Raw genomic sequence first — 47,848 nt, 5'->3', positions numbered from 1 at the left:
AAACAGAAAGTCAATATTTAATCAATAAATTTTTCACCCTAAACTGGCACTTTATCGTTGCGAAAAAATGGTACTTTTTTATTTGCTATTTACATGCTCTTGATGGTTGGGTTTCATAGAGCAAATCGCAGGTGCAGCGCGCCGACAATATTTGTAGTTCGGATGCCACAATACAAACAAGTGCAGCGCACCGATAATATTTATAGCCTAAATACCACAAAGCTCCCTCGTCTCAAACAAAGAGCTCTGGAAGCAACATCGTTTATGATAGAAGCAAATACGAAAACCTTATATCTCACGATAAAAAAAGAATATTTCGACCAGATCGAAAGGGGCGAAAAAGAATCTGAATTTAGGGAATTTAAAAGACACTGGATTCAGAAGTTGATGAATGCCAACGGAACATTTAAACATTACGATTTAATCTTATTCCGAAATGGCTATCATAAGAATGCCCCACAAATAACCGTCGAATTCAAAGGCATTCGGATAATAAAACAAAAACGAGGATGGTTCAGACATCAGAAATATTTTGAAATTAAATTGGGGAAAATTACCAGTCGATCAACATGAAAAACAACGGCGCAAAATTTTGGACGATAGATCAGGATACTTTACAAAAACTTCAAACTCTAAAGGCTTTTGTCGATTATGTTGCAAAGTTGAAAGAAACATCCTCCGATCATAAACACAACGCACAAGAACTTAAATATTTGATCGCGAACCTCGATAAGCCTGAAACCTTTAAGCAATGGTGCGTCTGCATCGATATTTATGACCCGGTTCTTCAATGCGGGGACTATGGAGAAGAGGCGGAATTTACTGGAAGGATTGGTCATTCTGGTTTGAGTTGGGAGTTCTTGAAATTCGCATCGAGGAAAGAATGGTGGATAAAGAAGGTTATCAGGATGAAAAGACGATCTTTTATGGTTGTATCAACTTTAACAACCACGTTCAAGCTGAGAGGATCTGGGGTGACGATGACTATCCAAGGTTTTTGAAAGATGCATTCTCCTTTCGAAATTACCTGACGGATAGATTAAATGATATTGAAACAGAAATAAATATTTGGTAGTTTCAACATAAAACCACAGGTGCAGAGCACCGGTCATATTTATAGCCGCAGAACCGAACGCAAACCAACCAGGTGCAGAGCACCGGTAACCTCCTCCATCTGGTCCCTTTGATGATTAACGGTGCGCTGCACCTCAACGCATACACCACATTCCTAGCTATAAATATTTTCGCAGCGCTGCTGCTAAAACGGTATATTTGCTCCTACGGAGCGAGCCTTGCTCAATCCGTGCCCGTGGGGTTGATGTTTCGGCATCAACCCTTCGTTATTTCAAATCAACAACATTCACCTCTGCCCCTTTCCCTACTTCCAGAACGGGTGAAAGTGATGCACGGGGCCGTGGCCTTTGCCAATTTCGTAGGCCGCACCATCAACAATGGCCTTGTTGATGTATTCTTTGGCGGCGCGCACGGCATCGTTCAAATCGAGCCCTTGCGCCAATTGGGAAGCCACTGCCGACGAAAAGGTACAACCGGTTCCGTGGGTATTTCGGGTGTGGACGCGTTGCGATTTCAACTCAATCATCTCGTCGGTTTCGGCATTATAAAAAATGTCGGTCAGCTCATCTTCGGTCAGGTGACCGGCTTTCAGCAATACCGATACCTTTCCACCACAGGTCATGCTTTTGACAACTTTCGACAAATCGGCCTGGCACGAGATCCTTTGCCCCGACAAAATCTCTGCTTCCGGAATATTGGGGGTAATCACCCGAACGCTTGGAATCAACTCGCTTTTCAATGTTGCAATCGCTTCATCGAGCAAAAGCTTATCGCCCGAGGTGGCCACCATCACGGGGTCGAGCACAATATTGCGCAGCTGATAAGGCGCCAGCGTTTCCTTGATGCCACGGATCAAGTCCGACGAGTGCAGCATCCCGATTTTAATGGCATCGGCACCAATATCGTCCATTACCGACTTGATTTGCCCTTTCACAAAATTGACCGGAATCGGGTGAACGCCATACACACCCACGGTATTCTCGTCGACCACCGCCGTAATGGCGCTTGTGCCAAAGCAGCCGCATGCCGACATGGTTTTTAAATCGGCCTGAATGCCGGCTCCCCCACTGGGATCACTTCCGGCAATCGTTAAAACTCTTTTATAGCGTATTTTTTTCATTTTCTGTTTTTGAATTATTGAATCAACACAAGGACTGATGGATTGAAGGATCGAAGGATCGCATTACAACAGCAAACCTCATTTGATTAACCGACACGCCACCTCCTGATTATCCGAAATGATTAAAACCTCCTTTGCTGAACTCGACAGCATTGCCATTCCGCGACCAATGAATTTGAGGTTCTCCCGCTTCAATTTGACCAATAACGGTAAAGGACTTTCCAAATTGATTGGTAAAAGCCTTCTGCAAGGCCTCTACCCGATCAGCCGCAACCGTAAACAGCAATTCATAGTCTTCGCCTCCGCCGCTGGCCAACTCATCAACTTTCCAGCCCTGAGATTGGCAAACGCGTTTCAGTTCGTCCGAAACCGGCAACTGATCCAACTTCACCCTTGCTGCCTTCCCTGATGCTTTTAGGATATGCTTCAGGTCGGAAGCAATGCCGTCCGAGATGTCCATCATGGCATGCACTCCACCAAATTCTTTTAGCAAATTACCTTCCGCGATGCGTGGCTCCGGCAGATGATGACGTTCGACCAGGTAGCTGTAATCGTCGACTTGCGCCAGATCATTCAATACAACCTTTAGCCCACCGGCCGAATCGCCCAATGGGCCGCTAACACATATCGCATCGCCGGCTTGCGCCATGGAACGCAAACGCGCTTTTCCCTTTTCAATTTTGCCCAACACGCAAACATTAATGGCCAGGTGCTTGACCGATTTTGTTGTGTCGCCACCAAGAAGCGGAACCTGGTATTTTTGCGAAATGGCATGATAGCCGGCCATCAATTCATCCAGGTATTCCACATCCATATCGGGCGGAATGGCAATAGACAGGAAGGTACCAATCGGCGTGCCACCCATACTGGCAATATCGCTCAGGTTGACGGCCACCGACTTATAGCCCAGCTGTCCGGGCGTGATGGCCGACCGCAGAAAATGCACATCTTCCATCAACAAATCGGTGGTCACCAGCAAATCCTCCTGATCGTTCATCGGCAAAATGGCGCAATCGTCGCCAATACCGGTCAGGTTTTTCGTTAGTAATTCTTGAAAGGATGGCGAGAAACGGTCGATAAAACCAAACTCTCCTATTTCTTTTAGTTTCATTTTGCTGTTTTATGTTGTAAAAACTACACGGGCCAGTGTTCCATTTCGTAGGCCGACTGCCAAAACATCCATTCCATTTTGAAGGAAAGCTTGAAAGCCTGCGTCATTCGCTCGAGCTGTGCCGCCGTGCATCGATCGGCATAAGCATCGCCAATAGACAATGCTTTGGCAACAGCCTTGGCAAACTCGTCGCCGCCATAAGTATCGATCCATGATTGATAAGGATTGTCCCCCGGCACTTGATTCGCCACGATGAAATCGCCTACTTCCTTATACACCCAAAAACAAGGTAAAACCGAGGCCAGCGCTTCCTCGGTTGATGCACTTGCCAGCTGCCGCCACATCTGCCCGGTATAAAGCAGGTTGGTAGGTGTTGGCTCGGCCTCAACCGACTGATCTTTTAAATAAAACTGATGCAAGGCCTGCTCAACAGCTACGGTGTCGCCCGAAAAAAGCAGGAAAGCCTCGCGCCATTCTTTCTGATTGAGACGAGCTGCAATACCGGCCAGAATCTTGCCATACTCCGCCAGGTAAAAAGCATCCTGACGCAAGTAAAACAGAAACTTCTCGCGGGGAAGGCTTCCGTTCATCAGCTCGTGTAAAAAAGGTAACTTCTTGATCGCTGCAAATACCGACTCACATTCGGCCCAGGCTTGTTCACTCCATGTCATCGTATTTCAATTTGTTGGATTCGTTCTTTTAAATCTTTGGCAGCTGCCAACGGGCTTTCTGCCGACGAGATTGCCGACACAACAGCAATCCCCTGCGCCCCGTGCTCGATAATCGAAGCGGCATTCGAGGCATTTATTCCGCCAATAGCCACGGCCGGAAATTGGCTGATGCGGCAGGCGTCCTTCAATCCTTCCAAACCAAAAGGCTGAAAGGTGTCGGTTTTTGTTGGCGTTGCAAATACCGGCGAAACACCAATATAGTCGATATCCAGGCTGTTGGCTTCTTCTACCTGTTGTTGCGTTTCGACCGATAAGCCCAGAATTTTATCCGGACCCAGCAACTGACGGGCTACCTTCCAGGGTAAATCGTTCTGCCCAATATGCAAACCATCGGCATCAACAGCCAAAGCAATATCCAAACGATCGTTAATAATCAGGGGAATATTTAAAGGGGAAAGTAGCTTTTTCAACTTTTGGCCCAGCTCGTAAAACTCGAGCGAGGAGCAATCTTTTTCCCGCAACTGTACCATGGTGACGCCGCCTTTCACAGCTTCTTCCACAATGGACTCCAAAGGCCGCCCGAGCGACAAGCCGCGATCGGTGACCAGGTACAAACTTAAATCAAAACGTTTCATGCTTCGGATTTATAGATCTCTTCAATGTTGTCTTCATCTAAATTATAAAGGGTGTCCAGAAAGTGCAATTGCAAAGTTCCGGGGCCACCCGATTTCGATGCTGCAATTTCGCCGGCAATTCCCATCACAGCCATGGCGTGTGTTGCAGCCTCCATTCGGTTCGGATTCACCCCCGCAAAAGCACCCAACACAGCCGTTGCTGTGCAGCCCATACCGGTTACGCGAGCCATCACGGTTGAGCCGTTTTGGGTGGAAAGCACTTCTTGCCCATTCGTAATAAAATCTTCAGGGCCGCTGATCACAACCACGGCACCGGTTTCTTGGGCCAGGCGTTTTGCAGCATCAATGGCCGAATCGCTGGAAGCTGAGCTGTCAACTCCTTTCGTCACCACATTCTCCTTCGCCAAGGCCATAATCTCAGAAGCATTACCCCGGATGAAAGTGGGTTTACACTCCGCCAAAATGCGGGCAGCAACTTCGTTTCGGTAAAGCGTAGCTCCAACTCCAACCGGATCGAAAACCACGGGGATGCTTTTTGCTGTTGCGGCTTTTCCGGCCTCCAGCATGCCATCCACCCACTGCGGGTTCAGCGTTCCCATATTAATCACTAAAGCGGAAGCGATATTGACCATATCCTTCACCTCCTCGACAGCATGAGCCATTACCGGCGAAGCACCAAGGGCCAGCAAGGCATTGGCCGTATTATTCATCACCACAAAGTTGGTGATATTGTGAACTAAGGGCGATTTCTCGCGCACTCGTGCCAGATCGGCACTAATTGATTGTACGGTAATCATCATTTCGAATTTCAGATGTTCAAAAATCTTGAAATGATCATCTGCGGACGGCTAAAAAGAAAGCCATCTCACAGGGCGTGAAACGGCTTATATCGCAATAATAATGGGATCTTTTACAATCCTCGTTTCCCTACGCTGTTATGATACATTTCAGGTTCATGGAGTATGATCTCAGACAGGCAATCGCCTGACACCCCCAACGAGATGCGGCAAAGGTAAAGATAATTCGGGAAAACCGGCCTCGAAAAACCACTTTAGTCGCGGCGACTACGGCTCGATTTTCGAACAAATCCAATCCAGAATAAGGTGCCGGGTTTCTTCGGAAACCCAATGCTCGTTAACCGGCGTAATCAGCGATTCTTTCGGACAAGCTAAGGTGTTGTAAACCGTGTAGCTTGTTGTTGGCGGACAAACATTGTCGTTGTATCCCCAGGTCATAAAAACCGGTGCTTTGATGAAACGCGCAAAGTTGACCACATCGTAATACGCCATTGTTTTGATCTTCTCGGGCGTATCCATACCGTTAAAATACAGGTCGAAGTGCGGATAGCCCGAAGCACGCCCACCCTTGAAGCCGGCCATATCGCTCAAAGCCGGATGGTTGGCTGCACATAAAGTAACCCGATCGTCGAGCGCAGTTGTGATTAAAGCCAACGCACCGCCCTGGCTTCCACCTTGTGCGATAACATTTTGGCCATCCCATTCCGGCAGCGACGTCAGGTAATCAATCGCACGAATACAGCTCAAATAAACTTTCTTCATGTAGTAGTTATCCTTGTTATCGAGCCCGTTGGTCAAATAGCTGTTGTTCTCCTTCCCAAATGCCCGGCTTATTTCGGTGTAGCGCTCCTTCTCCAAATCGGGGCGAATACCGTGGATTTCCATATCGAAGCGAATGTAGCCGCTTTCAGCATAAAACAGGTGCTTCGTGGGATCCATCGGTTTGATGCCAGCCCCCGGAGGCGAGAAAACAACCGGAAATTTTCCTTCTTGCTTTGGAACCGTCAAATAGCCGTACACTTCTGCGTTCTTCGCATAAGCCTGCAACTTCACGAGATAGCAGTCAATTTTATCGCTCGAAAATTCGGGAACGAAGGTTTTCTCTACCTTCACAGGACACTTTTCGGCCACTGCTTTAGCCTTATCCCAGAAAGCCGTAAAATCGTCCGGCAATTGGGTGTACGGCATCAATTTTTCCGGAGAAAATCCAACTTTAATATGATGACTGAACTCCTTTCCGTCGAGAGAAACTTTCAACCGACAATCTTTAAAGCCGGGGTCGTTCATGGTTCCTAAGGCGATTTCCGCCTTGCCGTTTTTCAATTTCACGGTACCTTCATCTTCGGCAGGCCTCAACTCAGGGCCAATGCTGTATTTAATTTCAAGGCCGTCCTGAAGGATTCCGTATCGGTACAGGGCAACGGTAATTGTTGCTTTTTCTTTTGTTTTATAAAGCCAGTTGCTGTGGCTTGGTGTGGTTACCCAAAGTACATCGCTGCGATAAGGGTAATTCCCGGCTTTACTCATACACACGCTAAATACGAAGAGTATAAGCAAGCTTATTCTTTTTATCATCGTTTGTTGATTTTATAGAATTATGGTACTCATTTAGTTGAATTAAGCGTTCATTTGCAGCAGCCCGGCAGACGACTATTTCACACTTTTCACTTTCACTACGCCTTTGCGATAGGCCTCCAGAAGGCGGTTCAGATCCTGAATCTGATTTTTAATGTCAATTCCGTTATCCGTGTCACCTACCAAAATTCGGTCGGTAGCCCGTTCAAGCATACTCCGGGTCGAAACAATGTCAATTTCCTCCTGAATGGCATTTCGTCGCGACTCGAAAGGGGCATGCTCTGCCAGAATCAAACTATACGAATCGTAAATTAAGGTGTAGCCGGCAATTCCTGTAACTTTTTGGTACGGCTTGGACATTCCTCCGTCAATCACGAACAGCTTACCATCGGCCTTAACCGGGCTCTCCCCCTTACCCACTTTAACCGGCACGTGTCCGTTAATGATATGCGATTTTTCGGGATCGAGCCCAAACTCTTCGAGTATGCGCATGCAGGTTTCTTTATCGTCGCGCAGCTTGTAGTACCTATTGCTGGCTTCGTACTGCGCATCCTTATCATTCAGGAAGTAGCGTTCGAATGTGGCCATTTTCTTTTTCCCGAATAAAGGCGAATCGGCGCCACTCCACAAGTACCACATATAATCGCGATCCCGACTTCGTTTATCCTGCCGTTCGCGGTTGTAGTAAGCCCTGCGCGACACCAAATCGAACTGCTCGCAAAGCTCCTTGCCCTTGTATTTTTTACCGTGTATGGTTACTTCTTTGAAATCGCCCTTGTCATCGAGCGGAATACACCCATGATACAGCAAATTCGAGTTATAAGTCAGGAATGTGCTTCCTTTCGAAAACAAGGTTTTGACATGCCGTTGCAGACGTTCACTATTCAGGAAGGAAAAACGAAGCTTTTCCGCCAGATCTTTTTCTTCCGGTGTCAGCGCATAAGGATTTTTCGGATCGATTGTCGGAAAGTTTTTATCGGTTAACTCCAACTCGCGCCCATCAATGGTAACTGTTCCTTTTTCATAATCGATTTTATCCAACAGCAAACGATCGTCCATACACATTTCCGGGTTCTGCCGAATGATTTCGCCATTGAGCTTCATCTCCAGAATCATAATGGCCTTATGCATTTTACTGGTGAGCTTCGCCTGTGTTGAACTCCTGTTTTCCGATGGGGTGTTGATCGGCATAAACGCATCGCAAGGGTCGTCGGCATAAGTTTTCAAGGCGAATGTTGCCAATGGAAGAAGGTTGATACCATAAGCATCTTCCAGCGTTGCAAGGTTATCGTAACGGGCGCTGATACGGATTACTCCGGCGATGCTGGCTCGTATTCCCGTTGCTGCAGCCATCCACAAAATATCGTGGTTTCCCCATTGAATATCCACGGAATGATGATTCTGAATAACATCCATCACCTTATCGGCATGTGGTCCGCGGTCGAAAATATCGCCGATAATGTGCAAGCGATCGATCAACAAGCGCTGAATAAATTTGCTGATGGCGATGATAAACGAGTTAGCGCGATCAACATCGATAATAGATCGGATGATGCTGTTGTAATATTGCTCCTTTTTGGCATTACGCTCATTGAGCAACTCATCAATGATGTAAGCAAAATCTTCGGGCATGGCCTTTCGCACTTTCGAACGCGTGTACTTGTCGGCCGAAACCTTGGCTACCTCGATCAGACGTAACAGCGTCACCGCATACCAGCCTTCCAGGTCGCTTTCCTCTTTGGTGATAATCTCGAGTTTTTCCTCGGGATAATAAATTAGGGTTGCCAGCTGTCGCTTTGTTTTTTCATCGAGCGCGTACTGGTACACCGCATCAATTTTTTTGCGCACCATCCCCGATGCATTTCGCAAAACATGACTAAACGTTTCGTAAGCCCCGTGAATGTCGGTCAGGAAATGTTCTGTCCCTTTGGGCAAGTTCAAAATTGACTCGAGGTTAATAATCTCGCTACACACGGACTGTACAGTTGGGAATTTTTCAGCAAGTAAATTCAGATGCTTAAATTCATCAACGCTATAATCATTTCTTAGTGATTGATTTCTTTCGTAATCCAAAACCATTTTTAGGAATATTGGGTTGTTACTGTTTTATAGAATGAGTCTTAATTGGTCGGTTCTTTTTTCGACACGACAAGATAGTAAACATCTGCCTGGCAAAATCAAAAAACAGCGTAAAATCCGCTCCAAATGCCTGCTTTCATTGATTTACGACCAGTAATCAGGCAGCGGGACAACCGTTTTAAGGGATACATTTAAAGAAAGATAGCACCGAAACAAGGGATGAAAATTATAAAGTGGTTCTCACTTTTTGTTTGTATATTCGCTGCTTCGAAAAATAAACAGGAATAAATTACTGCTGATACTATTCGGCCGTCCGTTGAGCAATCATGATCTACGAGCTTATCTTAAATTCAACCTTACTGGTTACGCTTGCGGTGCTGTACAGTTTTGTATCGCGCAACCGGGAAACGAACCCGCAACTGCAACCCTTAATTACCGGCATTTTGTTTGGCGGCATCACCATCATTGGGATGAATGTGCCCATGAGCATCTCGCCGGGTATTTTTTACGATGGTCGCTCTATTGTTTTAGCCTTGGCAGGCTTGTTTGGCGGCGTTCTTTCCGGGACTATTTCCATGGCCATGGCTTTGGTTTATCGCCTCGCAGCAGGGGGTGAAGGTATTTGGGCCGGCGGAGCAACAATCGTAATCGCCCCCCTAATCGGGTTGCTGTTTCGCAAATCCCTCCGGAACCGCCCCGAAGACATTTCAGTACCCTCGCTTTTGTTGCTCGGACTGGTTACCCATATAGCCATGCTAGGCTGCCAGCTGTTGTTGCCCGGCGATACGGCTATGAGAATTATTTTTCAGATAGGACTTCCCGTGTTGATCACCTTTCCCTTGGCAAATCTGTTGATGGGGGTAATCCTACGCAACGAAACCCGAAGGCAATATGCCGAGGATGAGCTTCACAAACGCGAGGCTCAATACCGCAGCACGCTGCAATGTATCGATAACGGCATTATCACAACCAACGAGCAAGGACTTATCAATTATATCAACCCGTCGGCTCAAAAACTAACAGGGTATTCCGAGAAACAGGCCATCGGTAAGTCTGCCGATGAAGTCATTGAACTCGTGCATGCTGAAAGCTCAGAACAAATCACGCTTCCTCACCAATTGCTTGTGGAAAACGAAAAGTTTTTTCATTTGCCCGAGGTAGCTATACTATACTCGAACAAGGGGATCCGAACACCGGTTACCTTGGATGTATCACCGGTTCGCAACAAGCTTGGCCTGATCAGTGGGCTGATAATCGCATTGAACGACCAAACTCACAAACATTACTTACGGCAAAAGCTCGACGACAGCGAGCGATTGTTCCACACCTTAACCGAAAAGTCGCCGGTGGGAATTTTCAGAGCCAAGCCCGATGGCTCGTTGAGCTATGTAAACCCCCGTTGGTGCGAAATTAGCGGTTTAAACTGCGAAAACGCAAAACAGAATGGATGGTCCGAGAATATTCATCCGGATGATCGCAAAAAATTAATTGATGAATGGAACAAGACCATCACCCGCGGCCATGACTCAAAAATCGAGTTCCGTTTTATCCGCAAGGATGGTTCCGCAAAATGGGTCATCTGCTTTGTTTCGCAGGAGCTCGATGCCAACAACCAGTTGGTAGGATATATCGGGACCATCATCGACATTGATGAACGGAAGAAGGCCGAGCGGAAACTCGTGCAATCGCACGAAAATCTCCAGCAAACGATGAATCAGTTCCCGCTGGGTATGCGAATTGTTTCATCCAGCGGTGAAACCCGATATGTAAATGAAGCCTTTTTAAAGTTATACGAGTTTGACACCTTCGACGATTTTCTGCGCACACCGGTTAAAAAGCGTTATACCGCCAAAAGCCTGCGCGAGCATGAAGAACGAAAAATAAAACGCAAACAAGGCATTGAAACTGAATCGAGCTACGAAGTTGAGATTGTCGCGAAGACCGGAGCAATCCGCCACTTGTTTATCAACCGAAAAGTCATTCTTTGGAATAATGAGGCTGAATACTTAACGATTTGTCAGGACATTACCGAGCGCAAAACGGCAGAGCACTCCCTGCAACTGCTCAACCGGGCAGTACGGCAAAGTCCGAACAGCACCGTCATCACCAACGAGAAAGGCGAAATAACCTATACCAACCCCAAGTTCACCGAGGTATCGGGCTTTAGCGCCGATGAAGTGATCGGGAAAAAGCCGTCGGTGCTGCAATCGGGCTACCACGACCGCGCATTTTATGCCGAACTGTGGGGCACCATCCTGCAAGGGAAAGAATGGCGCGGCGAGATCCTGAACAAACGTAAAAACGGCGAGCTTTTCTGGGAAAATGCCATCATCTCCCCTTTGTTCAACAAAAAGGGAAAGATTACCCATTTCATTGGTCTGAAGGAGGATATTACCGAAAAGAAGAAAATTATTGCCGACCTGCAAAAAGCGAAGGAAAAAGCCGAAGAAAGCGATCGGCTGAAATCGGCCTTCCTGGCTAATATGAGTCACGAGATCCGGACTCCGCTGAATGTGATTCTCGGCTTTACCAATTTATTGGTCGAGAATGAGCTTACAAGCGAGGATAAAGAACAATTTAGCGCAATCGTAAAGCAAAGTTCCGACAATCTGCTGCATATTATCAACGACATTCTGGACATCTCGAAGCTCGAAACCGGGCAGCTTGTTTTTAATGAAACCCACTTTATTGTGGAACCGCTGATGCTGGAGCTATATGCCAATTCGCAACAGCTCATCAAAAAGCATAACAAAGACCATATCCGGCTGAATTACCACATTCCACCATGCAGCATTTCCGTGCATACCGATAAAGGCCGTTTGAGCCAAGTATTTAACAACCTGCTGACCAATGCAATTAAATTTACCCGGGAAGGAGAAATCAACTTCGGAGCCAAGCAGGTTGAAGACGGCTTTGTCGAGTTTTTCGTTAAAGACAGCGGGATCGGGATCGACAAAGATCATCAACGCAACATCTTTGAACGCTTCCGGCAGGTTGAAGAATCGAACACCAGAACATACGGAGGAACCGGACTTGGACTGTCGATTTCGAAGAAACTCGTTGAACAGATGGGTGGAAACATCGCCCTGAAGTCTGAGCCGGGTAAAGGATCGACTTTTACCTTTTGGATTCCGGTGAATTAATCAGCCTTTCGGATTTTGACGGCACTGTTGAGCGTATGCCCCAACAGAAAGCCTACAATAAAAATTGTGACCGTTCCGAAGACAATCGACAAATAACTGTGAAACGGACTGGCATAAGCGTCGAGCCCCCATAGCGGAAACCAGATGGGCGAAAGGCTCATCCACCCAATGACCAACACGCCTGCGACAACTCCCCAGACCGCGGCTTTGTTGGTTACTTTGTTCGATAAGTAGCCCAGCAGAAAAAGCCCCAGCATACCACCGCTAAAAATCGACGCCAGCTTCCACCAGGCATCCAGTGCACTTTGTACATTAATCATGGCCAGCGCGACGCCAATGCTGAGCACGCTAAAAATGAACGATGCAAGGTAAAGAATCTGCATGGAGCCATTTTTCCGCTGTGATTCCGTCGGTTATTTGAAGAAATCCGTCAGGATCACGGTTGCCGAGCTATTGATGCTGGTCGAAATCGTACTCATTCCGGCAGCAAAAACAGAGGCGATCAAGAAGCCGGTCAAGCCAACCGGCAGCTGATTGGCGATAAACCAGGGGAAAACTTTATCCGCAGGCGTTCCTTCAGGCAGCAAACCGGCATTTTGCTTATAAAAAGCAAAAAGAGCTGTTCCGATAAACAGAAACATAGCCGACACCGGAACATATAACAGACCTCCGACCAGCGCCGACTTTTGAGCTTCACGTTTGGAGCCGGAGGTCATGTACCGTTGAATGTAATTCTGGTCAATACCATAATTCTGTAAATTGATGAAGATCCCGTAAATCAATACTACCCAAAAGGTAGAACTGCTCAGCTCCAACCGGAAGCTCCCCAAACTAAACTTATCGCTCGCTGCGGCAATGGTAAAAACATGACCGACTCCTCCCGGCATCTCAAACAACAAGGTTCCGATACAAAACACCGCCCCCAGAATCAGGATGATTGCCTGAATGGCATCGGTCCAGACAACCGCCTGAATACCGCCCAGCAACGAATAGAGCATCACACTGAAACCGGTAACGATGATAATCGTCGTCATATTCCAGGCCAGCAAGGTATGAACCATCAAGGCTAACAAAAACAAGATTGTTCCAGCGCGCATCAGCTGGGTTAGCAGGTACATCACCGAAACATAGGTTTTAGCCCATTTCCCGAAACGCATTTCCAAATAAGTATATGCTGAAGGACTATTAATCGAACGATACAAGGGAACAAAGAAACGAACGGCCATGTACGATGCAAAAGGAATGGATAAGCTGAATACAAATGCGTTCCAATTGGTCAGGTAAGCTTGCCCCGGCAATGCCAAATAGCTAATGCTACTTACGAAGGTTGCAAAAATGGACAACGACACAACCCAGGTTGGTATCCGTTGATTTCCCATAGTATACGCTTCAGCCGACTTATTTCGCCGGTAAAACGAACTTCCAAATAAAACAATACCCGCCAGGTAGGCTATAAATACAATAACATCCAGCTTACTCATTCTTTTATTTTAGTTTTGGGTTTGAAGGTTTTGTTGATCTGTAGGCTTAGAGAAGAGATTTATAGTCGATTTTTTCCAAAGCTTCCTGAATAATTTTCCGCTCCGGCTCGTTAAATCGGTGAAATGGCTCAGCCATAAAATCGTTGCATATCCCCATAACTGAAAGCGCGCACTTTAGCCCTTTCAAATAACTCGAGCCAAATTGACCAACATTGTAAATCGAAGTACTTATTTGCAGCACTTTGTCGCGCAACGCCATCACTTTAGGCAGATCGTGAGCAGCTGCCGCATTATACAAATCAACATAGAGCTTCGGGAACATATTGGCGCCGCCGTTTACACCTCCATGGCCCCCCATCATCACAAACTCGGCAGTAATTTCTTCGGGCCCCACCATAAAGGTAAAATCCGGTCGGTGCTTTAATAAATACTGTACCTGGTTGAAGTAGGCCAGGTTTGCAGAACTGTCCTTTATCCCGATGATTCCCGGAATATCAGCAGCAGCTCTTACTGTTTCCGGCGCAAACATCACCTTGGTGTGTACGGGCATATTGTATACGAAAAGCGGTAACGGCATTTGCACCATAGTCCGTTTCAAATATTCCAGCAACTCGGGCTGCCCTGAAGAAAAATAGTAGGGAGGCGTAATAACCACAGCATCGGCACCGTATAGAGCTGCTTTGCGAGCCAGGTTCAGACTTTCGGTAAAAGCTGAATCGGATATCCCGACCAACACCGGTACTCTCCCCTTGGCAAACTGACAACTCAACCGGATCAAGTCTTCTCTGATTTTATAGCTTAAGCTGGCAAATTCGCCGGTTGTTCCCAGCAGAAACAAGGCGTGTACACCGCCTGAAATTACGTGCTCGATCAAACGCTCCAAGCCAGCAACATCAAGCGTATCATTATCCAGTAAAGGCGTTACCAATGGAGGTACAATCCCCCGTAAAGGCATTGAAAAATTTGGTTTCATTCTGAATAGTTCAATAATTAAGTTTGATTTATATAGAAGCAGCATTAAAAACGAATCCGGAAATGCTTGCTCTTATTTCATTTTTGCGCCCGGCCATTTTCCGTCAATAATCGGAGTCAACTTCAATTTTTTCGGATCAACAACAACGTGTTTTATTTTTACCCTGTTCCAAGTGTAGGCAATGTGCACCAGGCCATCGCTGGTTTGAATAACCGCCGGATACGAGAATTTCGAATCAGGCGTATCTTCCAACACCAACGCCGCCGACCAGTTTTCGCCATCTTCCGACACAGCAACATTTAGCGGAGTACGTCCGCCTTTATATTTGTCGCCCGGAGGCAACAGATGATTGTACACCAGCAACTGGCGGCCATCAGTCAATGTTACAGCATCGGTTCCTGAGTTATTCTGAGGTAAGCTGGTCTTTGTCATCTCCGACCAACTTTCGCCACCATCGGTCGACCAGGTTTGCAAAATTGCTCGGTTCTTACTCCTGCACAAAGCTTGCAAACGCCCATCCGCATATTTCAGGATGCTCGGTTGAATGGCAGCCATATTGTAACCATCATTTACCGGTCCGGTTTTGTGCCAGGTTTTGCCCAAATCGTCCGATATCTCGAAGTACACACGCCAGCCATCATTCTCAGTACTGGTCGGCGAAATTATTTTACCATCTACAAATTCGGGCTTATTCTTAATAGGGCCAATTATACCTTCGGGCAAATGCTCCGGCTCCGACCAGGTTTTTCCACCATCAGTTGACGTTATTTTCATTCCCCACCACTCCCGTGGGTTTGGCCCAACTTTATAATACAACTGCAGCTCGCCATTGGGAACCTGAAATAAGACAGGGTTCCAGGTAGCAACACGAGTAGAATCATCCAAAATTCCGTTGGCTACATTTTCCGGAGCAGTCCAGTGACCATCTTCATACCGGGCAACATAAATGCAACAATCCGGTTCGCGCTCGTAGGTACCACCAAACCACGACGCAAGCAAGGTGCCATTCGTTGCTTCAGCCAGCGTTGCTGCATGAGGGGATCTAAAGGGTGCTCCCTGAAATACAAAAACAAATTCGTCCCGTACAATACCTTCTTTATAAGTCCGCTTGTTTGTGCAGCTCACCGCAAACGCGGCTATCAGCAAAAGCATTAATTTCCAATATCTTTTCATTTCGTGTCATTTCGTGTAAACGTTTACACAAAATAAGCAAAAAACGACTATTTTGACTAATTTGACTGGTCTAAAGACAAAAAAAGGTGACTACCGGAGCCACCTTTTTCTATTTTGTTTTACTTAACGTTTTTATTTGTAAATCTCCTTCTTTGCTGCCAACAAGGTGTTTTTCAGCAACGAAACGCGGGTCATAGGCCCTACGCCGCCCGGCACAGGCGTGATGAAGGAGCATTTTTCAGCGACTTCCTCAAATACAACATCGCCTTTCAGTTTCCATCCCGACTTAGTTTCGGTTGATTTCACACGCGTTGTACCCACATCGATCACCACAGCGCCCGGTTTCACCATATCGGCTGTAACAAAGCCCGGCGAACCAATCGCAGCAATCAGGATATCGGCGTTAGCACACAACTCCTTCAGATTTTTTGTACGGCTGTGAGCGACAGTTACAGTGGCATTCATCTCTTTTTGCGACATCAGCACACTCATCGGGCGGCCAACAATATTGCTTCGGCCGATAACGACACAATCTTTACCGGAAGTTTCAATACCGTGGCGTTTGATCAACTCAACAATTCCATCGGGCGTTGCCGAAACAAACGACGGCAGGCCAATGACCATACGTCCAACATTGACGGGATGAAAGCCATCGACATCCTTCCTGGCATCAATTGCTTCAATAATTTTTTGTTCGGAAATATGCTTTGGCAATGGCAGCTGAACAATGAAACCGTCAACATCGTCGTCGTTGTTCAACTCTTCTACTTTAGCTAACAACTCCTCTTCGGTAACATCATCTTCGTAACGAACCAAGCTTGATTTGAAGCCAACTTCTTCGCAGTCTTTAATTTTGTAGGCCACGTAAGTTTCGCTTCCGCCATCGTGACCAACCAATATAGCTGCCAGATGAGGCTGCTTTCCGCCTTGAGCGACAATGTTTTTTACCTCTTGTGCAATTTCGGCTTTAATCGTTTTTGCCGTCCTATTTCCGTCAATTAATTGCATTGTATTTCTTTATAAAGATTAACGTCTTCTCATATTGCCCATCAAACCACGCATATTTTTACCCTTTCCGGTTGATACCATGCGCATCATCTTGCGGGTGTCGTCAAACTGCTTGATCAAACGGTTTACTTCCTGAATGTTGGTTCCCGAACCATCAGCAATACGCTTACGGCGGGTACCGTTCAGAATTGCCGGGTTTTCGCGCTCGTCGGGAGTCATCGAGTGAATAATGGCTTCGATATGTTTGAAGGCATCATCGTCAATATCAATATCCTTCAGGGCCTTACCCATTCCGGGGATCATGGCTGCCAAATCCTTCAGATTACCCATCTTTTTGATTTGCTGAATTTGTGAAAGGAAATCGTTGAAGCTAAATTGGTTTTTAGCCAGCTTTTTCTGCAACTGACGGGCCTGGTCTGCATCGAACTGTTCCTGTGCACGTTCAACCAACGAAACAATATCACCCATCCCCAAAATACGGTCGGCCATACGTTCGGGGTGGAATACGTCGAGCGCTTCCAGCTTTTCGCCGGTACCAACAAATTTGATGGGCTTATTGACCACCGACCGGATTGAAAGTGCCGCACCACCGCGCGTATCACCATCCAGTTTTGTCAGGATCACTCCGTCGAAGTCCAAACGATCGTTGAACTCTTTAGCGGTGTTTACCGCATCCTGACCAGTCATCGAGTCAACAACGAAAAGAATTTCATTGGGATTAATGGCCGCTTTAACCGCTGCAATCTCTTTCATCATCTCTTCGTCGATCGCTAAACGACCGGCGGTATCGACAATCACCAGATTTTGGCCGTTTGCTTTAGCCGACTTGATGGCTGCTTTGGCAATCTCAACGGGGTTCATGTTACCTACTTCGCTGTAAACAGGAACGTTGATTTGCTCACCCAATACTTTCAACTGGTCGATCGCAGCAGGACGATAAACATCGCAAGCCACCAAAAGCGGGTTTTTGCCTTTTTTCGATTTCAGGAACTTCGCCAACTTACCCGAGAAGGTTGTTTTACCCGAACCTTGCAAACCTGCCATCAAAATGACAGTTGGATTTCCCTGAAGATTGACATCAACCGAGGTACCCCCCATCAGGGTGGCCAGCTCGTCATGTACAATCTTTACCATCATCTGGCCGGGCTTTACAGCGTTCAGCACGTCCTGCCCCAAGGCTTTCTCCTTAACAACTTCGGTAAATGATTTGGCAATTTTATAATTGACGTCAGCGTCCAACAAGGCACGTCTGACTTCTTTTAATGTCTCGGCAACATTAATCTCAGTAATTTTCCCCTGCCCTTTCAGCAGCTTAAATGACCGTTCTAACTTCTCATTAAGACTTTCAAACATAGTAGAAGTACAATTAATTTTTTAAAGCTCGTGCAAAAGTACAAAAAATAAAATGAAGAAAAATCTTATTTTTCAACTGAGAAGGGTAACCTTTTCGCCTATATGAGGATTAACAAACGAGTGTGCAAAGATGGAGAAAGCGAAAAAGTGGAATCATGGTTCTCACTCCGCTTCAAACGAGACCTGGTTAACAGCAAATAAATTCTGCCGTGATTATGCTCGCTCCAGCACTCAAATTCCGCCGGATTCCGATTCGGCAGAATCTTTTTTTTAATTTCCTTTTCACAAATCGCAATTTTCTGAAATCAGGGGGCATCCGGCCCCCTATTTCTTTATTGGGTGCCAGAGAAACCAGCAGCACGGCGTTTAATCACTTTTAGATATCGGGTTGTCATCTAAAACAACATCGAAGCCACGTGATGAACCGGTGGATTGGGGAGCATTGACTTTCACAGAAATAGAAAATGGGAAGCCATTGAATTAAGCTTCCCATTTTGGATTTATCGTCAAAGATTATTTTTCTACATCCGTTCGGGAACACGAATTCCCATTAAGCCCATCCCCGACTTCACAATCTGCGCCACGGTGGTTGACAACACCAAGCGGAAGCGGCGAATGTTTTCATCTTCTTCATTCAAAATTGAATGGTCGTGGTAGAACTGATTGTACTCTTTCACCAGGTTGTACACATAGTTGGCAACGACCGCCGGACTGTACGAGTCGGCTGCTTCCTGAACCGTTGCCGGATACAAGGAAATGGTTTTGATCAGCTCATTTTCTTTCTCCGAGATACGGAGCGACTGATCGAAATCAATAGCCGGAACGATGCCTTTCTCTTCAGCCTTGCGAATCACCGAGCGAATACGGGCATAAGTGTACTGAATAAAAGGACCGGTGTTTCCGTTAAAATCGATCGATTCCTCCGGGTTGAACATCATATTTTTCCGGGGATCTACCTTCAGGATGAAGTATTTCAAGGCCCCCAGCGCGATGGTTTTATAGGTTTCCAAAGCTTCCTGCTCGGTATAACCGTCCAGTTTGCCCAGTTCTTCCGATGTTTTGCGGGCCACCTCAACCATACCGGCCATCAGGTCGTCGGCATCGACCACGGTACCTTCGCGCGATTTCATTTTTCCGTGAGGCAATTCCACCATTCCGTACGAGAAGTGGTGCAGGTCTTTTCCCCAGCTAAAGCCGAGCTTATCGAGCAAAATAGACAATACTTTAAAGTGGTAATCCTGCTCGTTACCCACCACATAAACCATCCTATCAATCTGGTAGTCGTTGAAACGCAGTTTTGCCGTACCAATGTCCTGGGTCATGTAAACCGAGGTGCCATCGCTACGCAGCAGCAGTTTCTGATCCAGCCCGTCGGCCGACAAATCGGCCCACACCGACTGATCGTCGCGCCGGGTGAAGATGCCTTCCTGCAAACCGCGCAACACCTCGTCCTTACCCACCAGGTAGGTATCCGATTCGTAATATATTTTGTCGAAATCGACTCCCAATTCTTTATAGGTAACATCGAAGCCGGCATAAACCCACTGGTTCATCATCTGCCACAGCTCCACTGTTTCGGGATCTTTGGCTTCCCACTTACGCAGCAACTCGCGGGCGGCAATAATCGAGGGCGCCTGCTGTTCAGCTTCTTCCTTCGATGCTCCTTTAGCTACCAGTTCTTCAATTTCCTGTTTGTAGTGCTTATCGAACAACACATAGAAATCGCCCACCAGGTGGTCGCCTTTGATTCCCGTATTTTCGGGAGTTTTGCCTTCGCCCCATTGCTGCCAGGCATACATCGACTTGCAGATATGAATACCGCGGTCGTTCACAATATTGGTTTTCACCACGCGTTTACCGTTGGCTTTCAACAGCTCGCCCAGCGAAAAACCCAGCAAATTGTTACGAATATGCCCCAAGTGAAGCGGCTTATTGGTGTTGGGCGACGAGTATTCGACCATCACCAGTGGCGAATCGTCGGTCGCCTCGGTAAATCCGTAATTTGAATCGCTGAATGCCTGCGCTAACTGGTTAATCCAGTAGCTCGTTGAAATGGTGACATTCAGGAATCCTTTGATGACCGAATACGACGCTACTTCATCGACCTGCTCCTGCAAATACTGTCCCAGCTCGTTGGCCGTTTGCTCGGGCGACTTTCGTGAGATTCTCAGAAAAGGAAAAACCACGACCGTTAAATCGCCTTCAACATCTTTACGGGTATTTTCAACCTGTACCTTTTCAGCATCAATTTCTTGTCCGTATAGTTGATGAACAGCTTGCGCAATTTTCTCTTTAATAATTTGTTCGATAAGCATGTTTCTATTTTATTTTTAGGGATGCGCAAAGATAATAGATTCTGCCTGAACAGAAGAGTGAAGGTTCAAAAAACAAACGGCGTGCGCGGGAAATACCAGCAAGAATTAAAGGAACGTGTTTGGGGTATCGGGTTGTCGTTGTTTTCAACAGTTGTCGGGTTGTCGTTCTAAAGCACCATCAGCGTATAAGAATGACGTTCGATCAATGCCAAAAAGTTGGGAACCGGTTGCCTATTTTTATTGAGACCGGAATCAAACGAAAAGCTTAGAGAATCCGGGAAGCTCCGCCGCGAGGAGGAGATCACCCGGTTGAACTTAGCTTTTCGGCAGATGACGGTTGCAGATAAAAATCAGCCATGACCTTTTTGTTTCGTTTTTGTGTCACTACAAAAATGAAAACCCGTCCGGTAGGACAAAAGATCCGAATTGATCAAAAGTTGAAGCGAAGAAATAGGCTCTAAAGCGTCGAAAAAGTGACTTTCACCAAAAAGCCCCGCGTTTGGCGAGGCTCTCAGCAGGTGGTATGTATTTTTATTCGGCCACAAAGATTTCAAATTCCACGCGGCGGTTCAGCTTTCGGTTTTGTTCCGAGTTGTTGGGAGCGGCCGGGTTGGCTTCGCCCAATCCGTTTGACGAAACAATGCGCGAACGGCTAAAGCCCATGCTGGTCATAAAACGCATCACCGATTCGGCTCGTCGTTGCGAAAGTTTTTGATTGTAGTCGTCGCCGGCCAAATCGTCGGTATAGCCCCACAGGCGAACCAGGTAAGCCGGATTTTTCAGCAGCATTTCCACCAGATTGGCAATGCGGTTTTTCGAAAAGGAGGTCAGGTAACTTTGATCGACCACAAAATAAACCGGTTTCACTTTAATATCGAGCACGCGGGTATTGCCGCTCTCAATAGCCTCGGCAGCGGTCAACTGCGAAGGATCGGTTTCTTGTGCAGCATTGCTGTTACTATCGGGGCAACCCTTATTCTCTTTGCTTCCTTTAACATCGGGGCAGGCATCCTCTTTGTCGGGCACGCCATCGCGATCCTGGTCGGGGCAGCCGCTGGCCGAGGTCAGTCCCGGTTCGGTCGGGCAGGCATCCAGGTGGTCGATCACCCCATCGCCATCGGTGTCGATCGGGCAGCCGTGCTCATCAACAAAAATATCGCGCGGCGTATTGGGGCATTTATCCCGGCGATCGGGCACGCCGTCTTCGTCCGAATCTTTGGAGCCACCAAAACTAATGGCCAAGCCAACGGTCACCTTCCACAGGTTGTCGCGGTAGGTTGGTATAATGTATATCGTGCCCGGCGCAGTCTCCTCGTGCTCCTTCACCTTTGCGCCGTGAATATAGCCGGCTTCAGCATACAGGGCTACATTGCGTTTTAAGGCATAGTTGACCCCCAGGCCTAAATTGAGATTGATTTTATCAACCTTATTGTCCGACAGATAGCCGGGGCCGGCCCACACATAGGGTTTCAGCAAGCTGCTTTCGGGTAAAACAAGGCCGTTGTTGAGTTTATAGCGAATGCCCAAGGTGGTTAACGAAACATCTAAATTACTTTGAATTTTATTATTGGCCAGGCCCAGGTTTTGCCGCAGAAAAGCATCGAGCGAGGGGCTCACATAACGGCTGATGCTTAACTCGGGCATGTAGCCCAAGCTATTTTCGCCCCACGCGCCATAAACCCCCGAGCCGATTCCCAGCCCCCATTTCTGATCCGAACTTTGGCCCAAAACGCCCCCCGCCAATAGGATGAATATACCAAGTAGAATTTGCCTTTTCATAGCACAACAAGCTTTATTTTCTATTTCAATAACTTATTATTTGCTAATTTATTTTATTCTTTCAATAATCCACAGCACATCTTTGAAAAACTGTTTCAATAAATCCCAATTTCGTGCAATCTTCCCGTTCGAATCTCTATTTTTGCTCCAAAAGCATCCGTTTTGTACACCATCATCGATATTGAAACCACCGGGCAAAGTGCCAAAGAAGGAAAAATCACCGAGATTGCCATCTATCGGCACAATGGCGTTCAGGTGACCGACTCGTTCTGCTCGCTGGTAAACCCCGAATGTCATATTCCCTATTTTATCACCAAGCTTACCGGCATCGACAACGAGATGGTGGCTGATGCACCGCGCTTTTACCAAATTGCCAAACGCATTGTGGAAATGACTGCCGGAACGGTTTTCGTAGCGCATAATGCATCGTTCGACTATCGCTTTATTCAGGAAGAATTTAAGCGTCTCGGCTACGATTACCAGCGCAAAACCATCTGTACGGTCAAGCTTAGCCGCAAATATTTACCGGGTCACAACTCGTACTCGCTGGGCAAAATCTGCTCCGACCTCAATATCCGGATTGACGGGCGCCACCGCGCCGCCGGCGATGCCCTGGCTACGGTGAAGCTTTTCGAGATGATTCTGCAAAAACACATCCAGGGCCCCGACGATTCGGCCCGTCAGCCCAGCTTGTTTTAAAGAGTAAGGTTGAAGAACGACTCGGCTTTTTGACTATTCCGCTTCTTCAGGACATAAAAAACATTCATGTTTCCGGGGAATCACCAACAGACATGAAGGGGTAGGATTTTTTCAATTATACTGTTGTCGTTGTTTTCAACAAGTTGTCGAGTTATCGTTCCACAGCCATTCAAAACCAGTTATTGGCATTGCAACTTTGGGCCTCTGTGTAGTAAGACTTTCATAAAAAAAGCCATGCAGTGCATGGCTCTTAACGAATATCGTTCAACGTTTATTCTTCTGTTTTTTCTTCAGAAACGTCTTCCGCTTCTTCAAAATTCAACAAATCGTTTTGCTGAAGGATGTTGTACCATTGAATCACTTTTTTCATGTCCGAGGTGTACACGCGGTCGCGATCGTAGTCGGGCAACAGTTCGCCAAAATAGGCTTTCAGCTCGTTCCCGTCCTTTTTGGCCACTTCGGCCTTGTTTTCTTTTTCTGCAATGTTTTCCAAAACTTCTTTCAACGAAACCTCGCCGGTTTGGGTGAAGATGGCGATATCGCCCAACGAGCTTATTTTGGTTGTTGAATAAGCCGGTTGGCGTTTGCCGGTCAGCAACGATTCAACAATAATGCTATTCTTGGCTTCGGCAACCAATTTAAATAATCCGGGTTGGCCCGAAATTGCTAATATTCCTTTTAACATGTCTGTTTTCAATTTTTAGATGATCGCCGCGAATATAATATATTCCGCATGGATAAAAAAGCATGCAACCGAAAACCGCTTGTCCGAAATTAGCACGCTCTTTGGGTGCCTTTTTAGCCCCGCATCAGACTGATTGCCTCTTTCAGCACCTTTATCTCCAGCTCCAGCTCGCCTATCCGCGCTTGCAAAGCTTCTTTCTCGTCCTTGTCGGCCTGCGCGCGATCATCGGGTTCCGCATAGGGAAGCTGCCCGGCCAAGGCTCGAAAAAAATATTTGTGATTATCCTTTCAATCGAAGAAACTCGATTTTTGCAATACAAGCGCTTGCACTAAAAGAAAAGTGCTGCCCAAGCGGTGTCACGACGCCCAGGCAGCACTTTAAAGCGGTTATTCGAACGAGTTACTATTGGTTGAAATCGAGTTTATAGCTGATTCCGGCACTAATCCAGCGCCCGGGCTGAACGAGGTTGCCCAAGTCGAAGTAGTGCTGATCGAAAAGGTTGGCTACGGTGCAATAGATCTGCGTCGAAGGGCTTTTCCAGAACACTTTCAGATCGGCTAGCCAGAATGGCTGGTAGTTTTCCTCGCCCACGTAGGCTGCATCCACATACCGGGCGTAGCTGCCGTTGCGATCCTGATAGCGGAACTTCCAGCTGGCCTGTAAACGCCCGGCGATGGCGTGATCGAGGCTAAGCACCAATTTGTGTTTCAAATTGTCCAACACATAGTTCGACTGGTAATTGGCCGAGCCTTTACTCAGCGAGTTGTAGGCATAGTTTACACCAAGCTGTTTTACCGGGAACGAGCTGCCGGCCAGAGCAGCCACATTGAGCTTGGCCGTTAACTCGGCTCCGTGCGATTTAATCTCGGTGAGGTTTTCCGTATGCCATTTTTCCTCGTCCGACAGCCGCACCCAGTCAATCATATCCTTACCAATGCGGTGGTAGTACGCCGCCTCGATGTTCAGGGGCCGCGTGCGGTACTTCAACCCGCCTTCGTAGGTGGTCGAGCGCTCGGGCTTCAGATCGGGGTTGCCCAGGTTGGTGGGACCCGCGTAATACAGATCGGTGAAAGTAGGCATGCGCAGCGATTTGTTAAAGGATGCATAAGCCCGCAGCTGATCGGCAAAGCGATAGCTCAGATCGATGCCCGGATATACATTCCATTCCTTATTTAAATCGGAGATCCAGTTGGCCATAGCTCCCAACGAGGCTGTGAAATTGGCCACATAAAAGGTGTGTTCACCAAAATACGACACGATGGTTCGCGAGTGCCCCTTGGTAAACTGCCGACCCGATTCGCCGGGAACATCCATGGGCTCATCCAATTCTTCGCCCAGGACATTGCTCCAGATGTTCTCGGAACGAAATTCAGCACCGAAGGCTGTTTTCCCCCAGGCCGACTGAAACCAGCTGTTCAGGCTCAGGCCATACACATCGGTCAGATGGTAGTTATGACCGCTATACCAACTGGCCGGATTGTCGCGGAACAGCTCAAAACGATCCTGATGGCGCCGCCAGTAAGCTGCGGGAGTGAAATGCAGCCTCTCGCCGGTAGTCATCTTCACCGAGGCAAAGGTGGTTTTGGTTGCTTCGTACTGGTTGGGATAGGCAGGGCTGTAAAAACTGTTTGCCCCAAAACCTTTGTTGGTGTAACCGGCCTGGAAATCCAATATTCCGGGCGTCGTTGTCAATCGTCCTTGGTAAAACAGGTTATAGCTATCGAAATCGGTATTCTGAATATAGCCATTCGATGCCATATTGCTGGAAGCAATAAAGCTGGTCAGCTTACCGGTCTTCACATTGCCCGATACGTTTAAATCGCGCAGGCCATGATCGCCAAAGGCGGCATCAACGTTTACCGATTCGGCATCGTCGGGCTCGGTTACAATATTAATAGCACCCGAAAAAGCATTGGGGCCATAAACACGCGCCGAGGGGCCGTTTAGGATTTCAATACGTTTGACACTTTTTAAACTAACCGGCACATTGAGGTTGTGGTGACCGGTTTGGGGATCGGAGATGTTGATCCCGTTGAGAAGAATGAGCGTTTGATCGAACGATCCGCCGCGCACCGACACATCAGCCTGTACTCCGTAAGTACCGCGCTGCCTGATGTCGACTCCTACAGCATACTCTAAAAGATCCTGGATACTGGAGACGGGGGCCGCCTCAATTTCATCACGCTCAATCACGGAAATAATCCGTGCTGCCTGCGAATAGGTCACAGGCGCTCGCTGGGCACTAACTTCGATCTCATCGAGGTTGTAATCCGTATTCACTTTCACAATCTCGGCTTGGGCAACGGCATCCTGCGGCAAGCTCACATACAAATAGGCCACTGCCAGCGAGGCAATGTGTACTTGTTTGCATAAAGCCTGAAACAACGAATAACGTTTCCCTCCCCAATGTCTGAAATGAATAACTTCAGCCCGCTTTGGTTGGTTAATAAACTTTTTCATTGATTACTTTTCTGTTACAGAAAGGCCCAAAAGTAAATAATTACACATTTTTTAAAACATAAACAGTGCAAAAATGGTTGTTCTTGCAGGCATTTTAACGTAACTTGGAAAAATCGAGGATTGTCGAACAACATCGATACATTCTTAAACAAACTACTTGCTTTGCCGTAAGTACTTGTTTAGTAGGGTCGATCTCAAAACAGATCGATTTTCTTTATCGCGAATAAATAAAATCGAATAATAAAAGACTGCGAAATCTTTTATTGGACCAAACTTGTTATTTATATTTGTTCTAAACAATAACGTTAAATCACACGCCATGACACAAGTTCAATTTAACAACGCATTGCTGGGACTGCAAGATAAACTTTTGTATTACGCCCTCAGTTTGACTGCTGATCAGGAAAAAGCACAGGATCTGTTGCAGGAAACTTTCCTGAAAGCATTGACTTACCGTGACAAATTTACACAGAACACCAATTTTAAGGCTTGGATTTATACTATTATGAAGAACACCTTCATTAATAATTACCGCCGTAACGTGAAGGCCAAAAATACCTTTGACGGATCGAACAACGATTTCCACCTGAAATTTTCGAAAGACCGGATTTACCCGTCGCCCGATTCGTTTTTCAGTTCAAAAGAAATTCTGAAAAACATTAACGCGCTGGAAAATGAGTATAAGGTGCCCTTCAAAATGTTTTTGGACGGATATAAGTACAAGGAAATCGCCGAGTATCTGAACCTGCCGCTGGGAACTGTGAAAAGCCGAATCTTCTTTACACGCAAAAAGCTGGAGAAAGCACTGAAAGACTACGCAAATTAGTTTCGACATAGTACATTTTAATCACCTTAAAAAAGATCTGCACCGCAGGTCTTTTTTTTGGGCTCTGTCGATGAGCACAAGCGACTGCAAAATAGCCCTGCAAGCCACCCGATCTTGTGAAAACATTAGCCCACTACTCCCAACACAACCCTCTTGTCGGAAACAAATAAAATGTATTTCCGGTTTTTGGCTCATTCAGCTATCTTTGAACGACCAAGCCAAAAGAAAATGAAAAATGTAACCGTTTTTTTAGCCGAAGGTTTCGAGGAAATCGAGGCAATTACCGTTATTGATGTCCTGCGCAGAGCCGGAGCCAACGTAAGCACCGTATCCATAACTGGCGAGAAGCTGGTTCATGGTGCCCACCAGTTACCTGTTGTGGCCGACATGCTCTTTGAGGAGACGAACTTTGCTGCAATCGACATGCTTATTCTCCCCGGAGGAATGCCTGGCGCAAAAAATCTGAATGCTCATGATGGGTTAAAAAAGCAGATCCTCAGGTTTCACGAGCAACAAAAACCGCTCGCTGCCATTTGCGCTGCTCCGCTTGTATTCGGGCATTTAAACATTCTCAAAGGGCGATCGGCGGTCTGTTATCCGGGTTTCGAGCAAGAACTCAAAGAGGCTGACGTGCAGTTGAAACCAACCGTTGCCGATGGGCATATTATTACTGGCCGCGGAGTTGGCACAGCGCTCGAATTTGCATTAAGAATCACGGAAAAGCTCCTTAGTAAAGAAAAAGCGGACCAATTGGCAAAGGCAATGTTAGTTGAAGGGTGGCATTAAGCATCATCGGAGGCTGCCGGAATGGTAAAACAAAACCGGGTGCCCTTTCCCAGCTCACTTTGTGCCCAAATTTTGCCTTTATTAAGCTGAATAAATTCACTGCAAAGAATAAGCCCCAAACCGGAACCATCTTCATTGTTGGTTCCCTTTTTCTTGATTTTTGAATCAATGCAAAACAGTTGGTTCAGTTCCTCTTTGGCCATCCCAACACCGGTATCTTCAACGCAGCAGGTAACATATTGCTCTGCTCTGGTAAAGCTAACGGAAACCGATCCACCGTTGGGAGTAAACTTAATGGCATTGCCGAGCAGGTTGCGCAACACCGTTTCGACCATCATTGGAGTAGCATAAACATGAATATTACCGGGAACATGATAGTTGAGCCTGATATTTTTTTGATCTGCGATCGGTTTCAGAAGGCTTCCCACCTTATCCTGAAGCGAAGACAATTCGAACACCGTCGGCGCATACTTCATCATTCCGGTTTGCACACGACTCCAGTCCAATAAATTTTGGAGCAAACGAAAAATATTATTCGTCGACTTATAAATATCGCCTGCATATCGCTTACGCTCCCAATCTTCAAAGCGGTCATAGTCGTGCTGCAACAGGAAAGAATAGCCAAGAACTGTATGAATAGGATTTTTCAGGTCGTGAGCGATGATGGAAAAGAACTTGGTCTTTGACGCGTTCATCTGAGCCAACTCATTGCGCTGGGCTTCAATTTGAATTTTCTTTTCGGTCAGCAGGCGGTTCATCCGTTTACGGTGAAAATTTGCAAAAGACACGTAGGTAATGATGCCCAGCAAAATCAGAATAGCAAAGCCCCCCAGATTGCGAAATGCTTTATCCTTCTCGATCTGAACCATCGCCAATTTTTTCTCGGCACTCAACTTCGATATGAGGACTTCGTTTTTACGAAACTCATACTTTTTCTCGAACGCAGCGGCCTGGTACAGGCGTTCCTCCAGACGCATGCTATCCGAATAGATTTTATAGTTCTTAAAGGTAGCATACGCTTGCTCAATATTGCCAATCTCCTCGTAAACACGAGCCAGGTCTTCGTAGTAAAGCTGAATGATGTAGTAACCATATTCATTATCAATCGCCAATTTCAATCCGTCCTGAAAGATGTCCTTTGCTTTTTCGTAGTCTCCCAGTTCGGTGTAGGCACAACCTAAACCCTCCATCACAAAGACCTGATTGCGCAAATTACCGTCCTGTTCGTAAATCCGGTAAGCGCGTTGATAATAAGCCAGGCCCAGCTCAAGGCTGTCCCCCTCGTCGGTGTAGATATTTCCCAGGTTATTGACAACAGCCGCCAAACGACTTTGATTATTGGTTTGCTCAAACATGGACTCAGCCCTGCGGTAATACACCTTTGCCGAATCTAAGCGACCTGCATTGTAATGTCCTGTTCCCAGTCCGTTGAAACTATTTCCCAATCGCAACAGGTCGCCCGTCTCCGCGGCAATTTCCGAAGCCCGGCGATAAAACTGAATCGCGGACTCGTAATCTTCCAAACGGTTATACACCATGCCCATATTGATATAGATCAGGGTGAGATCGGGCAAATTACCGGTTTGCTCATAAATTTTTACGGCCTCAATCTGACTGCCAATTGCTTTTTCAAATTCCCCCTGAAAGTAATAGGCCAGTCCAATTGAATTGTATATTTCCCCGACAAACTGAATGCTGTCGATATCAGTAAAACAAGGTATTGCCTTCTCGTAATTTAATACGGCTTGCTCATAATCCCTCAAATCGAACAACCGATCGCCTTCGGCCAGATAAGCTTTCGCCCTTAAATCGGGACGCTCATTTTGCTGTGCGATCTCCATAATTTCACGAATATACCCCTTGCAGGTAGCCGTATCGTCAACGCCGCCCAGTCGCAGCATTCGCAACATGGCTTCAGCTTTTGGAATACCGTATTGCTCCTGAATAATATTGTTCAAGCTATCCGTTTCCGAAAGCCCAAACATATCGAGGCTAAGAAACACAAGAAATATCAGTATTATCTTTTTCATTCACAGAGCATCCTACACAAAGATGTCAATTTTCTTTAATTTTCGGAAGATATTCCTGCCAAATTATGAATATTCAACGACACCGGATAGAACCAAAAACCTACACGATTCCGGGGAATCACCAACAAGAATGAAAGTTTACTATTTTTCGACGATGCTGTTGTCGTTGTTCTATAAAGTTGTCGGGTTATCGTTCCACATCTAGTCAAAACCAGTTATTGACCTGGTGACTTAGCGGCTCTGCGTAGTAGCACTTTTACAGAAAAAGGAGCAGCTCATCCACCACTCCTTCTTTCGAACTACTCTGCCGGCATTATTTTTTACAGGACTTACCATGCCGTCCCTTGCGCCCGTGATGACCGCACTCGTTGTCGGCACTGACAATTTCATCAAAGGATTTCACCGACAACAGCTGCGGATTATAGTCAACCCCATTTCGGTCCAAAACCCGGTTAAAAGCACGAAGGTGATTGTAGCTCGCCCTCAGCAAATTTGAATACACCCGCCGAATTGAATCATCTTCGACTTGTTTTAGCTGCTCTTCAAGATCCAGTATGTCCAGTTCTTCGACATAGGCGCCGTTTTTGAGTGCTGCAACTAACGATTCACTTCCAGAATCCAGCAACTGATTATAGGCTTGCTGCAATTTCTTATTGCGAAATTCTCCCTTGCCAGTCAATGCCGGATCCTCCAAGCCATATTGCTGCAACAGGCGCAGCACGGCAGCCGTATGGTTCGCCTCACTAGCTGCAATGTTGCCGAAAATAGGGAGTTCGTACATTTCGGCAAAAGCCGCATATAAGTCGTGAGCCAGTTTTTCTTCTTCGCGCATCAGTAACAGGCCGGCCTTTATATTGTCCGGTAAGTCAGCAACCGTCAAGTTCGTTGCGGGTTCCGTCATTTGTCCTGAAAAGATTTGTTTTGCCGCTTCCTCTCCATAGCTGAATCCGGTACAACAAAGCAAGGCGCTTATTCCAATAATTCCAATTAACGTTTTCATCCTTCGTTCTATTAATTATTATTCAAACAGGCACCTTTACCTGCCCCCGATCGGTTTTTACCCTGTCCCTTTCCACGTTTGGCAGCTTTTCCCTTCTTTGCTTTTTGGCCACGATGCCCGACATTTGCAGAGCTATTATCCCAACGCTCCTTGCGAGCATCAATCCAACCGGCATATTCTTTTTGCTGATCGGAATTTAATAGTTCATTTACCTGTTTTCGATGTTGATCGCGAGCCGTTATCATTTTTTCACGAATCTCCTTTTTCTGCTCCAGATCCATTGTTCCCTGCCGGTCTGTGCGATAATCGGCCATTTGACTCTGATAGCTCGTTTCCAAAGCTGAAATTGCTGTTTTTTGTTCTTCGGTGAGATTTGAAATTCCGTTAACACACGAACCTCTCCTGGTTTGTTGCGCGTTTAGCTGAAGTCCCCATGTCAATAAAAATGTCATTGCTAAAATCCCAATACTTGTCTTCATAATATCTGTTTTTTTAATTCGTAATTATCGATCATTCGATCGGTTTCTGTGCCAAATCCAATGGCGTACTACTTTGACACGTAACAACTAAAAAACTTGCGCTATATGTTTCTTTTTATTCATCATTCAAAGGGAACTATTATCATTCCGCTAATCTGCCTTTTCCGTTACGATGCTTCTTGCCTGGCAACTGAACCTTTTCTTCGGCATCCAGCAGCGACTGAAAAATTGCCGCTAGCTGTTCCTTCTGCTCTTCGGTACAAAGCGACTTAAGCTCGAGATAGAACTCACAGGTTGCCAGTTTCAGCTGTTCGTGATCTGCTCCGACCCCGGCAGCGATAGCGGCCAGCACCTTCTGGTCCGCAGCATCGGAGAACAGCTCACGCAGCATTGCCGACCGCTGGTCACTCAAATGATCGGTTAATGCCCGGGTCCGGCGGTTAAACCGACGGTTGGCTTCGCGAAAAGGAACAAGCTGCTCGTCGGTCAAGTGCAACTGCTCCTTAAAATAGCGCGTTCGCCGATCACCGGGAACGTGCTCATCCCCCTTGTTTGTTATGACTTTTGACTCCGTGCGTGTATGATAAATAACAGTGATAATAGTCGCCAGGTTGGTAACCAACAATATTGCAACCAACCAACTTAAAAGTTTTACATTTCGAAACATCATTTCAGATTTAAAAGGAATTCTTCAATCGGTTCTTCTGCTAAATCATTAAAGGGAACAAGGACTGCCTGTTCTGATAAAACGCTCTCGGCGTAGCTTTGGGTACCTATCCAGATTCCCAAACGGATTCCTAAGGCCAAAAGCAACACAAGTATTGCCGGCTGCAACAATCGGATTCCAAGCAAGGGCTGCCTATGCCCTGCCTGCAGCCGGTTTTGGATGCTTGCATAAAAGTAAGCGCCTGGCTCGTGCTGCTTATTCTCCTCCAACAAACAAAGAGTGCTCTGCAATTCCCGCAGAAAAGCAGCACATTCATCGCAACCAGACAGGTGCTGTACAACCTGTTGATGTTCCTTCGCCCCTAACTGATTATCCAGGTAGAATATCAGCTTTTTCTGAATCTGAGCGTGACTTCTTGTTTCCATATTCTTTTGACACCTTATTGATTAAAAACTTGCATACTCACAGGCCCTTTTTGTAACACTGATACAACTGTTTCTGCAAACCAAGCTTTGCCCGGTGAATCAACGATTCTACCGAAGACAACGAAAGCCCCATAATTCCGGCAATATCCTGATAGGACAAACCCTCCAGCTTGCTTAGGGTGAACGCCACGCGTTGCCGTTCCGGCAAACGATTGATTGCTTGGTACAGGTTTGCCCGGCGCTGGTTATTTTCAACTTCATGATCCGGGCGAGAGCGCCAGCTTTGGTCGGCAACATCCACAGTCGTTCCACCAGTCAGGCGGGTACTTATTGACTGAAAGAAACAACGTCGTTTCTGATCACGAATGAAATTCAGGGATCGATTCACGGCGATACGATATATCCAGGTGGACAAACCGGATTCGCCCCGGAACTTATCCATGGCACGGAAAAGCTCAATAAAAACCTCCTGCGCCAGATCTTCGGCATCATTCCGGTCCTGCACAAACCCCAAACAGGTATGCAACACCATCCGTTGATATTGCTCAACCAAAAGCCGAAAGGCCTTTTCGTTGCCCACTTTTATTTGCGCCACCAGCTCGGGATCAGTCATCGTGTTTTGCTGAGTATTTGGGGTTTGACACGAATTTAAATAAAAACTTGCGCTGTTTGCCCGAATATTGACGAATAATATCTTCCACAGAAGTTTGGATTGGCCGTTAAACAGATCGGGGAATTTCGGGGCGCCAGTTTTTTTTTTTGGTGAAACAAAACCAAAGCTGCGATGCTGCCGTTAAGCCCTTGCGGACCGGACAGCCCGAACAAAGACAAATATTTCGACAAACACTCACTTCCCTGTCATTTGTCATGTTTCGCAGACCGAATACGGACTTTCACCTACGCATTTAGGAATTTTAACGTTTTTTGCGTGCGTGGTTTTCAGAAAAGTCTATTTTTAGGAAAATTTTTGATCGCGAACATGAAAGTAGTTATCCTGACCTCTTCAATTTTTTACTTGCTTGGTTTGAAAATGTCCCAAAACATTGATACCAATGCAAAATCACAGCCGGATGCCAATCCGGTGCAAGTGAAACAAGAACAAACCATAAACAACAAGCAAGAGGCAGAAAAACAGAACATTGAAAAATCGCTGATTATCAATCCGCAGGAAAGCCTAAAATCACCCGCCCCTGACAGTAACGCAGCCAATCCCATTATTCGGCAACGAACCAATCACTTAATGGAAAAAATGGATTAGTTCGGGGTTATCCCTGGTCAAGGAGGAACTCGACACCCGGATAATGAAGTTTCTCGCGGGCAACCGTTTGCAGAAACAGCAAGTAAGTCGGCGCGATTTCCGTACTCAATTTTCCTTCCAACTAAGCCTTGAGCAGAGTTCTGAAATTGCATGGGGAATGCCAATAGACAATTCTAATCGGTAAAAAAAAGCCGGCTACATTACACCGGCTTCAATTCGTTTTAATTGTTTCCCAAAATTAATGGCATACCGTCCTTTCCACTTCCCACAACAACCACTTTCGCATTTGGGGACTTCGACAACTCGAGTGTTGCTTCAATCCCGCGTTGTTTCAGGATTTTATCGGTCAAACTCGAATTAATGATCTGATTATAATTAGCAATACCCTCGGCCTCGATGCGTTTCCGTTCTGCTTCCGACTCCTCGCGGGTAAGGCGAAATTGGTAGGCTAAAGCTTCTTGTTCGGTTTTCAGTTTATTCTCAATGGCAACCCGAATCTGATCCGGCAAGTTTATAGAGCGGATCAGCAAAGCCCGCATATCGATATTATTCTTTTCGAGAATGATTTTCGTTTCATCGATAATAGCCTGTTCCACTTCGCTGCGTTTGGTTGAATAAATTTCCTCGGCCGTATAGCGTCCGGCCACCTGGCGAACCATGGAACGCACCTCGGGGATAATCAGCTGATCGATATACCGCGTGCCAAAGACTTCGTGGAGCGTACCGATTTTATCATAAATCGGGTTGAAACGAACCGACACGTCAACATTGACCGAGAGTCCATTTTTATCGAGCACATCCATGGTTTCTTCGCGTTGCTGTTCTTTCACATCGTACACAATCAAGTCGTTCCAGGGAGCAACAACATGAAAGCCCGGCACAAAGATATTTTCCTTATCCAAACCGTCTCCGAAAGGCCGGAAGATAATGGCACGCTCACCCGGCTGTATGGTAAAAAACATACTGCTGCCAAAGAAGATTAAAATCAAAACCCCGACAGCAATAATGATAAGGTAAGATTTCTTAAGAATGTTCATTTGATTCATTTCCATCGATAATTAATTGCTTAAATAAATTTTCAGTATCCTTTAAGCTGAAAAATTAAGAAAAACTCCCGAATAAACGAGCAGCTATTTAGGCTTTGTTGCACGAATAATTTTTAGTTAGATTTGAAAAACATCAATAAACACTGTTATGATTGGTTCTTCAGAGCTCATTATCAACCCCGACGGAACGGTCTTCCATCTGCACTTGAAACCGGAACACCTTGCCGACAACATCATTTTGGTTGGCGACCCCGGGCGGGTTGAACTTATTGCATCGCTGTTTTCAACCATTGAAGTCAAAACTGCCAACCGGGAATTTGTCTCGGTCACCGGGCAATATCGCGGCATCGGTTTTACGGTGCTGTCAACCGGAATCGGGACCGACAATATTGACATTGTGCTCAATGAGCTGGACGCACTGGCAAACATTGATTTTGTCACCCGCGAAGTCAGAGCCGAAAAACGAAGCCTGAATATTGTGCGCATTGGCACCTCGGGAGGCTTGCAACCTTATTTGGATGTCAACTCATTTGTGGTCTCCGAAAAAGCAATTGGCTTCGACGGGCTGCTAAACTTTTATGCCAATCGCGATTCGGTTTCCGATTTGGCCTTTGAAAAGCAACTTAAATCGCATTTAAACTGGAACCGGCAACTGGCATCTCCTTATGTTGTAAGTTCGTCATCAAAATTGTTCGACAAATTTCAGACAAACGACTTTACGCCCGGCGTAACCATCTCGGCTCCGGGCTTTTACGGCCCGCAAGGACGTGTTCTGCGCCTGCCGCTGGCCGATCCGCAGATCAACGCAAAAATTGAGGACTTCAGTTATCAGGGGGCTAAAATCACCAACTACGAAATGGAATGCTCAGCGATTTACGGTCTTTCAGCCCTGTTAGGACACCATGCGCTCACCGTTTGTCTGATCATTGCCAACCGACTGAGCAAACAAGCCAACGGCGACTACCACTCGTCGATGAAGAAGCTTATCCGACTGGTTTTGGATAAATTAGCAGAATAGCTTATCTTGAAACAGGAGGAACAAAATATGGATTCAGAAAAACTTCAGGCCTTAATAACCTTGCTCGACGATCCGGACCAAGCGGTTTATGAGATGGTTGAAAAGGAATTACTCCGGGAGGATGATCTTCGCATTGAAGAACTGGAACATATTTGGGAAACCAGCCTGGACGAACTGATCCAAACCCGAATCGAGAATCTGATTCATCAAATTCAGTTCCGCGAAACCAGCAGCAAAATCCACGACTGGGCCAACCCAAAAGAGGTCGACCTCTTCGAAGGCTTCTTTCTGATCAGCCAATATCAATACCCGGAACTGAAAAAGAAAAACATCCTAAACCAGCTCAAAAAAATTAGCAACGACGTTTGGCTCGAGATCAACAACCGACTGACATCGATCGAGAAAATCACCGTGCTGAATCACGTTCTATACGATGTGAACAAGTTCTCGATCAATTTGTCGAACTTGCAGTCGCCGCAAAACTGCTATCTCAACCAACTCCTAGACACCAAAAAGGGAAACCCCATTTCACTGGCCATTCTATACATCCTGATAGCCCGCGACTTAGAATTGCCGATTCGTTTGATCAACTTCCCAAAAAATCCGCTTTTGGCGTATATCGATCCGGAGATTGCCAAAAAGGCACATGGCGACGACTATAATTCGCCGGTTCTTTTCTACATCAATCCGGCCAATCGAGGCGCCATCATCGGGCGAAAAGAAATCGAATTTTTCGTCAAAAAAAGCGAGAGTTCCGATTCCGGGCTCTTCGAAACCGCTTGCGAAGATAAAAAGATCATCAAGCTCCTAATTGAGAGCCTGATCCAGTCCTACGAATCGCTGGGACACCAGGATAAGGTCCGGGATTTGACCGCCATCGTTCAATTACTCTGATCGGGTATCACCGTTCGTTTAAAAACAGCCTCCGGGTATTCAATATCGGTCAGAAACAAGCCACAGGCAGGCACCGAAACTCCCGCTGCCCCCCGATCCTGGGTTTCAATCACCCGCCGAAAATCGTCGATAGTGAGCTTTCCCAGCCCCACTTCAACCAAGGTTCCAACAATAGCCCGCACCATATTGCGCAAAAAGCGATCGGCTTTAACGACAAACTTCAGCTGCTGTCCGTTCCGGATCCATTCGGCCTGATAAATTTTACAATTATTCGTTTTCACATCCGTATGCAGTTTACTAAAGCTGGTAAAATCTTCGAAATCGAATAAAATACGGCAAGCCTCATTCATCCGGTCAACATTCAGCGAGCGGCTGTTATACCAAGCTGTTTCCAGAGCAAACGGATCCTTTTGCTGGGTGATAAAATAATGATAGGTGCGCGAAATGGCGCCAAAACGGGCATGAGCCTCCCGGTCCACTTTCACGATATTAAAAATAGCAATATCCATCCCCAAAAAGCGGTTCATTTTATACACAAACTGAGCATCGTCAAGCTGCTCTTTTTCCGAGTCGAAATGGGCCACGTAATAACTCGCATGTACGCCGGTATCTGTTCGGCCGGCGCCTGTTACGGCAATGTGCTCCCGGCAGATTGTACTCAATGCACGTTGCAATTCTTCCTGTATACTTTTCGATTTGGGCTGAATTTGCCACCCGTGAAATCGAGTGCCATTATAAGCTAACTCAATAAAATATCGTTGTTTCAAAATCAATCTGTTTTTAAAATAAAAAAGAATACACTCCTTCACGGAATGCCCTATTTTATTAATTTTAACGGCTCTTGTCCAAACATAACACTTAACAACTTTTAACAAGTTTATACCCTTTTTTGGACAAGTATGCTTTAATTTCGTCAACCAAAATATAAAAATTGATCTAAAAAAATGAATCAAGCAGTTGATATTCGTGAGCTCAACGAAAGAATCGAAAAGGAAAGTTCTTTCGTCGATTTGATCAGCATGGAAATGAACAAGGTGATTGTTGGACAAAAACACCTGGTTGAGAGTTTGTTGATTGGATTATTATCCGGTGGTCATATTTTACTTGAGGGAGTGCCGGGTTTGGCAAAAACCTTAGCCATAAACACCCTGTCGAAAACCATCAATGCTGATTTTGCCCGTATTCAGTTTACCCCCGACTTGTTGCCGGCCGACTTGCTGGGTACACTTATATATAGTCAGAAAAACGAAGAATTCGTCGTTAAAAAGGGACCAATCTTCACCAACTTTGTACTGGCCGACGAGATCAACCGTGCACCGGCAAAAGTACAGTCGGCCCTGCTCGAAGCGATGCAGGAACGCCAGATTACCATCGGCGACGAGACCTTCAAATTACAGGAACCTTTTCTGGTTATGGCAACACAAAACCCCATTGAACAGGAAGGAACTTACCCGCTTCCCGAAGCACAGATTGACCGTTTTATGCTAAAGGTGGTGATCAAATACCCGCAAAAAGAAGAAGAAAAACTGATCATTCAGCAAAACCTGCTTAAACAATTCCCGCAACCGGCAACAGTGCTAAAACCCGAGGACATTCTGAAAGCCCGCAGCGTGGTGAAAGATGTTTATCTGGATGAAAAGATCAGTCAGTACATTGTGGACATTGTCTTTGCAACGCGTACCCCGGCAGAATACAAACTGGAGAAATATGCCGATATGATTTCGTTTGGTGGTTCGCCCCGGGCAAGTATCAGTTTGGCACAAGCTGCAAAAGCCTATGCGTTCATCAAACGCCGCGGCTATGTTATTCCCGAAGACGTTCGTGCCGTTTCGCACGATGTATTGCGCCACCGCATCGGATTAAGCTACGAAGCTGAAGCCAATAATATTACAACCGAAGATATCATCACCGATATTTTGAATACTGTAGAAGTTCCGTAGCTGAACAAATTCCAAAAGACAAGGAACAAAGAACAAAATCCAAACATGAACGAACTTGAAAACAGGTGCCTTCAATTTGCAATCGATATTCGATTAAGATTGAAAGCACTACCGAGAAATACTTCAAACACGCAAGATTTCAGGCAAGTGGTCAGGTCTTCAGGTTCGATCGGGGCAAATTATATCGAAGCCAATGAGTCTCTAAGCGACAAAGACAAGCTATTCCGAATGAGAATTGCACGAAAGGAAGCGAAAGAGACGATTTACTGGCTGACAATTTTAAAGAACACAAATCCTGACTTTGACAAGGAGCTTGTAGATCTGGTTAATGAAGCTGACGAGTTGAAAAGGATTATTTCAGCAATCATTAAAAAGTTAGATCACTGAATTCTTTGATTTCTGGAATTTGAGTTTTGAACATTGGAATTTGATTTTTGGAATTTATACCACGAGAAAAAGTAAAATAGTTGAACCGATAATCAAGGTAGCTTGGAACATACAGATTTATTAAAAAAGGTCCGAAAAATTGAGATCAAAACCAGGGGGCTGAGTCGCAACATTTTTGCCGGCGAGTACCACTCGGCGTTTAAAGGTCGCGGTATGGCGTTCAGCGAAGTGCGCGAATACCAGTTTGGCGACGATGTGCGCAGCATCGACTGGAATGTCACAGCTCGCTACAATAAGCCCTTCATCAAGGTTTTTGAGGAAGAACGCGAGTTGACCGTCATGCTGCTGATTGACGTCAGCGGATCGCGCGATTTTGGCTCGTTCGAAAAATTCAAAAAGAATGTTATTACCGAAATTTCGGCCATTCTATCTTTTTCGGCCATTCAGAATAACGATAAGATTGGTGTAATTTTCTTTTCGGAAAAGATTGAAAAATTTATTCCGCCCAAAAAAGGAAAATCGCACATCCTGCGCATCATCCGCGAATTAATCGATTTTGAGCCCGAGAACAAAGGCACCAACATCACCGAGGCGTTGCGCTATATGACCAATGCGATTAAGAAGCGTTGTACCTGTTTTATCATTTCTGACTTCATCCAACCCGAAGCCGATTTTGATAAAGCGCTGACCATTGCCAACAACAAACACGATGTTGTGGCCTTGCGCATCTTCGACGAGCGTGAAACAAGCCTGCCCCCCATCGGCATGGTTAAGCTGAAAGATGCAGAAACCGGCCAATACGTTTGGGTGGACAGCAGCAGTCGGCGGGTACGCCATGAGTACGAGAAATGGTGGCGCGAGCTCAGTACGCAATTGGATTGGACCTTTAAGAAAAGTGGTGTTGACTATGCCAATATCAACACCCGACAAGACTATGTCAGATCCCTGATGACCTTATTTCAAAAACGGGGATTAAAAGCATAAAGCATGAAAAGTTTAAAATTATCACTCCTAATTATTTGTTTGTCGGGGCTTATCCACAGCTCCTTATTGGCCCAAGGCATTAAGGTAAAAGCGGTGATTGACTCGACCCACGTGCTGATTGGCGACCAGCTGAATTTGCGGTTGGAAGTTGAGCAACCCGCCGATTTCAAGGTTGAATTTCCGCTGATCAGCGACACCCTGGACAATGGTATTGAGGTGATGGCTCAATCGCCCCTGGACACCTTCAAGCTGGATGAAAAAGAACAATTGAAGATTATAAAAAACCTGACGATTACCAGCTTCGATACCGGACGCAATGTTGTTCCGGCATTTAAGTTCAAACTGGTACAGAACACCATGCAACAGGATCTGGAAACACTTCCTGCTGAGTTCTTCGTTCATGGAATGGAAATCGACACAACCAAGGGCCCCACTGACATTAAGCAGCCTTACGGCGCGCCGGTCACTTTAGCCGAGGCATCGCCCTACATCCTGGGAGCGATTTTGATCCTGGCGATTGTCTTTTTCATTTTTTACTATCTGCAACGACGCAAGAAAAACAAACCCGTGTTCGGAAAACCGGCCAAACCGAAGGAAGCCCCGCATGTTGTCGCTTTACGCGAGCTGGAGCATATTCGCGAAAGCAAGCTATGGCTCGAACCGGATAAAATTAAGCTGTTTTACAGCGAGCTTTCCGATACGCTGCGCATTTACATTAAAGAACGCTTTGCGATCGATGCTCCGGAATACACCTCGGACGAAACCATCCAGGCGTTTAGCAAACAAAAGAATCTGATTTCGGAAAAATCATTCACCCAATTAAAAGAAATTCTGAAACTATCGGACCTGGTGAAGTTTGCCAAGTACCAGCCGCTGCCCGACGACCATAACCTGAGCCTGATGAATGCCTTCTTTTTTGTGAATGAAACCAAAATTGAAGATCGCAAAACCGAAGTTAAAGACGAACGCGAAGGCGAAGAAGTGGAACTGAAGTAAGATCGTTCTGAATTGAACGATGACTTGGTCAGTTCGAAAAAATATTTTCTACGAAACAGAACAAAAAATGGACGGAATAACATTTAAAAATCCGGAATATTTTTACCTGCTATTTGTACTGGTTCCCATGTTGGCCTGGTACATCTTCAGGTTTCAAAAATCAGGAGCCAGCATTCGCTTCTCCACAACAATGGGCTTCGCCAAACTTGGCAAAAGCTGGAAACACTACCTGCGTCACCTGCCTGTTGTACTGCAAATGGCCGGTGTAGCGCTGTTAATTGTCGCGCTGGCACGCCCTCAGTCTTCCAGCAGCTGGGAGAACGTTACTACCGAAGGGATTGACGTCGTAGTGGCGCTGGATATCTCGAGCTCCATGCTGGCACGCGACTTTCAGCCCAACCGACTGCAAGCAGCCAAAAATGTGGCCACCAAGTTTATTGCCGGTCGCCCCAACGATAAGATGGGGCTGGTGGTTTTCTCGGGCGAAAGCTTCACCCAGTGCCCGCTGACAACCGACCACGCCGTGCTCATTAACCTTTTCAAGGATATTGAAAGCGGAATGATTGAGGACGGAACGGCTATCGGAAACGGTTTGGCAACATCGGTTGCCCGGCTAAAGGAGAGCAATGCCATTAGTAAAGTAATCATCCTGCTGACCGACGGCGAGAACAACCGCGGCGAAATAGCCCCGGTAACAGCGGCCGAACTGGCTAAAACCTACGGCATCCGCGTGTACACCATCGGCGTTGGAACAATCGGGACGGCGCCCTACCCCGTGCAAACGCCTTTTGGCACCCAACTGCGCGATGTGGAGGTGAAGATCGACGAAGCAACCTTGCAGAAAATCGCCGACATTACCGATGGGAAGTATTTTCGCGCAACCAATAACGAGTCGCTCGTGAAGATTTACGAAGACATCGACAAACTGGAAAAATCAAAAATTGAGGTAAAAGAATACAGCCGCAAACAAGAAGAATATCAACGCTTCGCCTTGTTTGGCGGATTGATTCTGCTAGCTGGCCTGTTTTTGAAAATCACCTTATTTCGTAACATTCCTTAAGTATAAGAAAAATGGAAATGTTCAGATTTGCACATATCGAATACCTCTATGGATTAATCCTGATACCAATCCTGACGGCGCTGTTTATCGGCATCCGCATTCAGCGAAAAAATGCGCTGAAACGTTTCGGGCAACCCGAGATAGTCAATCAGCTGATGCCCAATGCGAGCAACAACCGTCCGGTGGTCAAATTCATCCTTTGGATGCTGGCCCTGATGTCAATCATCTTGGCTATTGCCCAACCACAATTTGGCAGTAAGCTGAAAACTGAGAAACGCAAAGGCGTAGAACTGATGATCGCGCTCGACGTTTCCAACTCGATGATGGCTGAGGATATTCAGCCCAACCGCTTGGAACGCGCCAAAAGAGCAATCTCCCGCCTGGTAGATAAACTGGACGATGATAAAATCGGCCTGATTGTCTTTGCCGGCGACGCATACACCCAATTGCCGATAACCACCGACTTTGCATCGGCAAAACTGTTTTTGAATTCCGTGAGCACGAATATTGTTCCCCGACAAGGAACGGCTATCGGAGCTGCCATTAATCTGGCCGCCAATTCCTTCAGCCCGCAGTTTGAAGGCAACAAAGCCATCATCGTGATTACCGATGGTGAAAACCACGAGGACGATGCGGTAGGTGCAGCAACAGCAGCTGCCCAACAGGGCATTATTGTTCACACCATTGGGATGGGGCTGCCGCAAGGTGCACCAATTCCGGTTTACCAGAATGGCCAGAAAGACTTCCGCAAGGACAAAAGCGGTCAGGTGGTCGTTACCAAACTCGACGAGCAAATGCTGCAAGAAATTGCCGCAGCCGGCCAGGGCGTTTACGTTCGGGCCAACAATGCCGAAGTGGGCTTAAACACGCTCTTCAGCGAGATCAACAAAATGGAAGGCGCCGAAATGGAATCGCTTGTTTATGCTGAATATGCCGAACAATACCAATGGTTTATTGCGTTGGCCCTATTCTTCCTTTTTGTCGATTACCTCGTTTTGGAACGCAAAAACAAATATTTGAAAAACATCAAATTATTTGGAAAATGATGAAAAATTTAAAATTCTATACCCTATTTATCAGCCTGGCTTTCATCCTATTCGGGCTGACAGCGCAGGCACAGAACGAACGCAAATTTGTTCGGCAAGGGAACAAGCTTTACGAGCAGGCGCTTGCCGACACGACCAAGCAAGACACGGCATCCTACAACAAAGCAGAAATAGCGTACCGCCGTGCCATTGAAAAGCGCCCCGACGATTTGAAATGGAACTTCAACCTGGGTGATGCCTTGTACAAACAGCAAAAGTTTGATCAGGCACAAAGCACATTCGAAGACATCGCCCAAAAAAGTACCGATAAGGCGGAAAAAGCGCGTGCCTACCACAACATTGGCAACTCGCTGCTGATGCAGAAAAAACTGGACGAAAGTATCGAAGCCTATAAAGAGGCGCTGCGTAACAATCCCGCCGATCTGGACTCGAAGTACAACCTGCTGTATGCCATGAACCTGAAAAAACAACAGGAACAGCAGCAGAAGAATCAGGATAAAAACCAGGATCAGAATAAAGATCAGGACAAAAACAAAGATCAAAATAAGGATCAGCAGGATCAGAATAAAGACCAGAATAAGGACCAAAATAAAGATCAGAACAAAGATCAACAGGATCAGAATAAGAACCAGGATCAACAGAATAAAGATCAGCAAAAAAAGGATCAGCAGAACCAAAACAAGGATCAGCAACAAAACCAGCAGCAACAACAGCAACAGCAAAAAATTTCGAAAGAAAATGCTGAGCGACTGCTGCAAGCCTTGCAAAATGATGAAGAGAAGATTCAGGAAAAAGTAAAAAAAGCACAAGCAGCAAAAGCACAACAACGCCAAACCGACAAAGATTGGTAGGCTAAAATAAAATCACCAACATGAATTGCCAATTTTGCATTTTCTGAATCTTAACATTAAATGTTAATTTTGAATTGCAAATAACAACCCATAATGAGTAAAATGATTAAGAAACTCATCCTACTGACTTTACTTGTATTTCCGGTATGGTTCGCCTCGGCCGACAGTGTTCGGTTTCAGATGACCGCACCCAACGTGGTATCAACCGGCGAACAATTCCGGCTATCATTCACCCTGAACGAACGGGGGACAGACCTCAAACTACCCGATTTATCGGCCTTTGATGTTTTAATGGGGCCATCGACCTCGCAAAGCTCGAGCTTCCAGATGATCAACGGGAAGACAACCCAATCGGTAAACTTCTCCTACATCTACATTTTAAGAGCAAAGGCTGAAGGAACCTACACCCTGCGCCCGGCATCGATTACCGTTGACGGCAAGGTGTACGATTCGAACGAGTTGGAAATTGAGGTTGTCAAAGGTCAGGCCAGGGCGCAAAGCCAGACCGGCACAGGCAGTACGCAGTCGGGCCAGCAGCAAAATATATCATCTGCGGAAATTACCAAGGATGACCTTTTTGTAAAGGTTGATCTGGACAAATCGGCGGTTTACAAAGGCCAACAAGCCATTGCTACCGTTAAAATCTATGTCAGTCCGAATGTGCCGATTACCAACTTCGAAGATGTAAAGCTGCCCTCGTACGAAGGTTTCTGGACACAAGATATTGAAACGCCGAACCAAATTACCTTTAACCGCGAGGTGTACAAAGGTAAAATTTACCAGGTGGGTGTTTTGAAAAAGACCATTCTCTTTCCGCAGCAAACCGGGAAAATAAAAATCGATCCGTTTGAGATTACCTGTTTGGTACGCCAGCAAATTAAACGCCAGCGTAGTTTCTTCGACGATTTCTTCGATAACTACCGCACCGTGCAAGCAAAGGTAACAAGCGACCCCGTTTATTTGAGTGTGAAGGAGCTACCCAAAGCGCCCGACGGTTTCTATGGCGGTGTGGGCCAGTTGAAATTCTCGGCAGGCATCGACAAAACGGCTGCCAAAACCAACGAAGCCATCACCCTTCGCCTGACAATTTCGGGCAGTGGTAACCTCCGGCTTATTGATGCGCCCAAGGTCGAGTTTCCGAACGACTTTGAAGTGTACGATCCGAAAACGGATGAGAACGTCCGATCAACCAATAGTGGACTCACCGGCACCAAAACCTTCGAGTACCTGATCATCCCGCGCTATGCCGGCGATTACAGCATTCCGCCGATTAAGTTTTCGAGCTTCGATCCGGCAACCGGCAAATACAAAACCGAAACCTCATCGGCTTTCAACTTAAGCATTGAGAAAGGTAACGATGACCAAAACGCGACTGTAACCAGCTCAATCAGCAAGCAGGATGTGCGTTTCATCGGCAAAGACATTCGCTACATCAAGCAGGGGCAATACAAGCTCCGCGATCTGGCGCAATCGTTCTATGGCAGCACCGCCTTCTGGTTGTTGTACATCATTTCAACGGTCATGTTTGTGGTTGTGGCGATTGTTTATCGCAAAAAGCTGAAAGAAAATGCCAACATCCAGTTGATGAAAACCAAGAAGGCCAACAAGCTTGCTCAAAGGCGGTTGAAAGAAGCTGCCGGCCACCTGAAACAGCACAAGTCGGAGCAATTCTACGAAGCGGTACTGAAAGCCTTCTGGGGTTACCTCAGCGATAAGCTGAGCATTCCGGTTGCCAAGCTGAACCGCGATAATGCCATTGCGAGCCTTGTTGAAAAAGGCGTTCAACAAGAGCAAATCGAGGAATTTATCCAAATTATCAATACCTGCGAATTTGCCCGCTATGCACCCAGTTCGTCGGATGCCGCCCTGGAAGACGTGTACCAAAAGTCGGCCAACCTGATGGGGAAACTGGACAAACAAATCCGTTGAGTAACCGAAAAATGAAAACGACCATGAAGAGATTCATTCAACTTATAATTTTACTGACATTAAGCCTATCGCTATCGGCACAAGATGCCTTGCAGGACAAAGCCAACCAGCATTATATTGCCGGCGAATACGAAGATGCCATCGCAGCCTATAACGAAATTTTGAGCAGCAATAAAGCTTCAGCGGAAGTGTATTACAACCTGGGGAATAGTTATTATAAGAACAACCAATTCACCCAGGCCATACTGAACTATGAGCGTGCCAAGCTATTGGCGCCCAACGACGAGGACATTCAATTCAACCTGGATTTGGCCAACCAACATGTTGTTGATGCGATTGATCCGCTGCCTCAGGTGTTTTTTATTCGCTGGTGGAACAACATCACCAACAAGTTCTCGGTCGATCAATGGGCTCGCATCAGTGTGGTTAGTTTCATCCTGTTTTTAGTTCTGGCCGGCTTATTCTTCTTTACCCCAAGTGGGCTAATTAAGCGGCTATCCTTCTGGAGCGGAATTTTAATCGTAGTAATTTCCATTTTTAGTTTTAACTTTGCCGCCCGGCATAAGCAGCGAATCACCGAGCATAATTTTGCCATTATTGTGCAACCCAGTGTTACGGTGAAGAGCTCGCCATCGGAAAGCGGAACAGATTTATTCCTGATTCATGAAGGATTGAAAGTTGAAATCAGGGATCATCTGTCGGGCTGGATGGAAATTCGGCTGTCTGACGGAAACCAGGGATGGTTACCAGCGAACAGTATTGAAAGAATTTAAAATGATGCCGGCTAGTGCCGGTATTTTTGTTTTACACCATATTTTAAAACCATTTTAAACGCGAGTTGTTAAAACTCAAAAATTTAAAAACATGGCTTATAATTTACTTAAAGGTAAAAAGGGGATTATTTTTGGTGCCCTGAACCCCGATTCTATTGCTTGGAAAGTAGCAGAACGTGCGTACGAAGAAGGTGCAACCTTCACACTAACCAATACATCCGTTGCCCTGCGTATGGGTGAAACTGCGCAATTGGCTGAAAAAACAAATTCAACCTTAATTGCTGCCGACGCAACAAACGTTGCCGACCTGGAAAACCTGGTTAAACAGTCGATGGAAATTTTAGGCGGAAAAATCGATTTTGTGCTGCACTCAATCGGCATGTCTCCCAATGTTCGTAAAGGTCGTCATTACAGCGATCTGGATTACAACTATCTGGAAAAAACGCTGGACATCTCAGCTATTTCTTTCCATAAAGTAATGCAGGTTTGCCGTAAGATGGACGCCATCAACGAGTGGGGTTCTGTAATTGCCCTGTCGTATGTTGCCGCTCAGCGTACATTCTACGGATACAACGACATGGCCGATGCCAAAGCCTTATTGGAGTCTATTGCACGTAGCTTCGGTTACATCTATGGCCGCGAGCGCAACGTGCGTGTGAACACGGTTTCACAGTCGCCAACACAAACAACTGCCGGTGCCGGCGTTAAAGGAATGGATCGCCTGATGGACTTCGGCGAACGTATGTCGCCGCTGGGTAACGCCACAGGTGACGAGTGTGCCGACTACTGTATCACTTTATTCTCGGACCTAACCCGCAAAGTAACCATGCAGAACTTGTTCCACGATGGCGGTTTCTCGTCAATGGGTATGAGTATGCGTGCCCTGGAGCAATACGAGAAAGGTTTGGAATGCGATTGTGATACCGACAACGGTAGCTGCGATCACAAATTCGACTAACACCGGATTTATTCGGATAAAATAGGGCAAAAGCTGTTCTCTCGCGGGGACAGCTTTTTTTCTGAAAGTCACTCACCAAAATATAGTTCGGTTATAAAAGAATTATAATTTTTTCTACGTGCTCACAATGGCAACAACTGTTGGTTCTTAGCGTCTGATGTCAGTTTTTTCTACGGGATTTAATCACCAAAAAACCCACGACCTTTTAATTTCGATAGACGCTTTTTAAATCTGCTAATTGTCTTTCTAACCGTTGTATTCTTTTTAATGTAAGCGTCTCGGCGATGACGCAGCCCAAAAAACAGCCCGTCAATTTTCAAATGGAATTGACGGGCTGTTTAAGTTATTTTATTGAGCAGACCAC

At 46.3% G+C, this 47,848-nt stretch carries 45 protein-coding genes and 1 riboswitch; of the genes, 20 read left to right on the top strand and 25 right to left on the bottom strand.

Features of this window, described 5'->3' with window-relative positions:
* The first annotated feature begins 162 nt into the window (after nucleotides 1-162).
* Complete coding sequence (locus tag C8N47_RS16780) at nucleotides 163-573, top strand: hypothetical protein (RefSeq protein WP_146161559.1); 411 nt, start codon at nucleotides 163-165, stop codon at nucleotides 571-573.
* On the top strand, nucleotides 570-1,001 hold the full coding sequence (locus C8N47_RS16775; RefSeq protein ID WP_107823727.1) for a hypothetical protein: 432 nt from the start codon (nucleotides 570-572) through the stop codon (nucleotides 999-1,001). Before C8N47_RS16780 ends, C8N47_RS16775 begins: the two co-directional genes overlap by 4 nt.
* 377 nt (nucleotides 1,002-1,378) lie before the next feature.
* Here the strand turns inward: C8N47_RS16775 and thiD are convergent, their stop codons facing one another.
* The 7 genes from thiD to C8N47_RS16740 form a co-directional block, all read right to left on the bottom strand.
* Nucleotides 1,379-2,194, bottom strand: coding sequence for a bifunctional hydroxymethylpyrimidine kinase/phosphomethylpyrimidine kinase (gene thiD, locus C8N47_RS16770; RefSeq protein ID WP_107823726.1), 816 nt, complete (start codon nucleotides 2,192-2,194; stop codon nucleotides 1,379-1,381).
* Between the two features lie 109 nt (nucleotides 2,195-2,303).
* Nucleotides 2,304-3,305: a thiamine-phosphate kinase gene (gene thiL, locus C8N47_RS16765; protein WP_107823725.1), complete on the bottom strand. Its 1,002-nt coding sequence runs from the start codon at nucleotides 3,303-3,305 to the stop codon at nucleotides 2,304-2,306.
* A 23-nt stretch (nucleotides 3,306-3,328) separates the two neighbouring features.
* The gene (locus C8N47_RS16760; protein WP_107823724.1) at nucleotides 3,329-3,976 is read right to left on the bottom strand and encodes a TenA family protein; all 648 of its coding nucleotides are present in this window, start codon (nucleotides 3,974-3,976) and stop codon (nucleotides 3,329-3,331) included.
* Nucleotides 3,973-4,611, bottom strand: coding sequence for a thiamine phosphate synthase (thiE, locus tag C8N47_RS16755; protein ID WP_107823723.1), 639 nt, complete (start codon nucleotides 4,609-4,611; stop codon nucleotides 3,973-3,975). Before thiE ends, C8N47_RS16760 begins: the two co-directional genes overlap by 4 nt.
* Nucleotides 4,608-5,411, bottom strand: a complete 804-nt coding sequence (thiM, locus tag C8N47_RS16750) for a hydroxyethylthiazole kinase (protein ID WP_245915745.1) — start codon at nucleotides 5,409-5,411, stop codon at nucleotides 4,608-4,610. Before thiM ends, thiE begins: the two co-directional genes overlap by 4 nt.
* Nucleotides 5,412-5,518: 107 nt before the next feature.
* A riboswitch (TPP riboswitch) is annotated at nucleotides 5,519-5,616 on the bottom strand.
* A 59-nt stretch (nucleotides 5,617-5,675) separates the two neighbouring features.
* Nucleotides 5,676-6,983: an acetylxylan esterase gene (locus C8N47_RS16745; RefSeq protein WP_107823722.1), complete on the bottom strand. Its 1,308-nt coding sequence runs from the start codon at nucleotides 6,981-6,983 to the stop codon at nucleotides 5,676-5,678.
* Nucleotides 6,984-7,058: 75 nt separating this feature from the next.
* Nucleotides 7,059-9,062 carry a fructose-1,6-bisphosphatase gene (locus C8N47_RS16740; RefSeq protein WP_107823721.1) on the bottom strand — a complete coding sequence of 668 codons (2,004 nt, stop codon included), beginning with the start codon at nucleotides 9,060-9,062 and terminating at the stop codon, nucleotides 7,059-7,061.
* A 326-nt stretch (nucleotides 9,063-9,388) separates the two neighbouring features.
* On the opposite strand from C8N47_RS16740, the gene C8N47_RS16735 reads away from it, so the two are divergent.
* The gene (locus C8N47_RS16735; protein WP_107823720.1) at nucleotides 9,389-12,205 is read left to right on the top strand and encodes a PAS domain S-box protein; all 2,817 of its coding nucleotides are present in this window, start codon (nucleotides 9,389-9,391) and stop codon (nucleotides 12,203-12,205) included.
* Here C8N47_RS16735 and C8N47_RS18945 read toward each other — a convergent pair.
* From C8N47_RS18945 to C8N47_RS16700, 8 genes are all read right to left on the bottom strand, one after another.
* Nucleotides 12,202-12,588, bottom strand: a complete 387-nt coding sequence (locus C8N47_RS18945; protein WP_245915744.1) for an SLC5/6 family protein — start codon at nucleotides 12,586-12,588, stop codon at nucleotides 12,202-12,204. The genes C8N47_RS16735 and C8N47_RS18945 overlap by 4 nt on opposite strands.
* Nucleotides 12,589-12,618: 30 nt before the next feature.
* Nucleotides 12,619-13,686 (bottom strand): sodium:solute symporter family transporter, encoded by a 1,068-nt coding sequence (locus C8N47_RS16730; protein WP_245915743.1) that lies wholly within the window; start codon nucleotides 13,684-13,686, stop codon nucleotides 12,619-12,621.
* Nucleotides 13,687-13,732: 46 nt separating this feature from the next.
* Nucleotides 13,733-14,659 (bottom strand): dihydrodipicolinate synthase family protein, encoded by a 927-nt coding sequence (locus C8N47_RS16725; protein WP_107823733.1) that lies wholly within the window; start codon nucleotides 14,657-14,659, stop codon nucleotides 13,733-13,735.
* 72 nt (nucleotides 14,660-14,731) lie between these two features.
* Nucleotides 14,732-15,832, bottom strand: a complete 1,101-nt coding sequence (locus tag C8N47_RS16720) for a sialidase family protein (protein ID WP_107823719.1) — start codon at nucleotides 15,830-15,832, stop codon at nucleotides 14,732-14,734.
* Between the two features lie 132 nt (nucleotides 15,833-15,964).
* A complete protein-coding gene (gene folD / locus C8N47_RS16715) occupies nucleotides 15,965-16,840 on the bottom strand; it encodes a bifunctional methylenetetrahydrofolate dehydrogenase/methenyltetrahydrofolate cyclohydrolase FolD (protein WP_107823718.1) in 876 nt (291 codons plus the stop codon).
* Between the two features lie 18 nt (nucleotides 16,841-16,858).
* Complete coding sequence (gene ffh, locus C8N47_RS16710) at nucleotides 16,859-18,193, bottom strand: signal recognition particle protein (RefSeq protein ID WP_107823717.1); 1,335 nt, start codon at nucleotides 18,191-18,193, stop codon at nucleotides 16,859-16,861.
* Nucleotides 18,194-18,714: 521 nt separating this feature from the next.
* Nucleotides 18,715-20,508 (bottom strand): arginine--tRNA ligase, encoded by a 1,794-nt coding sequence (argS, locus tag C8N47_RS16705; protein ID WP_107823716.1) that lies wholly within the window; start codon nucleotides 20,506-20,508, stop codon nucleotides 18,715-18,717.
* 531 nt (nucleotides 20,509-21,039) lie between these two features.
* A complete protein-coding gene (locus C8N47_RS16700; protein ID WP_107823715.1) occupies nucleotides 21,040-22,287 on the bottom strand; it encodes an OmpA family protein in 1,248 nt (415 codons plus the stop codon).
* A gap of 162 nt (nucleotides 22,288-22,449) precedes the next feature.
* Between C8N47_RS16700 and C8N47_RS16695 the strand changes: the two genes are divergently transcribed.
* Nucleotides 22,450-22,986, top strand: a complete 537-nt coding sequence (locus C8N47_RS16695) for a 3'-5' exonuclease (RefSeq protein ID WP_107823714.1) — start codon at nucleotides 22,450-22,452, stop codon at nucleotides 22,984-22,986.
* A gap of 271 nt (nucleotides 22,987-23,257) precedes the next feature.
* On the opposite strand, the gene C8N47_RS16690 is transcribed toward C8N47_RS16695, so the two are convergent.
* Nucleotides 23,258-23,671 carry a DUF5606 family protein gene (locus C8N47_RS16690; RefSeq protein ID WP_107823713.1) on the bottom strand — a complete coding sequence of 138 codons (414 nt, stop codon included), beginning with the start codon at nucleotides 23,669-23,671 and terminating at the stop codon, nucleotides 23,258-23,260.
* 62 nt (nucleotides 23,672-23,733) lie between these two features.
* On the opposite strand from C8N47_RS16690, the gene C8N47_RS18700 reads away from it, so the two are divergent.
* Entirely contained in the window at nucleotides 23,734-24,003 is a 270-nt protein-coding gene (locus C8N47_RS18700) for a hypothetical protein (protein WP_146161558.1), read from the top strand.
* Nucleotides 24,004-24,073: 70 nt separating this feature from the next.
* On the opposite strand, the gene C8N47_RS16685 is transcribed toward C8N47_RS18700, so the two are convergent.
* On the bottom strand, nucleotides 24,074-26,131 hold the full coding sequence (locus tag C8N47_RS16685) for a TonB-dependent receptor plug domain-containing protein (RefSeq protein WP_107823712.1): 2,058 nt from the start codon (nucleotides 26,129-26,131) through the stop codon (nucleotides 24,074-24,076).
* 319 nt (nucleotides 26,132-26,450) lie between these two features.
* Here C8N47_RS16685 and C8N47_RS16680 point away from each other — a divergent pair, with 319 nt between their 5' ends.
* Both C8N47_RS16680 and C8N47_RS16675 read left to right on the top strand, forming a co-directional pair.
* Complete coding sequence (locus tag C8N47_RS16680) at nucleotides 26,451-26,957, top strand: RNA polymerase sigma factor (protein ID WP_107823711.1); 507 nt, start codon at nucleotides 26,451-26,453, stop codon at nucleotides 26,955-26,957.
* A gap of 186 nt (nucleotides 26,958-27,143) precedes the next feature.
* Nucleotides 27,144-27,743 carry a DJ-1 family glyoxalase III gene (locus C8N47_RS16675; RefSeq protein WP_245915742.1) on the top strand — a complete coding sequence of 200 codons (600 nt, stop codon included), beginning with the start codon at nucleotides 27,144-27,146 and terminating at the stop codon, nucleotides 27,741-27,743.
* Here C8N47_RS16675 and C8N47_RS16670 read toward each other — a convergent pair.
* From C8N47_RS16670 to C8N47_RS16645, 6 genes are all read right to left on the bottom strand, one after another.
* Nucleotides 27,740-29,773, bottom strand: a complete 2,034-nt coding sequence (locus C8N47_RS16670; RefSeq protein ID WP_107823709.1) for an ATP-binding protein — start codon at nucleotides 29,771-29,773, stop codon at nucleotides 27,740-27,742. The genes C8N47_RS16675 and C8N47_RS16670 overlap by 4 nt on opposite strands.
* A 313-nt stretch (nucleotides 29,774-30,086) precedes the next feature.
* Nucleotides 30,087-30,773: a DUF2202 domain-containing protein gene (locus C8N47_RS16665; protein WP_107823708.1), complete on the bottom strand. Its 687-nt coding sequence runs from the start codon at nucleotides 30,771-30,773 to the stop codon at nucleotides 30,087-30,089.
* 11 nt (nucleotides 30,774-30,784) lie between these two features.
* Nucleotides 30,785-31,252, bottom strand: a complete 468-nt coding sequence (locus C8N47_RS16660; RefSeq protein WP_146161557.1) for a hypothetical protein — start codon at nucleotides 31,250-31,252, stop codon at nucleotides 30,785-30,787.
* A 142-nt stretch (nucleotides 31,253-31,394) separates the two neighbouring features.
* Nucleotides 31,395-31,919 (bottom strand): Spy/CpxP family protein refolding chaperone, encoded by a 525-nt coding sequence (locus tag C8N47_RS16655; protein ID WP_170111433.1) that lies wholly within the window; start codon nucleotides 31,917-31,919, stop codon nucleotides 31,395-31,397.
* Complete coding sequence (locus tag C8N47_RS16650; RefSeq protein ID WP_107823705.1) at nucleotides 31,919-32,344, bottom strand: anti-sigma factor family protein; 426 nt, start codon at nucleotides 32,342-32,344, stop codon at nucleotides 31,919-31,921. Before C8N47_RS16650 ends, C8N47_RS16655 begins: the two co-directional genes overlap by 1 nt.
* Before the next feature lie 37 nt (nucleotides 32,345-32,381).
* A complete protein-coding gene (locus C8N47_RS16645) occupies nucleotides 32,382-32,957 on the bottom strand; it encodes an RNA polymerase sigma factor (protein WP_107823704.1) in 576 nt (191 codons plus the stop codon).
* A 315-nt stretch (nucleotides 32,958-33,272) separates the two neighbouring features.
* Between C8N47_RS16645 and C8N47_RS16640 the strand changes: the two genes are divergently transcribed.
* Nucleotides 33,273-33,602 carry a hypothetical protein gene (locus tag C8N47_RS16640; protein ID WP_146161556.1) on the top strand — a complete coding sequence of 110 codons (330 nt, stop codon included), beginning with the start codon at nucleotides 33,273-33,275 and terminating at the stop codon, nucleotides 33,600-33,602.
* A gap of 221 nt (nucleotides 33,603-33,823) precedes the next feature.
* On the opposite strand, the gene C8N47_RS16635 is transcribed toward C8N47_RS16640, so the two are convergent.
* Nucleotides 33,824-34,639, bottom strand: coding sequence for a prohibitin family protein (locus C8N47_RS16635; protein WP_211316190.1), 816 nt, complete (start codon nucleotides 34,637-34,639; stop codon nucleotides 33,824-33,826).
* A gap of 157 nt (nucleotides 34,640-34,796) precedes the next feature.
* On the opposite strand from C8N47_RS16635, the gene C8N47_RS16630 reads away from it, so the two are divergent.
* Both C8N47_RS16630 and C8N47_RS16625 read left to right on the top strand, forming a co-directional pair.
* On the top strand, nucleotides 34,797-35,666 hold the full coding sequence (locus C8N47_RS16630) for a nucleoside phosphorylase (protein WP_107823702.1): 870 nt from the start codon (nucleotides 34,797-34,799) through the stop codon (nucleotides 35,664-35,666).
* A 27-nt stretch (nucleotides 35,667-35,693) separates the two neighbouring features.
* Nucleotides 35,694-36,560: a transglutaminase-like domain-containing protein gene (locus C8N47_RS16625; protein WP_146161555.1), complete on the top strand. Its 867-nt coding sequence runs from the start codon at nucleotides 35,694-35,696 to the stop codon at nucleotides 36,558-36,560.
* Here C8N47_RS16625 and truA read toward each other — a convergent pair.
* A complete protein-coding gene (gene truA, locus C8N47_RS16620; protein ID WP_245915741.1) occupies nucleotides 36,548-37,327 on the bottom strand; it encodes a tRNA pseudouridine(38-40) synthase TruA in 780 nt (259 codons plus the stop codon). The genes C8N47_RS16625 and truA overlap by 13 nt on opposite strands.
* Before the next feature lie 177 nt (nucleotides 37,328-37,504).
* On the opposite strand from truA, the gene C8N47_RS16615 reads away from it, so the two are divergent.
* The 10 genes from C8N47_RS16615 (at nucleotide 37,505) to C8N47_RS16570 (ending at nucleotide 47,484) form a co-directional block, all read left to right on the top strand.
* Nucleotides 37,505-38,500 carry an AAA family ATPase gene (locus C8N47_RS16615; protein ID WP_107823699.1) on the top strand — a complete coding sequence of 332 codons (996 nt, stop codon included), beginning with the start codon at nucleotides 37,505-37,507 and terminating at the stop codon, nucleotides 38,498-38,500.
* A gap of 45 nt (nucleotides 38,501-38,545) precedes the next feature.
* Nucleotides 38,546-38,887 carry a four helix bundle protein gene (locus tag C8N47_RS16610; protein WP_107823698.1) on the top strand — a complete coding sequence of 114 codons (342 nt, stop codon included), beginning with the start codon at nucleotides 38,546-38,548 and terminating at the stop codon, nucleotides 38,885-38,887.
* A gap of 102 nt (nucleotides 38,888-38,989) precedes the next feature.
* Nucleotides 38,990-39,871 carry a DUF58 domain-containing protein gene (locus C8N47_RS16605; protein ID WP_107823697.1) on the top strand — a complete coding sequence of 294 codons (882 nt, stop codon included), beginning with the start codon at nucleotides 38,990-38,992 and terminating at the stop codon, nucleotides 39,869-39,871.
* A gap of 3 nt (nucleotides 39,872-39,874) precedes the next feature.
* Nucleotides 39,875-40,867 carry a DUF4381 domain-containing protein gene (locus C8N47_RS16600; protein ID WP_146161554.1) on the top strand — a complete coding sequence of 331 codons (993 nt, stop codon included), beginning with the start codon at nucleotides 39,875-39,877 and terminating at the stop codon, nucleotides 40,865-40,867.
* Between the two features lie 67 nt (nucleotides 40,868-40,934).
* Nucleotides 40,935-41,927 carry a vWA domain-containing protein gene (locus C8N47_RS16595; protein ID WP_211316189.1) on the top strand — a complete coding sequence of 331 codons (993 nt, stop codon included), beginning with the start codon at nucleotides 40,935-40,937 and terminating at the stop codon, nucleotides 41,925-41,927.
* A gap of 17 nt (nucleotides 41,928-41,944) precedes the next feature.
* Nucleotides 41,945-42,973 (top strand): VWA domain-containing protein, encoded by a 1,029-nt coding sequence (locus C8N47_RS16590; RefSeq protein ID WP_107823730.1) that lies wholly within the window; start codon nucleotides 41,945-41,947, stop codon nucleotides 42,971-42,973.
* The gene (locus C8N47_RS16585) at nucleotides 42,970-43,824 is read left to right on the top strand and encodes a tetratricopeptide repeat protein (RefSeq protein ID WP_245915740.1); all 855 of its coding nucleotides are present in this window, start codon (nucleotides 42,970-42,972) and stop codon (nucleotides 43,822-43,824) included. Before C8N47_RS16590 ends, C8N47_RS16585 begins: the two co-directional genes overlap by 4 nt.
* A gap of 93 nt (nucleotides 43,825-43,917) precedes the next feature.
* Nucleotides 43,918-45,753 (top strand): BatD family protein, encoded by a 1,836-nt coding sequence (locus C8N47_RS16580; RefSeq protein ID WP_107823695.1) that lies wholly within the window; start codon nucleotides 43,918-43,920, stop codon nucleotides 45,751-45,753.
* A gap of 23 nt (nucleotides 45,754-45,776) precedes the next feature.
* Nucleotides 45,777-46,526 (top strand): tetratricopeptide repeat protein, encoded by a 750-nt coding sequence (locus C8N47_RS16575; protein WP_170111432.1) that lies wholly within the window; start codon nucleotides 45,777-45,779, stop codon nucleotides 46,524-46,526.
* A gap of 91 nt (nucleotides 46,527-46,617) precedes the next feature.
* Complete coding sequence (locus C8N47_RS16570) at nucleotides 46,618-47,484, top strand: enoyl-ACP reductase FabI (RefSeq protein WP_107823693.1); 867 nt, start codon at nucleotides 46,618-46,620, stop codon at nucleotides 47,482-47,484.
* The last annotated feature ends 364 nt before the right edge of the window (nucleotides 47,485-47,848 follow it).

It is taken from the genome of Mangrovibacterium marinum (genome assembly GCF_003046625.1).
Taxonomy (GTDB): Bacteria; Bacteroidota; Bacteroidia; order Bacteroidales; family Prolixibacteraceae; genus Mangrovibacterium; species Mangrovibacterium marinum.
This window is presented reverse-complemented; position numbering and strand designations above follow the sequence as displayed.

Bases quoted from the DNA above. Each gene is read 5' to 3' on its own strand.
- C8N47_RS16590 (WP_107823730.1), top strand. From the start codon at position 41,945: ATGTTCAGATTTGCACATATCGAATACCTCTATGGATTAATCCTGATA.
- C8N47_RS18945 (WP_245915744.1), bottom strand. From the start codon at position 12,588: ATGCAGATTCTTTACCTTGCATCGTTCATTTTTAGCGTGCTCAGCATT.
- C8N47_RS16720 (WP_107823719.1), bottom strand. From the start codon at position 15,832: ATGAAAAGATATTGGAAATTAATGCTTTTGCTGATAGCCGCGTTTGCG.
- C8N47_RS16685 (WP_107823712.1), bottom strand. From the start codon at position 26,131: ATGAAAAAGTTTATTAACCAACCAAAGCGGGCTGAAGTTATTCATTTC.
- C8N47_RS16615 (WP_107823699.1), top strand. From the start codon at position 37,505: ATGAATCAAGCAGTTGATATTCGTGAGCTCAACGAAAGAATCGAAAAG.
- C8N47_RS18700 (WP_146161558.1), top strand. From the start codon at position 23,734: ATGCAACCGAAAACCGCTTGTCCGAAATTAGCACGCTCTTTGGGTGCC.
- C8N47_RS16735 (WP_107823720.1), top strand. From the start codon at position 9,389: ATGATCTACGAGCTTATCTTAAATTCAACCTTACTGGTTACGCTTGCG.
- C8N47_RS16730 (WP_245915743.1), bottom strand. From the start codon at position 13,686: ATGAGTAAGCTGGATGTTATTGTATTTATAGCCTACCTGGCGGGTATT.
- C8N47_RS16690 (WP_107823713.1), bottom strand. From the start codon at position 23,671: ATGTTAAAAGGAATATTAGCAATTTCGGGCCAACCCGGATTATTTAAA.
- C8N47_RS16660 (WP_146161557.1), bottom strand. From the start codon at position 31,252: ATGAAGACAAGTATTGGGATTTTAGCAATGACATTTTTATTGACATGG.
- C8N47_RS16600 (WP_146161554.1), top strand. From the start codon at position 39,875: ATGAAAAGTTTAAAATTATCACTCCTAATTATTTGTTTGTCGGGGCTT.
- C8N47_RS16585 (WP_245915740.1), top strand. From the start codon at position 42,970: ATGATGAAAAATTTAAAATTCTATACCCTATTTATCAGCCTGGCTTTC.
- C8N47_RS16680 (WP_107823711.1), top strand. From the start codon at position 26,451: ATGACACAAGTTCAATTTAACAACGCATTGCTGGGACTGCAAGATAAA.
- C8N47_RS16775 (WP_107823727.1), top strand. From the start codon at position 570: ATGAAAAACAACGGCGCAAAATTTTGGACGATAGATCAGGATACTTTA.
- C8N47_RS16645 (WP_107823704.1), bottom strand. From the start codon at position 32,957: ATGACTGATCCCGAGCTGGTGGCGCAAATAAAAGTGGGCAACGAAAAG.
- C8N47_RS16670 (WP_107823709.1), bottom strand. From the start codon at position 29,773: ATGAAAAAGATAATACTGATATTTCTTGTGTTTCTTAGCCTCGATATG.
- C8N47_RS16630 (WP_107823702.1), top strand. From the start codon at position 34,797: ATGATTGGTTCTTCAGAGCTCATTATCAACCCCGACGGAACGGTCTTC.
- C8N47_RS16625 (WP_146161555.1), top strand. From the start codon at position 35,694: ATGGATTCAGAAAAACTTCAGGCCTTAATAACCTTGCTCGACGATCCG.
- C8N47_RS16700 (WP_107823715.1), bottom strand. From the start codon at position 22,287: ATGAAAAGGCAAATTCTACTTGGTATATTCATCCTATTGGCGGGGGGC.
- thiL (WP_107823725.1), bottom strand. From the start codon at position 3,305: ATGAAACTAAAAGAAATAGGAGAGTTTGGTTTTATCGACCGTTTCTCG.
- ffh (WP_107823717.1), bottom strand. From the start codon at position 18,193: ATGTTTGAAAGTCTTAATGAGAAGTTAGAACGGTCATTTAAGCTGCTG.
- C8N47_RS16610 (WP_107823698.1), top strand. From the start codon at position 38,546: ATGAACGAACTTGAAAACAGGTGCCTTCAATTTGCAATCGATATTCGA.
- C8N47_RS16760 (WP_107823724.1), bottom strand. From the start codon at position 3,976: ATGACATGGAGTGAACAAGCCTGGGCCGAATGTGAGTCGGTATTTGCA.
- C8N47_RS16780 (WP_146161559.1), top strand. From the start codon at position 163: ATGCCACAATACAAACAAGTGCAGCGCACCGATAATATTTATAGCCTA.
- C8N47_RS16725 (WP_107823733.1), bottom strand. From the start codon at position 14,659: ATGAAACCAAATTTTTCAATGCCTTTACGGGGGATTGTACCTCCATTG.
- C8N47_RS16745 (WP_107823722.1), bottom strand. From the start codon at position 6,983: ATGATAAAAAGAATAAGCTTGCTTATACTCTTCGTATTTAGCGTGTGT.
- folD (WP_107823718.1), bottom strand. From the start codon at position 16,840: ATGCAATTAATTGACGGAAATAGGACGGCAAAAACGATTAAAGCCGAA.
- C8N47_RS16740 (WP_107823721.1), bottom strand. From the start codon at position 9,062: ATGGTTTTGGATTACGAAAGAAATCAATCACTAAGAAATGATTATAGC.
- thiD (WP_107823726.1), bottom strand. From the start codon at position 2,194: ATGAAAAAAATACGCTATAAAAGAGTTTTAACGATTGCCGGAAGTGAT.
- C8N47_RS16655 (WP_170111433.1), bottom strand. From the start codon at position 31,919: ATGTTTCGAAATGTAAAACTTTTAAGTTGGTTGGTTGCAATATTGTTG.
- thiE (WP_107823723.1), bottom strand. From the start codon at position 4,611: ATGAAACGTTTTGATTTAAGTTTGTACCTGGTCACCGATCGCGGCTTG.
- C8N47_RS16570 (WP_107823693.1), top strand. From the start codon at position 46,618: ATGGCTTATAATTTACTTAAAGGTAAAAAGGGGATTATTTTTGGTGCC.
- C8N47_RS16650 (WP_107823705.1), bottom strand. From the start codon at position 32,344: ATGGAAACAAGAAGTCACGCTCAGATTCAGAAAAAGCTGATATTCTAC.
- C8N47_RS16575 (WP_170111432.1), top strand. From the start codon at position 45,777: ATGAAGAGATTCATTCAACTTATAATTTTACTGACATTAAGCCTATCG.
- C8N47_RS16595 (WP_211316189.1), top strand. From the start codon at position 40,935: ATGGACGGAATAACATTTAAAAATCCGGAATATTTTTACCTGCTATTT.
- C8N47_RS16665 (WP_107823708.1), bottom strand. From the start codon at position 30,773: ATGAAAACGTTAATTGGAATTATTGGAATAAGCGCCTTGCTTTGTTGT.
- C8N47_RS16580 (WP_107823695.1), top strand. From the start codon at position 43,918: ATGAGTAAAATGATTAAGAAACTCATCCTACTGACTTTACTTGTATTT.
- thiM (WP_245915745.1), bottom strand. From the start codon at position 5,411: ATGATGATTACCGTACAATCAATTAGTGCCGATCTGGCACGAGTGCGC.
- argS (WP_107823716.1), bottom strand. From the start codon at position 20,508: ATGCTTATCGAACAAATTATTAAAGAGAAAATTGCGCAAGCTGTTCAT.
- C8N47_RS16635 (WP_211316190.1), bottom strand. From the start codon at position 34,639: ATGAACATTCTTAAGAAATCTTACCTTATCATTATTGCTGTCGGGGTT.